At 74.8% G+C, this 54,534-nt stretch carries 57 protein-coding genes (1 of these 57 cut by a window edge); 29 read left to right on the top strand and 28 right to left on the bottom strand.

The annotated features are described in order from the left end of the window. From D5H75_RS04845 to D5H75_RS04825, 5 genes are all read left to right on the top strand, one after another. Window positions 1-354, top strand: the 3' portion of a protein-coding gene (locus D5H75_RS04845) for an acVLRF1 family peptidyl-tRNA hydrolase (RefSeq protein ID WP_119925058.1). It extends 285 nt beyond the left edge of the window; the window shows 354 of its 639 coding nt (coding positions 286-639); its start codon lies off the left edge, out of view; it ends in the stop codon at window positions 352-354. A gap of 308 nt (window positions 355-662) precedes the next feature. Next, window positions 663-2,261 carry an ABC-F family ATP-binding cassette domain-containing protein gene (locus tag D5H75_RS04840; protein ID WP_119925057.1) on the top strand — a complete coding sequence of 533 codons (1,599 nt, stop codon included), beginning with the start codon at window positions 663-665 and terminating at the stop codon, window positions 2,259-2,261. Between the two features lie 114 nt (window positions 2,262-2,375). Further along, a complete protein-coding gene (locus D5H75_RS04835; protein WP_119925056.1) occupies window positions 2,376-2,591 on the top strand; it encodes a helix-turn-helix domain-containing protein in 216 nt (71 codons plus the stop codon). A gap of 129 nt (window positions 2,592-2,720) precedes the next feature. Continuing rightward, window positions 2,721-3,533, top strand: a complete 813-nt coding sequence (locus D5H75_RS04830) for an enoyl-CoA hydratase/isomerase family protein (RefSeq protein WP_242453973.1) — start codon at window positions 2,721-2,723, stop codon at window positions 3,531-3,533. A gap of 214 nt (window positions 3,534-3,747) precedes the next feature. Beyond that, window positions 3,748-5,595 carry an ABC transporter ATP-binding protein gene (locus D5H75_RS04825; RefSeq protein ID WP_242453972.1) on the top strand — a complete coding sequence of 616 codons (1,848 nt, stop codon included), beginning with the start codon at window positions 3,748-3,750 and terminating at the stop codon, window positions 5,593-5,595. 127 nt (window positions 5,596-5,722) lie between these two features. Here D5H75_RS04825 and D5H75_RS04820 read toward each other — a convergent pair whose 3' ends face one another. Beyond that, entirely contained in the window at window positions 5,723-6,322 is a 600-nt protein-coding gene (locus D5H75_RS04820; RefSeq protein WP_119925055.1) for a TetR/AcrR family transcriptional regulator, read from the bottom strand. Window positions 6,323-6,406: 84 nt separating this feature from the next. Here D5H75_RS04820 and D5H75_RS43955 point away from each other — a divergent pair, with 84 nt between their 5' ends. Together D5H75_RS43955 and D5H75_RS04810 are read left to right on the top strand one after the other, a co-directional pair. Further along, on the top strand, window positions 6,407-6,838 hold the full coding sequence (locus tag D5H75_RS43955; protein ID WP_119925054.1) for a nitroreductase/quinone reductase family protein: 432 nt from the start codon (window positions 6,407-6,409) through the stop codon (window positions 6,836-6,838). A gap of 4 nt (window positions 6,839-6,842) precedes the next feature. Beyond that, on the top strand, window positions 6,843-7,544 hold the full coding sequence (locus tag D5H75_RS04810) for an HAD family hydrolase (RefSeq protein ID WP_119925053.1): 702 nt from the start codon (window positions 6,843-6,845) through the stop codon (window positions 7,542-7,544). A gap of 165 nt (window positions 7,545-7,709) precedes the next feature. Here D5H75_RS04810 and D5H75_RS04805 read toward each other — a convergent pair whose 3' ends face one another. Continuing rightward, the gene (locus tag D5H75_RS04805; RefSeq protein WP_119925052.1) at window positions 7,710-9,752 is read right to left on the bottom strand and encodes an AfsR/SARP family transcriptional regulator; all 2,043 of its coding nucleotides are present in this window, start codon (window positions 9,750-9,752) and stop codon (window positions 7,710-7,712) included. 99 nt (window positions 9,753-9,851) lie between these two features. Here D5H75_RS04805 and D5H75_RS04800 point away from each other — a divergent pair, with 99 nt between their 5' ends. Both D5H75_RS04800 and D5H75_RS04795 read left to right on the top strand, forming a co-directional pair. After that, complete coding sequence (locus D5H75_RS04800) at window positions 9,852-10,724, top strand: alpha/beta fold hydrolase (protein ID WP_119925051.1); 873 nt, start codon at window positions 9,852-9,854, stop codon at window positions 10,722-10,724. Between the two features lie 191 nt (window positions 10,725-10,915). After that, window positions 10,916-11,233, top strand: a complete 318-nt coding sequence (locus tag D5H75_RS04795) for a hypothetical protein (RefSeq protein WP_119925050.1) — start codon at window positions 10,916-10,918, stop codon at window positions 11,231-11,233. A 39-nt stretch (window positions 11,234-11,272) separates the two neighbouring features. On the opposite strand, the gene D5H75_RS04790 is transcribed toward D5H75_RS04795, so the two are convergent. Continuing rightward, entirely contained in the window at window positions 11,273-12,028 is a 756-nt protein-coding gene (locus D5H75_RS04790) for an SDR family oxidoreductase (RefSeq protein ID WP_119925049.1), read from the bottom strand. Between the two features lie 113 nt (window positions 12,029-12,141). Between D5H75_RS04790 and D5H75_RS41255 the strand changes: the two genes are divergently transcribed. From D5H75_RS41255 to D5H75_RS04780, 3 genes are all read left to right on the top strand, one after another. Continuing rightward, window positions 12,142-12,297 carry a hypothetical protein gene (locus tag D5H75_RS41255; protein ID WP_202637806.1) on the top strand — a complete coding sequence of 52 codons (156 nt, stop codon included), beginning with the start codon at window positions 12,142-12,144 and terminating at the stop codon, window positions 12,295-12,297. 28 nt (window positions 12,298-12,325) lie between these two features. Beyond that, window positions 12,326-12,829 (top strand): GNAT family N-acetyltransferase, encoded by a 504-nt coding sequence (locus D5H75_RS04785; protein ID WP_202637805.1) that lies wholly within the window; start codon window positions 12,326-12,328, stop codon window positions 12,827-12,829. Window positions 12,830-12,896: 67 nt separating this feature from the next. After that, entirely contained in the window at window positions 12,897-13,436 is a 540-nt protein-coding gene (locus D5H75_RS04780; RefSeq protein ID WP_119925047.1) for a DinB family protein, read from the top strand. Window positions 13,437-13,514: 78 nt separating this feature from the next. On the opposite strand, the gene D5H75_RS04775 is transcribed toward D5H75_RS04780, so the two are convergent. Further along, entirely contained in the window at window positions 13,515-14,255 is a 741-nt protein-coding gene (locus D5H75_RS04775; RefSeq protein ID WP_119925046.1) for a class I SAM-dependent DNA methyltransferase, read from the bottom strand. A 153-nt stretch (window positions 14,256-14,408) separates the two neighbouring features. After that, window positions 14,409-15,281: a sulfotransferase family protein gene (locus D5H75_RS04770; RefSeq protein WP_119925045.1), complete on the bottom strand. Its 873-nt coding sequence runs from the start codon at window positions 15,279-15,281 to the stop codon at window positions 14,409-14,411. 389 nt (window positions 15,282-15,670) lie between these two features. Here D5H75_RS04770 and D5H75_RS04765 point away from each other — a divergent pair, with 389 nt between their 5' ends. Continuing rightward, window positions 15,671-16,612 (top strand): S66 peptidase family protein, encoded by a 942-nt coding sequence (locus tag D5H75_RS04765; RefSeq protein ID WP_119925044.1) that lies wholly within the window; start codon window positions 15,671-15,673, stop codon window positions 16,610-16,612. Between the two features lie 47 nt (window positions 16,613-16,659). Next, window positions 16,660-17,535: a hypothetical protein gene (locus tag D5H75_RS04760; protein WP_119925043.1), complete on the top strand. Its 876-nt coding sequence runs from the start codon at window positions 16,660-16,662 to the stop codon at window positions 17,533-17,535. Window positions 17,536-17,626: 91 nt separating this feature from the next. On the opposite strand, the gene D5H75_RS04755 is transcribed toward D5H75_RS04760, so the two are convergent. Beyond that, window positions 17,627-19,423 carry a glycoside hydrolase family 15 protein gene (locus D5H75_RS04755; RefSeq protein ID WP_202637804.1) on the bottom strand — a complete coding sequence of 599 codons (1,797 nt, stop codon included), beginning with the start codon at window positions 19,421-19,423 and terminating at the stop codon, window positions 17,627-17,629. Between the two features lie 158 nt (window positions 19,424-19,581). After that, complete coding sequence (locus D5H75_RS04750) at window positions 19,582-20,748, bottom strand: epoxide hydrolase family protein (protein WP_119925042.1); 1,167 nt, start codon at window positions 20,746-20,748, stop codon at window positions 19,582-19,584. 63 nt (window positions 20,749-20,811) lie between these two features. Here D5H75_RS04750 and D5H75_RS04745 point away from each other — a divergent pair, with 63 nt between their 5' ends. Next, window positions 20,812-21,783 (top strand): helix-turn-helix transcriptional regulator, encoded by a 972-nt coding sequence (locus tag D5H75_RS04745; protein ID WP_119925041.1) that lies wholly within the window; start codon window positions 20,812-20,814, stop codon window positions 21,781-21,783. A 94-nt stretch (window positions 21,784-21,877) separates the two neighbouring features. Here D5H75_RS04745 and yczE read toward each other — a convergent pair whose 3' ends face one another. After that, window positions 21,878-22,516, bottom strand: coding sequence for a membrane protein YczE (yczE, locus tag D5H75_RS04740; protein WP_202637803.1), 639 nt, complete (start codon window positions 22,514-22,516; stop codon window positions 21,878-21,880). Window positions 22,517-22,577: 61 nt separating this feature from the next. On the opposite strand from yczE, the gene yczR reads away from it, so the two are divergent. After that, window positions 22,578-24,017: a MocR-like transcription factor YczR gene (gene yczR / locus D5H75_RS04735; RefSeq protein ID WP_119925040.1), complete on the top strand. Its 1,440-nt coding sequence runs from the start codon at window positions 22,578-22,580 to the stop codon at window positions 24,015-24,017. Between the two features lie 12 nt (window positions 24,018-24,029). Here the strand turns inward: yczR and D5H75_RS04730 are convergent, their stop codons facing one another. Beyond that, the gene (locus D5H75_RS04730; RefSeq protein WP_119925039.1) at window positions 24,030-24,644 is read right to left on the bottom strand and encodes a trimeric intracellular cation channel family protein; all 615 of its coding nucleotides are present in this window, start codon (window positions 24,642-24,644) and stop codon (window positions 24,030-24,032) included. Window positions 24,645-24,877: 233 nt separating this feature from the next. On the opposite strand from D5H75_RS04730, the gene D5H75_RS04725 reads away from it, so the two are divergent. The 3 genes from D5H75_RS04725 (at window position 24,878) to D5H75_RS04715 (ending at window position 27,890) form a co-directional block, all read left to right on the top strand. Next, window positions 24,878-25,693, top strand: a complete 816-nt coding sequence (locus tag D5H75_RS04725; protein WP_147425064.1) for a hypothetical protein — start codon at window positions 24,878-24,880, stop codon at window positions 25,691-25,693. Window positions 25,694-25,953: 260 nt separating this feature from the next. Then, window positions 25,954-26,715 (top strand): hypothetical protein, encoded by a 762-nt coding sequence (locus tag D5H75_RS04720; protein WP_119925037.1) that lies wholly within the window; start codon window positions 25,954-25,956, stop codon window positions 26,713-26,715. 422 nt (window positions 26,716-27,137) lie between these two features. Then, the gene (locus tag D5H75_RS04715) at window positions 27,138-27,890 is read left to right on the top strand and encodes a nuclease-related domain-containing protein (RefSeq protein WP_119925036.1); all 753 of its coding nucleotides are present in this window, start codon (window positions 27,138-27,140) and stop codon (window positions 27,888-27,890) included. Between the two features lie 79 nt (window positions 27,891-27,969). On the opposite strand, the gene D5H75_RS04710 is transcribed toward D5H75_RS04715, so the two are convergent. Genes D5H75_RS04710 through moaA form a run of 4 tightly spaced genes read right to left on the bottom strand, consistent with a single transcriptional unit; the run spans window position 27,970 to window position 30,926 of the window. Beyond that, a complete protein-coding gene (locus D5H75_RS04710; RefSeq protein ID WP_277949918.1) occupies window positions 27,970-28,932 on the bottom strand; it encodes a DMT family transporter in 963 nt (320 codons plus the stop codon). Window positions 28,933-28,967: 35 nt separating this feature from the next. Continuing rightward, window positions 28,968-29,201, bottom strand: a complete 234-nt coding sequence (locus tag D5H75_RS42690; RefSeq protein WP_119925034.1) for a DUF6457 domain-containing protein — start codon at window positions 29,199-29,201, stop codon at window positions 28,968-28,970. Beyond that, the gene (mobA, locus tag D5H75_RS04700) at window positions 29,198-29,932 is read right to left on the bottom strand and encodes a molybdenum cofactor guanylyltransferase (RefSeq protein ID WP_119925033.1); all 735 of its coding nucleotides are present in this window, start codon (window positions 29,930-29,932) and stop codon (window positions 29,198-29,200) included. Before mobA ends, D5H75_RS42690 begins: the two co-directional genes overlap by 4 nt. 4 nt (window positions 29,933-29,936) lie before the next feature. Beyond that, window positions 29,937-30,926, bottom strand: a complete 990-nt coding sequence (moaA, locus tag D5H75_RS04695) for a GTP 3',8-cyclase MoaA (protein WP_242453971.1) — start codon at window positions 30,924-30,926, stop codon at window positions 29,937-29,939. Window positions 30,927-31,125: 199 nt separating this feature from the next. Between moaA and D5H75_RS04690 the strand changes: the two genes are divergently transcribed. Beyond that, window positions 31,126-31,323 carry a DUF2795 domain-containing protein gene (locus D5H75_RS04690; RefSeq protein WP_119925031.1) on the top strand — a complete coding sequence of 66 codons (198 nt, stop codon included), beginning with the start codon at window positions 31,126-31,128 and terminating at the stop codon, window positions 31,321-31,323. Between the two features lie 152 nt (window positions 31,324-31,475). Here the strand turns inward: D5H75_RS04690 and D5H75_RS04685 are convergent, their stop codons facing one another. The 9 genes from D5H75_RS04685 to D5H75_RS04645 all read right to left on the bottom strand — a co-directional run bounded on the left by D5H75_RS04685 (window position 31,476) and on the right by D5H75_RS04645 (window position 40,269). Further along, entirely contained in the window at window positions 31,476-32,663 is a 1,188-nt protein-coding gene (locus D5H75_RS04685; protein ID WP_119925030.1) for an RtcB family protein, read from the bottom strand. Window positions 32,664-32,766: 103 nt separating this feature from the next. Beyond that, window positions 32,767-34,089, bottom strand: a complete 1,323-nt coding sequence (locus D5H75_RS04680; protein ID WP_119925225.1) for a sensor histidine kinase — start codon at window positions 34,087-34,089, stop codon at window positions 32,767-32,769. A gap of 52 nt (window positions 34,090-34,141) precedes the next feature. Beyond that, complete coding sequence (locus D5H75_RS04675) at window positions 34,142-34,837, bottom strand: response regulator transcription factor (protein ID WP_202637801.1); 696 nt, start codon at window positions 34,835-34,837, stop codon at window positions 34,142-34,144. A gap of 35 nt (window positions 34,838-34,872) precedes the next feature. Continuing rightward, window positions 34,873-35,775, bottom strand: coding sequence for a S1C family serine protease (locus tag D5H75_RS04670; RefSeq protein ID WP_119925029.1), 903 nt, complete (start codon window positions 35,773-35,775; stop codon window positions 34,873-34,875). Between the two features lie 92 nt (window positions 35,776-35,867). Beyond that, window positions 35,868-36,815, bottom strand: coding sequence for a VWA domain-containing protein (locus D5H75_RS04665; RefSeq protein ID WP_119925028.1), 948 nt, complete (start codon window positions 36,813-36,815; stop codon window positions 35,868-35,870). 34 nt (window positions 36,816-36,849) lie between these two features. Beyond that, window positions 36,850-37,806, bottom strand: coding sequence for a DUF58 domain-containing protein (locus D5H75_RS04660; protein WP_119925027.1), 957 nt, complete (start codon window positions 37,804-37,806; stop codon window positions 36,850-36,852). Continuing rightward, window positions 37,803-38,873 (bottom strand): AAA family ATPase, encoded by a 1,071-nt coding sequence (locus D5H75_RS04655; RefSeq protein ID WP_119925026.1) that lies wholly within the window; start codon window positions 38,871-38,873, stop codon window positions 37,803-37,805. Before D5H75_RS04655 ends, D5H75_RS04660 begins: the two co-directional genes overlap by 4 nt. After that, the gene (locus tag D5H75_RS04650; protein ID WP_147425063.1) at window positions 38,870-39,070 is read right to left on the bottom strand and encodes a hypothetical protein; all 201 of its coding nucleotides are present in this window, start codon (window positions 39,068-39,070) and stop codon (window positions 38,870-38,872) included. Before D5H75_RS04650 ends, D5H75_RS04655 begins: the two co-directional genes overlap by 4 nt. Before the next feature lie 908 nt (window positions 39,071-39,978). Beyond that, a complete protein-coding gene (locus D5H75_RS04645; RefSeq protein WP_242453970.1) occupies window positions 39,979-40,269 on the bottom strand; it encodes a DUF3099 domain-containing protein in 291 nt (96 codons plus the stop codon). A gap of 89 nt (window positions 40,270-40,358) precedes the next feature. Here D5H75_RS04645 and D5H75_RS04640 point away from each other — a divergent pair, with 89 nt between their 5' ends. After that, window positions 40,359-40,574, top strand: a complete 216-nt coding sequence (locus D5H75_RS04640) for a dodecin (protein ID WP_119925023.1) — start codon at window positions 40,359-40,361, stop codon at window positions 40,572-40,574. A gap of 221 nt (window positions 40,575-40,795) precedes the next feature. Beyond that, entirely contained in the window at window positions 40,796-41,905 is a 1,110-nt protein-coding gene (locus tag D5H75_RS43950) for a linear amide C-N hydrolase (protein WP_119925022.1), read from the top strand. A gap of 182 nt (window positions 41,906-42,087) precedes the next feature. Here the strand turns inward: D5H75_RS43950 and D5H75_RS04630 are convergent, their stop codons facing one another. Together D5H75_RS04630 and D5H75_RS04625 are read right to left on the bottom strand one after the other, a co-directional pair. Next, window positions 42,088-43,455, bottom strand: a complete 1,368-nt coding sequence (locus tag D5H75_RS04630) for a metallopeptidase TldD-related protein (protein WP_119925021.1) — start codon at window positions 43,453-43,455, stop codon at window positions 42,088-42,090. Next, window positions 43,452-44,954 carry a TldD/PmbA family protein gene (locus D5H75_RS04625; RefSeq protein WP_119925020.1) on the bottom strand — a complete coding sequence of 501 codons (1,503 nt, stop codon included), beginning with the start codon at window positions 44,952-44,954 and terminating at the stop codon, window positions 43,452-43,454. Before D5H75_RS04625 ends, D5H75_RS04630 begins: the two co-directional genes overlap by 4 nt. A gap of 95 nt (window positions 44,955-45,049) precedes the next feature. Here D5H75_RS04625 and fabG point away from each other — a divergent pair, with 95 nt between their 5' ends. Then, entirely contained in the window at window positions 45,050-45,754 is a 705-nt protein-coding gene (fabG, locus tag D5H75_RS04620) for a beta-ketoacyl-ACP reductase (protein WP_119925019.1), read from the top strand. After that, window positions 45,754-46,518 carry an enoyl-ACP reductase FabI gene (fabI, locus tag D5H75_RS04615; protein WP_202637800.1) on the top strand — a complete coding sequence of 255 codons (765 nt, stop codon included), beginning with the start codon at window positions 45,754-45,756 and terminating at the stop codon, window positions 46,516-46,518. Before fabG ends, fabI begins: the two co-directional genes overlap by 1 nt. Window positions 46,519-46,603: 85 nt before the next feature. Here the strand turns inward: fabI and D5H75_RS04610 are convergent, their stop codons facing one another. Together D5H75_RS04610 and D5H75_RS04605 are read right to left on the bottom strand one after the other, a co-directional pair. Beyond that, window positions 46,604-47,449 (bottom strand): hypothetical protein, encoded by an 846-nt coding sequence (locus D5H75_RS04610; protein ID WP_147425062.1) that lies wholly within the window; start codon window positions 47,447-47,449, stop codon window positions 46,604-46,606. 446 nt (window positions 47,450-47,895) lie between these two features. Beyond that, a complete protein-coding gene (locus D5H75_RS04605; protein WP_119925016.1) occupies window positions 47,896-48,843 on the bottom strand; it encodes an aldo/keto reductase in 948 nt (315 codons plus the stop codon). A 62-nt stretch (window positions 48,844-48,905) separates the two neighbouring features. On the opposite strand from D5H75_RS04605, the gene D5H75_RS04600 reads away from it, so the two are divergent. Beyond that, window positions 48,906-49,727 (top strand): undecaprenyl-diphosphate phosphatase, encoded by an 822-nt coding sequence (locus D5H75_RS04600; protein ID WP_119925015.1) that lies wholly within the window; start codon window positions 48,906-48,908, stop codon window positions 49,725-49,727. A gap of 136 nt (window positions 49,728-49,863) precedes the next feature. Next, a complete protein-coding gene (locus D5H75_RS04595; protein ID WP_119925014.1) occupies window positions 49,864-50,214 on the top strand; it encodes a DUF1801 domain-containing protein in 351 nt (116 codons plus the stop codon). Between the two features lie 34 nt (window positions 50,215-50,248). Here the strand turns inward: D5H75_RS04595 and D5H75_RS04590 are convergent, their stop codons facing one another. Together D5H75_RS04590 and corA are read right to left on the bottom strand one after the other, a co-directional pair. Further along, window positions 50,249-51,064, bottom strand: a complete 816-nt coding sequence (locus D5H75_RS04590; RefSeq protein ID WP_242453969.1) for an SAM-dependent methyltransferase — start codon at window positions 51,062-51,064, stop codon at window positions 50,249-50,251. 151 nt (window positions 51,065-51,215) lie between these two features. Further along, a complete protein-coding gene (corA, locus tag D5H75_RS42580; RefSeq protein ID WP_119925013.1) occupies window positions 51,216-52,193 on the bottom strand; it encodes a magnesium/cobalt transporter CorA in 978 nt (325 codons plus the stop codon). Window positions 52,194-52,229: 36 nt separating this feature from the next. On the opposite strand from corA, the gene D5H75_RS42575 reads away from it, so the two are divergent. From D5H75_RS42575 to D5H75_RS04570, 3 genes are all read left to right on the top strand, one after another. Next, entirely contained in the window at window positions 52,230-52,970 is a 741-nt protein-coding gene (locus tag D5H75_RS42575) for a histidine phosphatase family protein (protein ID WP_119925012.1), read from the top strand. A 204-nt stretch (window positions 52,971-53,174) separates the two neighbouring features. Then, window positions 53,175-53,744: a DUF3090 family protein gene (locus tag D5H75_RS04575; protein WP_119925011.1), complete on the top strand. Its 570-nt coding sequence runs from the start codon at window positions 53,175-53,177 to the stop codon at window positions 53,742-53,744. Beyond that, a complete protein-coding gene (locus D5H75_RS04570) occupies window positions 53,741-54,505 on the top strand; it encodes an SCO1664 family protein (RefSeq protein WP_119925010.1) in 765 nt (254 codons plus the stop codon). The genes D5H75_RS04575 and D5H75_RS04570 overlap by 4 nt, the downstream gene beginning before the upstream one ends. Window positions 54,506-54,534 lie beyond the last annotated feature (29 nt).

Raw genomic sequence — 54,534 nt, 5'->3', positions numbered from 1 at the left:
CGCCTCGTCGCCTCCAAGGTGGGGGCGCGGCTCGTCCACGGCCGCAGCGCCGCCGGGGGCTGGTCGCAGCAGCGGTTCGCCCGCCGCAGGGACAAGCAGGCCGCCGAGGCGCTGGGCGACGCCGCCGACGTGGCCGCGCGCGTCCTGCTGCCCCGCGTCCCCGGCCTGGACGGGGTCGTCCTGGGCGGCGACCGTCGCGCCGTGGACGCCCTGCGCGAGGACCGGCGGCTGGCCCCGCTCTTCGCCCTGGAGACCGGGCCCTTCCTGCCCGTCCCCGACCCCCGCCTCGCCGTGCTCCAGCGGACCCCCGACGCCTTCCGCGCCGTCCGCGTCCGACTCGTCGAACCCGCCTGACCGCCCGGCCCGCCCGGTACGGCTCGCGCCCCGCCCCCGGCCGTACGGCCTCCGCCGCCGCCCCGCCGTACGCCCGGCCCGTCCGGCGCGGAGGCCGCGGAGGCCGGGGAGGCCGGGGAGGGCGCCCGCGCCGCCGTACGGGCCCCCAGGTGGCGGGCGGGGTGGTGCCGAAGGGTGACAATCCTGTTGCCGGAGGTCGCGGGGGAGCGCGTAGACTGATCGGCATGTCTGCTCCCGATTGATCGACCCCGGCCGCCCCCGGCCGCTTCCGTCCCTGTCGATCCCTGTTCCCCGGGAGCCTCCTCACCATGATCATTGCTCAGGACATCGAGCTGCGCGCCGGATCGCGGCTGCTCATCGAAGGGGCGTCGTTCCGGGTCAACCCCGGCGACCGCATCGGCCTCGTGGGCCGCAACGGCGCGGGCAAGACGACGCTGTGCAAGGTGCTCGCGGGTGAGGGCATCCCCGCGGCCGGCACCGTGACCCGCACCGGCAGCGTCGGCTACCTGCCGCAGGACCCCCGCACCGGCGACCTCGACGTGCTCGCCCGCGACCGCATCCTGTCCGCCCGCGGCCTGGACGCCGTGCTCAGGGACCTGCGCGCGGCCGAGGAGGGCATGTCGTCGAGCGACACGCGCACGCGGGACCGCGCCGTGCGGGCCTACGGGCGGCTGGAGGACCAGCTCCACGTGCTCGGCGGATACGCCGCCGAGTCCGAGGCCGCCTCCATCGCCTCCAGCCTCGGGCTGCCCGACCGGGTGCTCGGCCAGCCCCTCGGCACCCTGTCGGGCGGGCAGCGCCGGCGGGTCGAACTGGCCCGCATCCTGTTCTCCGCGTCCGAGACCTTGCTGCTCGACGAGCCCACAAACCACCTCGATCAGGACTCCATCGGGTGGCTTCGTGATTTTTTGCGCTCCCATCAGGGCGGCTTGGTCGTCATCAGTCACGATGTGTCCCTTCTTGACGCGACGGTCAACCGCGTCCTCCATCTCGACGCGAACCGTTCTGTGATCGACACTTACAACGTGGGCTGGCAGGCGTACCTGACCCAGCGGGAGACCGACGAGCGGCGTCGCAAGCGGGAGCGCGCGAACGCCGAGCGCCAGGCCTCGGCCCTGCTCTCGCAGGCCGACCGCATGAGGGCCAAGGCCACCAAGGCGAAGGCGGCGCAGGACATGGAGCGCCGGGCCCGCCGCCTGCTCTCCGGCGTCACCGAGGAGCGCCGGGCGGACAAGGTCGCCAAGCTGCGGTTCCCGCAGCCCGCGCCGTGCGGCAAGACCCCGCTCACGGCACGGGGGCTGTCCAAGTCCTACGGGTCACTGGAGATCTTCACCGACGTGGACGTGGCCGTGGACCGCGGCAGCCGCGTCGTGGTGCTGGGGCTCAACGGAGCGGGCAAGACCACCCTGCTGCGCCTGCTCGCCGGCCTCGAGAAGCCCGACACGGGCGAGCTCGTGCCCGGCCACGGACTCAAACTGGGCTACTACGCCCAGGAGCACGAGACCCTGGATCCCGCCCGCACGGTGCTGGAGAACATGCGCACCGCCGGGCCCGACGTCACCGACCAGGAACTCCGCAACGTGCTCGGCTCGTTCCTGTTCACGGGAGACGACGTCGACAAGCCCGCCGGGGTGCTCTCCGGCGGCGAGAAGACCCGCCTCGCCCTCGCCACGCTGGTCCTGTCGAGCGCCAACGTCCTGCTGCTCGACGAGCCCACCAACAACCTGGATCCGGCCAGCCGGGAACAGGTGCTGTCCGCTCTCCGGTCCTACACCGGCGCGATCGTCCTCGTCACTCACGACGAGGGCGCCGTGGACGCTCTGCAGCCGGAACGAGTGATCTTGCTTCCTGACGGAGTCGAGGACCAATGGAGTGATGATTTTTCCGATCTGGTGGCACTTGCCTGATCAGTTTTTTGACGGGTACGGATCTTTTCCCGTGCAGTAGGTAGCCGATCCGGCGGGAATGACTGATCATGGCGTGGGTAACGCTGCGGACATCAGGCACTACGGGAGGTACTCGTGGCCGAGACTCTGAAGAAAGGCACCAGGGTGACCGGTGCCGATCGCGACAAACTGGCGGCCGAGCTCAAGAAGCGGTACACCGCCGGTGAGAGCATTCGCGCTCTCGCCGCCGCCACCGGCCGCTCCTACGGCTTCGTTCACCGGATCCTCAGCGAGTCCGGGGTGACTCTGCGCGGCCGTGGGGGAGCGACCCGCGGCAAGTCCAAGCGCTAGAGGCCCCCGGGAGCGCCGCAGCCGTCCGTCCCCGCGTCGCCGGCGCCCGCCGTACTAGAACCTCATTCGGGATGACCGATAGGATTCGGGCGCGGCGGGTACGCCGGAACGACGGCGAAGGGAGCGGGCGTGTCTGGGGAGCTTTCGCGGGACCTATCGGGTGAGCTCGCCGAAGCGGGGCTGCGGCTCGGCATCGACGGGCCGGTGGCGACGGTGACGCTGGCCAGACCGGAGCGGCGCAACGCGATGACGGGCGCCACCTGGTTCGGGCTCGCGCGGATCGGCGAGGCCCTGCCCGCGGACGTGCGCGTGGTGGTCGTGCGGGGAGAGGGCTCGTCGTTCTCCTCCGGGATCGACCTGCGCATGTTCGAGCCGGGGGGTGTGACCGGGCAGGGGTCGTTCTTCGAGGCCGCCGAACGCGCCGAGCGCGACGACGAGGCCTTCGTGCGCTGGATCGGCGAGGCGCAGGCCGGGTTCATGTGGCTGCGCCGCCCCGAGATCGTCTCGATCGCGGCCGTGCAGGGGTACGCCATCGGGGCGGGCTTCCAGCTCGCGCTGGCCTGCGACCTGCGGGTCCTCGCGGACGACGCGCGGTTCTGCATGAAGGAGCCCGCGCTGGGACTGGTGCCCGACCTGACCGGCACCAAGCCGCTCGTGGACATCGTCGGCCTGCCCAGGGCCCTGGAGATCTGCCTCACCGCGCGCATGGTCGGCGCGGACGAGGCGCGGGAACTGGGGCTGGCCGAGGTCGTCGTGCCCGGCGACAAGCTCGACGCGACGGTCGCCGACCTGACCGCCGCGCTGCTCGCCGTGGACCACGGCGCGGCCACCGCCACCAAGCGGCTGCTCCAGGGCGCCCCCGGGCGCACGCTCCAGGAGCAGGCCCAGGCCGAGGCCCGCGAGCAGAGCGCCCGCATCACCACGATGTTCGGCAAGCGCTGAACGTCCTGTTCGGCGAGCGCTGAACGCCCGTCCGCGCGCCGCCACGCCCTGAAACGCGCGCGTGTTCGGCGAGAGCTGAATTCCGCGCGGAATCAGCGGACTCCCGCCGGTGTCGTAACTGTCACACCCGCACGGGACGATCGGGTCGTTCCGGGCGGTGACGACGGGAGGACGCGTGATGATGCCGGGTGGTGGCGGGGTCGACTGGATGACCATGCGCTCGTTCTCAAGGGACAGCGCGGTGGTCAAGGAGCGGCTGTCGCCCGGGATCGCCCGCCGGATCATGGGCTACGCCAAGCCGTACACCCGGGACCTGCTGTTCTTCCTGGGGCTGGTGGCGTTGTCGGGGGTCACGGTGGTGGCCAACCCGCTGCTGGCCAAGGCGATCATCGACGACGGCATCAAGCACTCCGACACCGGGCTCGTCGTGGGGCTGGCGCTCGGGGTGGCCGGGCTGGCGGTGGTCGAGGCGGTGCTCGGGCTCGCCCAGCGGTGGTACTCCGCGCGCATCGGCGAGGGCCTGATCTACGACCTGCGCAGCCAGGTCTTCGACCACGTCCAGCGCATGCCCGTGGCGTTCTTCATGCGGGCCCAGACCGGCTCGCTGGTCTCCCGGCTCAACACCGACGTGATCGGCGCGCAGCGGGCGCTGACCACCACTTTGTCGTCCGTCGTGTCCAACGGGATCTCCCTGGTGCTCGTGCTGGGCACCATGATCCTGCTGTCCTGGCAGGTCACGCTGATCGCGCTGGTGCTGCTGCCGGTCTTCATCATCCCGGCGCGCATGTTCGGCCGCCGCATCCAGAAGATCACCCGGCGCCAGATGGAGCTGGACGCCGAGATGAGCTCGGTGATGACCGAGCGCTTCAACGTCGCCGGGGCCATGCTGGCCAAGCTCTACGGCAGGCCCGCCCAGGAGGCGGAGCACTTCTCCGGCCGCGCCCGGCAGGTCCGCGACATCGGCGTGCTCGCCGCGATGTACGGCCGGGTGTTCTTCACCGCGCTCACGCTCGTCGCCTCCCTGGCCACGGCCATGGTCTACGGCGTGGGCGGCGTCCTGTCCATCAACGGCACGTTCGAGCTGGGCACCCTGGTCGCGCTGACGTACCTGCTGACCCGGCTGTACGGCCCGCTGACCGCGCTGTCGAACGTCCACGTGGACGTCATGAGCGCGCTGGTCAGCTTCGACCGCGTCTTCGAGATCCTGGACCTCAAGCCGCTCATCTCCGACAAGCCGGACGCCGAGCCGCTTCCCGAGGGCGCGCGGCGGATCGAGTTCGACGACGTGCACTTCCGCTACCCGGCGGCCGAGGAGGTCTCGCTGGCGTCGCTGGAGTCGGTCGCCCGGCCCGAGAACGGCCGGCCCAAGCAGGTCCTCAACGGCGTCACCTTCACCGCCGAGCCCGGGGAACTCGTCGCGCTCGTCGGCCCCTCGGGCGCCGGCAAGACCACGATCACCGCGCTCGTGTCCCGGCTGTACGACGTCACGTCCGGCTCGGTGCGCGTGGGCGGGCACGACGTGCGCGACGTGACGCTGGACTCGCTGCGCGACGCGATCGGTGTGGTCCCGCAGGACGCGCACATGTACCACGAGACGATCCGGGCCAACCTGGAGTACGCCCGCCCCGGGGCCACCGACGAGGAGATCGCGGCGGCGCTGAAGGCGGCCCAGATCTGGGACCTGATCGAGTCGCTGCCCGAGGGCCTGGACACGGTGGTCGGCGACCGGGGCTACCGCCTGTCCGGCGGCGAGAAGCAGCGCCTGGCGCTGGCCCGGCTGCTGCTGAAGGCGCCCGGCATCGTCGTCCTCGACGAGGCGACCGCCCACCTGGACTCCGAGTCCGAGGCCGCGGTGCAGCGCGCCCTCAAGACCGCGCTGGCCGGCCGCACGAGCCTGGTCATCGCCCACCGCCTGGCCACGATCCGCGAGGCCGACAAGATCCTCGTGGTCGACGACGGCAGGATCGCCGAGCAGGGCCGCCACGAGGAGCTCCTGGCCAGGGGCGGCCTCTACGCCGAGCTCTACCGCACCCAGTTCGCCCACCAGTCCCCGGCCGCCTGACCCGCCCGCCCGACCTCACTCGCCTCACCCCACCCGTCTGACCCCACCCGCCTGACCCCGTCCGCACGGCCCCGCCCGGCGTCTGCGGCGGAGCCGTACGGCTGCGCGCCGCGCGCGCCGTACGGGGTCAGGGGGAGGCGGTGGCCTGGCGGGCCAGGGCGGCGGCCAGGGCAGCGGCGGCGGCCTCGGTGAGGGGGGCGTGGCCGATCAGGAGGCGGTACCACAGGACGCCGTAGGCCTGGTCCACCAGCAGGTCGAGGTCGGCGGCGGGGGAGAGCTCGCCGCGGGCGGCGGCGCGTTCCAGGAGGCCGCGCAGGACGCGGCGGCGGTCCTCGGTGAAGCTGCGGAGCAGCCCGGCCGCGCGGGGATCGCGCTGGGCCTCGGCGGCCACCTGGCGCAGGGCGGCGGCGACCGCGGGGTCGCGGGCGCCCCGGAAGGTCGCGGTGAGGAACGCCGCCAGGTCCGATCCCAGGTCGCCCTCGTCCGGGGCGGGAGCGAGCCCGCGCGCTCCCTCGACCAGCGCGTCCAGCAGCAGGTCGCTCTTGGACGGCCACCACCGGTAGATCGTCTGCTTGCCCACGCCGGCCGCCGCCGCGATCGCGTCCACGCTCACCCCGGCGCCGTCGCCGCGCTCCAGCAGCTCGCGGGCCGCCCGCAGGATCGCCCGCGCGGCCTCCTCGTTGCGCCTGCGTCCCGTGTGCGCCCGCCGGCCCTGATCGTCCGCCACGGGCCCACCTTAACCGTTGACGGAACTCTGAGTCTCGGCAACGATTGTCGAGACGATTAGTTCCGACAAAAGGGGCTGGAGTCCATGAGCGAGCGAAAGCGGCGCGCCGTGAGCCGGATCCACCGCCTGATCAACCCGGTGATGCGTCCCCTGTCCGGCCGGATCCCCGGCCAGGCCCTGCTGGAGACCGTCGGCCGCCGCACCGGGCTGCCCCGCCGTACGCCGGTCGGCGGGCGGGTGGAGGGCGGCTCCTTCTGGTTCGTGTCCGACCACGGCCGCGCGTCCCAGTACATCCGCAACATCGAGAAGAACGACCGGGTGCGCGTGCGGATCGGCGGACGCTGGCACACCGGCACCGCCGTGCCGCTGCCGGACGACGACCCGCGGCGGCGGCTGCGCCGGCTCCCGGCGTACAACGGGCTGCTCGTCCGCCTGCTCGGCACCGACCTGCTCACGGTCCGCGTGGACCTGGACCGCCCCGGTGACCGGGCGGCGGGAGGGGGGATGCGAGACTGAGAGCATGATCGGGGACCTCACCTATCCGGAGCCCGCGCCGCCGGCGATCCTGTTCGACCTGGACGGCACGCTGATCGACAGCGTGTACCAGCACGTGATCGCGTGGCGCGCGGCGCTGTCGGCGCTGGAGATCGACCTGTCCGTCTGGCGCATCCACCGGCGCATCGGCATGAGCGGCGGCCTGTTCGTGACCGCGCTCATGCGCGAGACCGGCATCAGCCTGACCCCGGACCAGATCGAGCGCCTCCAGCGCGAGCACGCCGCCGCCTACCTGGAGCAGGTGGACAGCGTCCGCCCGCTCCCGGGCGCCCGGGAGCTCCTCCGCCACCTCACCGAGCGCCGCCTCCCGTGGGCCATCGCCACCAGCGGCCGCTGGGAGACCGCCCGGACGGCGCTGAAGATGCTGGACCTGCCCGAGGACACCCCGATGGTCACGCGGGACCGGGTCCGCTACGCCAAGCCCGACCCGGACCTGTTCCTGGCCGCGGCGGCGGTGCTCGACGCCGACCCCCGCGGCGCGATCGTGGTCGGCGACAGCGTCTGGGACCTCCTGGCGGCCCGCCGCGCCGGCGCCCTCGGCGTGGGCCTGCTGTCCGGCGGCTACGGCCGCGAGGAACTGGAGCGCGCGGGCGCCTTCCGCGTCTACGCCGACCCCCTCGACATGCTCAACCGCCTCCACGAGCTGGGCGTCCGCCAGGCCGAGTAGCCCGCGCCCCGCCGGCGCGTGACCCGGCCGAGGACCGGGCCTCCCCGCGCCGCCGTACGCCGGGGGGCGGCGGTCACCGCAGGCGCGGGCCGGGGGCGGCGGCCTCGCGGTCCGGTACGCCGGGGAGGCCCCGGCGAGAGCCGTACGCGCGGAGGAGCCGGCGGGTCAGCTCCGCGGCCCGGGCGGATCGAGGTAGGCGGCCACGGGGCCCAGGGTGAGCAGGCCGCTGCCGGCGCCGGCCAGCTCGCCGGCGGCGGGAGCGAGGGCGTCGCGGGCCCGCCGTGCCGCCTCCCGGTCGCCGAGGAGGGCCGCGGCGCGGGCCACCAGGGCCCACATCGCCTCCATGAGCAGGTCGGCCGGCGGGTCGGGGATCTCGCGCAGCGCCTCCGCGGCCTCGGCGCGGCGGTCTCCGGCGAGGAGCAGCAGCGGGCGGGCCCACGGTTCGTAGGGGCCGAAGTCCGGCTCGCCGCCCGCCGTCCCGAGATCCCGCGGCTCGACGGGCAGTCCCCGCCGGACGCGCGCGCACAGCAGGGCGAGCGGCGGCAGCCCCCGCTCCAGCCCCGGCATCCCGGCCCCGTCGAGGAGCCCGGCCGCCTCCCGGTACGCGGCCTCGGCCCGTCCCGCCGGCGCCCCGCCCGGCACGTCGCCCTCCTGGCCCGGCACGGCGGTCCCGCCCGGCACGGCGCTCGCCCCGCCGGGCGGCTCGCCGGTCACGTCGAGGCGGAGGGCGTGGTACCAGGTGGTGAAGACCTCCACCAGGGGGCGTTCGTGCCGCTCGGCCAGGCGCTCGGCGGCGGCCGCGTGCTCGTCGGCGGCGGCGAAGTCGGCCAGGGCGCAGCGGGCCTGCAGGCGGACGAGGTGGCCCAGGATCTCGAAGCCGGCCAGGCCGTGCCGGGCCGACAGGGCGACCAGCTCCGCGCCGATCTCGTCGCGCCGCCCGGCCAGGCCGGCCCGGCCGAAGCTCTGCATGAACGCGCCGTTGAGCGCGAAGGCCAGCAGCGCCGGGTCGTCCAGCCGCCGGGCGATCTCCTCGGCCTGGCGGGCCGCCTCGGCGGCGCGCGGGGAACCCGTCCCCCGCGACTCCACCGCGATCGTGCTCAGCAGGCGGGCGCGCGTCGCCTCGGGCGCGCCGGGCGGGAGGGCGGCCAGGACCCGCTCGGCCGCCGCCACCATCCGCGCCGCCTGCTCCGGGTCGTCCGCGCGGGTCCAGACCGCCGGCACGTCGTAGGCCCCGATCACCCGCGCCGTCAGCTCGGGGTCGCCCAGCTCCTCGGCGGCCTCCGTCGCGGCCACGCGGTGCGCGCGGGCCGCCTCAAGGCCCGCGCCGCCGGTCGTGGCCAGATCGCGCATGAGGCCCACCGTGGACTCCAGCCGCGCCCGCGCGCCCGCCGGCACGCTCGCCTCGTACGCGGCGGCCGCCCGCGCCCACACCGCCTCCGCCGGGTCCCGCGCCCGGTCCAGGGCCGGGGCCTGGCGCAGGATGTCGGACTCCAGCCGGCGCAGCTCCGGCCCGGGGTCCACCCCCAGGCGCGACACCAGCAGGTCGCGAGCCCGGCGCAGCACCGCCAGGGCGTCCCCCTGGCGCCCGCCGCGGTACAGCGCCAGCGCCAGCAGCCGCCAGCCCTCCTCCCGCCAGGGGTGCTCGGCCACGTGCGCCTCCAGGTCGGGCACCGCCCCGGCGGCCCGCCCCAGCGCCAGCCGCGCCTCGGCCAGCCGTTCCACGGCCCGCAGCCGCAGCTCCGACAGGCGTGAGCGCTCCGCCCGCGCCCAGGGCTCCTCGGCGAAGTCGGCGTAGGCCGGTCCGCGCCACCAGCCCAGCGCCTCCTCCAGCCGCCGAGCCGCCCGCTCCGGCGGCAGGTCCGCGGCGAGCGCCCGCTCGAACCGCCAGGCGTCCACCGCCCCGGGATCGGCGCGCACGGCGTATCCCGGCCCCTCGGTGACCAGCAGGCGCGGCCTGGCCCGGGCGGGCCGTTCCGGCTCCAGCGCCCGGCGCAGCGCCGCCACGAACGTGCGCACGGCGGCCACCGCGCCCTCCGGCGGATCGCCCTCCCACAGGTCCTCCACCAGGTAGGACACCGGGACGACGCGGCCGCGGGCGACGATCAGCCGGGCCAGCACCGCCCGGTGGCGCGGCCCCTTGAGATCGATCGCGTCCCCGGCGTCGTCCCAGGCCGCCACCGGCCCCAGCACCCCCAGTTCGACCCCCACCCTCCGACCGTATCGCCGCTCATCGGATGCTCATCCGGCCGGGCGAGGCTGGAAGCCGGCCCGGGAGGGCCGCGAACCACCGGAAAGGGAAACGAGAACATGAAGATCGAGGGTTTCGACTACCGGCGCGTCCCCGTCGCCCCCGGCGTGTCGCTCAACGCGGCCGTCGCGGGGTCGGGCAGCCCCGTCGTGCTGCTGCACGGGTTCCCGCAGACCCACCTGATGTGGCGGCACGTCGCCGCCGACCTGGCCGCCGACCACACCGTGATCGTCCCCGACCTGCGGGGGTACGGCGCGAGCGACAAGCCCGCCGAGGACGGCCCGGACACCTACTCCAAGCGCACCATGGCCGCCGACGTCGTGGCGCTGGCCCGCGCGCTGGGGCACGAGCGGTTCGCGCTGGCCGGGCACGACCGGGGCGCGCTGGTCGCCGTCCGCGCGGGGCTGGACCACCCGGAGGTGATCACCCACCTGGCCTCGCTCGACGTGCTGCCGACGCTGGACATGTGGGACGTGATGCGCGGGACGACCGCCGCCGTGGGCTTCCACCTGTTCCTCATGGCGCAGCCGCCCGGCCTGCCGGAGCGGATGATCTCGGCCGGCGCGGACGCCTTCTTCGGCCACTTCCTCGACCTGTGGACCGGCGACCCCGCCGCGATCCCCGAGGACGTGCGCGCGGAGTACCTCCGGGCCTGCCGCGAGGCCGTCCCGTCCATCGTCGCCGACTACCGCGCCTCGGCCGGGATCGACGTCGAGCACGACCGGGCCGACCGCGAGGCCGGCAACCGCCTGCGGATGCCCGTCACCGTGCTCCAGCAGGACTGGGGCGCGGCCCTCGGCTACGACGCGGAGGCGCTGTGGCGCGCGTGGGCCCCCGACCTGCGCCACCAGACCGTCTCCTGGGGCCACTTCATGGCCGAGGAGGCTCCCGCCGACGTCGCCGGGGCCCTCCGCGACCTCCTCGCCCGCTGACCCGCCCCGCGCCCGCCCGATCCCGTACGCCGGGGGCGGGCGCGGGCGCGAGCCGTACGCCCGGGACACGGGCGCGAGCCGTACGCCCGGGACACGGGCGTGAGCCGTACGCCTGGGACACGGGCGTGAGCCGTACGCCCGGGCACGAGCCGGGTCTGGACGGGCGGGGCGTTCCGGTCGATCATGCGAAAATGCCGGCGATCACCGGAAGCCTCGCCCTCACGGTCACCGCGAACGGGGGGCCCGTCGTCCAGGTCGCCGGGGGCCTTCTGCTCCTGGCCGCCGGGCTGATCCTCGCCCTGGACTTCCGGGGCTGGGCCACCTGGCACGCCAAGGCCGCGGTGAGGTACGCGCGCAGGTTCTACGGCCCCCTGCTGAACGCCGAGCGGAGGCAGCGGCTGCGCGAGCGGGAGGCCCGGGCCCGCACGACGGTCTTCGACCGCGTGACGGGCGTGCTCTTCGCGGCCGCCGGCGTCACGATGCTCGCCGATCTGTTCGTCGGCCTGTGACCCCGCCCCGGCTCGGCCGGGCCCCGATCCGAGGGGCGGTCAGATGACGCGCTGGGCGCCGCCGTCCACGGGGAGCATGACCCCGGTGAGATAGGAGGCGGCGGGGGAGAGGAGGAAGGCGGCGACGCGGCCGAACTCCTCGGGGGTGCCGTAGCGGCGGAGCGGGATGGCCTGGGAGAGGCGGTCGCGGACCTCGTCCGGGTCGCCGGAGCGGGAGTCCAGCTCGCGGACGCGGTCGGTGGCGATCCGGCCGGGCAGGAGGGCGTTGACCCGGACGCCCCGGGGGCCGAGCTCGTCGGAGAGGTTCTTGGCGAAGCCGGCCAGCCCCGGGCGAAGGCCGTTGGAGACGGCCAGGCCGGGGATGGGGCTGCGGACCGACGAGGACAGGACGAACGCGAGCGACCCGCCCTCGCCGAGCGCGCCGGCGAACGCGCGCGCCAGCCGTACGGAGCCCAGGAAGATCGTCTCGAAGGCCGCGCGCCACTGGTCCTCGGTGGTGTCCCCGATCGAGGCGGCGGGCGGGCCGCCGACGCTGATGAGCGCGCCGTCCAGGCGGCCGAAGGAGTCGCGCGCGGCGGTCACCAGGCGCTCACCGGCGTCCTCGTCGGCGTTGTCGGCGGCGACGCCCACGGCGGCGGGGCCGAGGTCCCCGGCGGCGCGCTCGACCGCCTCGGGGTCGCGCGAGCTGACGACGACGCGCGCCCCGGCGGAGACGAGCGCGCGGGCGGTGGCCAGGCCGAGGCCCCGGCTTCCCCCGGTGATGACGAACACGCGGTCGGTGAGTCCCAAGTCCATGTGCCAATCCTGCCCGGTTCCCGGCACCGGCCGGAAACCCGGGCGTCACCGCGCGGACGCGCGGGTCCGGTGTCCTGGTCTCGTCCGAACCCCCGGCATCGGAGGAGACGGCGATGCGGCTGGTCAACCGGCGCGGAGTGCGCCGAGCGGTCCTCTACCTCACCGGCGTGGCCCTCGCGGGGGCGGCCATCGGCTGGAACGTGGAGAACCGGCGGCCCCGGCCCGCCCGCTGGGAGGCCCGGGGTGCGCGCCGCGTCCTCCCCGGCTAACCTTGGCCCGTTCCGGGGAGGGATGCCCATGGAGGTCGTGGAGACCGAGCGGCTGATCCTGCGGCCGCTGAGCGGCGCGGACTTCGAGGACTACGCGGCGATGCTGGGGGACCCCGAGGTGGGGCGGTACCTCTTCGCCGAGGGCGCCATGTCGCGCGAGGACTCCTGGCGCAATCTCGCGCTCATGCTCGGGCACGAGCGACTGCGCGGCTTCACCAACTGGGCGGTCGTCGAGAAGTCCACCGGCCGCTTCGCCGGGCGCGCGGGCCCCTGGCAGCCGCTCGACTGGCCGGGCCTGGAGATCGGCTGGGCGCTGGCGCGCGAGCACTGGGGCAAGGGGTACGCCACCGAGGCCGCGCGCGCCGCGCTGCGCTACTGCTTCGACGTGCTCGGGGCCGAGGAGGTCTTCTCGTACGTCAGGGAGGGTAACGACAGGTCCGCGCGCGTGGCGGAGCGGATCGGCCACGAGCTGCGGGGCGGCACGGTCCTGCGCGGGGTGCGCTGCCACGTGTACGCCCAGTCGCGGCGGTGACCCGCGGGCCCGCGCGGGCCCGAAAACGTGTGGCGGCGCACCCGGGGCCGCTGGCAGACTCCGCCGAATGATCAATCCCCGTGTCGCCCTGCTGACCGGTCAGCTCGACATCGCCATGGCGTTGCTGGAGTACCACCTGAAGGACCTCGACGACGAGGCCGCCCTGTGGGAGCCCGCCGCCCACTGCTGGACCGTGCGCCGCGACGAGCGGGGCCGCTGGGTCGCGGACTTCCAGGACACCGAGCCCGACCCCGCCCCGGCGGTCACCATCGCCTGGGTGACCTGGCACATCGGTTTCTGGTGGACGACCACCATGGGCCACTGCTTCGGCGGCGGCGCCCCGGCGCGGGAGGAGATCACCTGGCCGGGCACGGCCGGGGCCGCCGCCGACTGGCTGCGCGACCTCCACCGGCGGTGGCGCGAGCACCTTGAGACCCTGACCGACGCCGACCTGGACTCCACCGAGCGCACGGCGGGCCTGTGGGGCCAGGAGATGACGCTCGGGTCGGTCGCCGGCTGGGTCAACGTCGAGCTCACCAAGAACGTCGCCGAGCTGGGCCTGCTCCGCAACCTGCGCGGCGCCCGCGCCGGGCGGCCGCTCGGCTGACCCGCGGCCCGCCCGCCGTACGGCCCGGCGCGGCGCGGGGCGCGGGCCGGGCGGGGCCGTACGGCGGGAGCGGGGCGGTCAGGCCGGCCTCTCCCAGACGGAGACGTGGCGGGTGCTCTCGGAGGTGAAGGGGCGGCCGGTCCAGTCCTCCCACCGGTCGCGCGGGCGCAGCCCCGCGATCCGGGCCATCAGGTCCAGCTCGGCCGGCCACACGTAGCGGAACGGGATCGAGCGGAACGTGCCCCGCCCGTCCGCGCCGACCGTGACGTAGTTCGAGCTCATCGCCTGCGTGGCGACGTCGTACACGTCGTAGGCCCACCCGTCCGGCCGCACGTCGAACGGCACGGTCGTCTGCCCCGGCGGCAGCAGCCGCAGGCCGGGCACGCCCACCTCGATCACGAAGCACCCGCCGGGCTCCAGGTGGGCGGCGGCGTTGCGGAAGCACTCGACCTGCGCGTCCTGCGTGGTCAGGTTCATGATCGTGTTGAAGACGAGGTAGACGACCGAGAAGGACCCCTCGACGCGGGTCGTGGCGAAGTCCCCGACGGTCACGCCGACCGCCTCGCCGCCCTCCTTCTCCCGGATCCGGGCCACCATCGCCCGGGACATGTCGATCCCGTGCACCGGGACCCCGCGCCGGGCCAGTGGCGCCGCGATCCGCCCGGTCCCCACCCCGAACTCCAGCGCCCGCCCGTCCCCGGCCAGCCCCGCCAGCACGTCGAGGACGGGCCCCAGGGCCTCCGGCGTGGACATGTCCGCCGTCTCGGCGTCGTAGGCGGCCGCGACCTGTTCCCCGAAGTACCCGTCAGGATCGTTCATACGCCCGGAGGGTACGCCCTCGGTCCGGCCGCCTCCACCGGATATCGCGGGCATCGCCGGGCCGGGGCCGCCCCGCCGTACCGGGCCCGGCGCGCCGCCCCCGCTCCGTCACCCCGCTCCGCCACCCCCGGGGGGATCCGCGCGGGGGCCGTCTCACGGGAGGTAGCCGAGGCGGGTCAGTTCGGTGCGGGCGACCTTCTGGACCAGGGCGGCGTCGGTGGCCGTCAGGCGGTCCCTCCAGGCGCCGGGGCGGGGGGCGGCGGCGACGTCCAGCGGGGTCACCCGGGTCTCCAGGAAGGCGGACAGGGCCGCGGTCGTCCCGGCCGGGTCGGCCAGGAGGTCCTCGTAGCGGACGGTCATGAGCTGGTCCTGGGGGAGGCGCGCGCGGAGGGCGGCGCTCAGGTGGACGGCGGCCCGCCAGCGGAGCGCGCACTTGCCGGCGGGCGGCATGTCGGCCCACTTGCGGCGGTGCGCGGCCCGCTTGAGGCCGAGGAAGGGGAGCGGGAACTCGGCGTCGTCGCCCAGCATGCCGGGCTTGAACCAGGCCAGGCAGGCGGGGTCGGTGAGCATGTCGGCGGCCACGTCGCGGCCGTCGCGGATGAGCTGGACCAGCCGGGCGTCGGGGAACGCCTCCATCAGCACGGGCGCGCTGTAGAGCAGGTCGGGGCTGGCGTCGGCGAACCGCGTGACCGAGGACGGGGTCGCGCACGGGCCGCCGCCCGCGGCCGAGCGGCAGGGCGCGGGGCAGGCGTCGCACGAGCCGGGGGAGAGCTGCCACGTCTCCGCCAGCCCGTCGCGCAGGACGCGGGCGGCGCCCGCCTCACGGGAGGTGGTCAGGGAGGGACGGCGCGCGAACGCGTAGACCAGGCGCAGGACCTCGGGCCGCCCGATGGTCAGGTGGAAGCCGGGGGTGCGCTTGATGGCGCGGGCCAGCAGATCCACGCCGGAGTGCGGGGCGGCGACCACGAAGACCGGCCTGCGGACCTTGATCCCGTTCACCACCAGGATGTGGGTCGGAGGTCTCATGCTGATCCCAGTCTGACAGGCTCCGGCCCCCGGCAGGACCTTCTCGGCCCCGCCATGCCCGATGACCTGCGAACACGCCGGGTGCGCCCCTCCCGCCCCGAAGTCCGCGCCCGCCTCCCGCACCCGCCCGTGAAGCACCGTCCCGGCCCTTTCGCCCGCCATGTGACACCGCCCTCCCGGCCTCCGCAGGCCACCGTCCGCCCTGTGCCCGCCGTACGGCGAGGCATGCCGCCCCGCCCGGGGAGCCGCCGCGTCCAGCCCTTTCGAAGAGGGCCGTCTCCGGCTTCCCGGGCCGCGCCGGGAGGCCGCCGCGCGCCGTCGCGGGACTCGGCCGCGTCGCCGTACGGCGGTGCGCGCCCCCGGCCGCGCGGGATGGAAGGATCGGGCGGGTGGAATGGGACGAGGGGGAACGGGCGGCCCGGACGCCCGCGCCGCTGCGGCCGGGCGACCGCGTGGCCGTGGTCGCGCCGTGCGGGCCGGTGGACGAGGTACGGCTGGCGCGCGGTCTCGCGGTGCTCCGGGACGAGCTGGGGCTGGACGTGGTGACCGGGGAGCACCTGCGCGACCGGGACGGATACCTGGCCGGGGCCGATGAGGCGCGCGCGGGCGACCTTCAGGACGCCTGGTGCGACCCGGAGGTGAAGGCGGTGTTCTGCGCGCGCGGCGGGTACGGCGCGACGCGGCTGCTGGACCTGCTGGACTGGGACGCGATGCGGGCGGCGGCGCCCAAGCCGCTGGTGGGGTCGAGCGATGTGACGGCGCTGCACGCGGCGTTCGGGCGGGAGCTGGGGACGGCCACGCTGTTCGGGCCGATGCCCGCGTGCGCCACGATCAGCGACGGGGAGCCCGAGCCGCGCAGCCTGGACCACCTGCGGGCCGCGCTGTTCGACGGCGGCGCCCCGGTCACCGGCGACGACGCGCTCGTGCCCGGGTCGGCCCGCGGGCGGCTGGACGGGGGCAACCTCGCGCTGCTCGCGGCCCTGTGCGGCACCCGCTACGCCCCGGCGTTCGAGGGCGCGGTCGTGCTCCTGGAGGACGTCCACGAGCCGCCGTACCGGATCGACCGGATGCTCACGCAGCTCCTCGCGGCGGGCGCCTTCGCGGGCGCGCGCGGGATCGTGCTCGGCTCCTGGACGGACTGCGGGGACGAGGCGGCCCTGCGGCCGCTGTTCCTGGACCGGCTGGGCGGCCTCGGCGTGCCGATCCTGGCCGGGGTGCCCATCGGGCACGGATCCACCCAGCTCAGCGTGTGGCTCGGCGCGGACGTCGCCATCGATACCGAATCGTTCTCCATGGAATGTCCGATTCGCGACCGGGAATCGGCAGCCTGAACGCCCGGGGACGCCAGCCGCTCGGGCGCGTCCGGAAGGAGCGTGACGTGGGGCTGCCGGCCGAGGATGTCGACCTGGACTCCCTTATCGCGCTCGTCGCGGAGTCCCGGGGCTACGCGTACGCCTTCGACGGGGCCCACGTGCGGCTCGTCGGGCCGCGCGAGGTGACGGTGGCGCTGCCGCCGCTGCGCGCCCAGGCCCGCCGCACCGATCGCGGCCGGTGGCCGGCGCTCGTCTCCGAGCACCTGGCCGCCGCGCTCGACCGGCACGACCCGGTGGACGCGAGCGACCTGTCCGCCGTACGGCACCTGCTGCGCGTGCGCGTGTACGCCGACGACGACCTCGGCGCGACCGGGCTCGCCCCCGACCGCGTGGTCGGCCGCCACCTGACCCCGGAGCTGGTCGAGGTGCTGGTGGTCCAGGAGTCGGGGTTCGTGCGCGCGGTGCGCCCCGAGGAGGCCCGCGCGTGGCCGCTGCCCGCCGGGCACGTGCTCGAACTCGCCCGCGCCAACGCCCGCGAGCAGGAGTCGCTGTCGGCCGTGCCCGTGGACCTGGGCGGCGGGGCCAAGGCCCAGCTCCTGACCGGCCTGACCTGGTCGGCCGCGGTCCACCTGCACTGGCTGGAGCGCTACCTCGACCTGCCCCGCCACGGCGCGCTGGTCGCGATCCCCAACTCCGAGACGCTGGCGGTCCACCCGGTGGAGGGGGTGGGCTGCGTGCGCGCCCTGGAGCGCCTGCGCCGCCTCGCCCAGGCCCTCTACGACGAGGGCCCGGCCTCCCTGACCCCGCACGTCTACTGGTGGCGCTCGGACGCCCCGCTCGCGCGCGTCGGCGCCGAGTTCGACGGCGACCGGCTCGTCGTCTCCCCGCCGCCGGAGTTCTCCCGCCTCCTGCTCGCGCTCTCCCGCGACCCCGGCCCCTGACGGCCCCTTCGGCCTGTACGGCTCGCGCCCGCCCCTGCGGCCCGGCCGGGGCCTTTCGGGCGCGCCGCCGTACGGGGCGGGGCGACGCGGGTCAGCAGCGGACGATGCTGCCGCGGCGGATGGTGCCGGACAGGGCGCACGCGGCGTGGATCATGGGGACGTGGCTGAACGCCTGCGGGAAGTTGCCGACCAGGCGCTTGTAGCGGGGGTCGTACTCCTCGGAGTAGAGGCCGACGTCGTTGCGCAGGTCGAGCAGGCGCTCGAACAGCTCCACGGCCTCGTCCCGGCGGCCGATCATGGTCAGCGCCTCCACGAGCCAGAAGCTGCACGCCAGGAACGCGCCCTCGTGCCCGGGCAGGCCGTCCACGGTGCCGCCCTCGGTCGGGTAGCGCAGCACGAACCCGTCGCGCATCAGCTCGCGCTGGACGGCCTCGATCGTGCCGATGACGCGCGGGTCGTCCGGCGGCAGGAACCCCGTCTGCGGGATGATCAGCAGCGCGGCGTCCAGCTCGCGGGAGCCGTACGCGCCGGTGAAGGTGTTGCGCTCGGGGTCGAAGCCCTTCTCGCACACCTCGGCGTGGATGCGGTCGCGCAGTTCCCGCCACTTGGCGACGGGCCCGCGCCGGCCCAGCTCGTCCACCAGGCGCACCGCCCGGTCGAACGCGGTCCAGGCCATCACCTTGGAGTGCACGAACTGGCGGCGCGGGCCGCGCACCTCCCACAGGCCCTCGTCGGGCTCCTGCCAGTTCGACTCCAGGAAGTCCAGCAGCTTGCGCTCGATCGCCCACGCGTGCGGGTCCGGCTCCAGGCCCGCCTCGGCGGCCAAGTGCAGGGCGCTCATGACCTCGCCGTAGACGTCGAGCTGGAGCTGGTTGACGGCGGCGTTGCCGATGCGGACCGGCTGGGAGCCCTCGTACCCGGCGAGCCAGTCGGCCTCCCACTCGAACAGCCGCCGCTCGCCCGCGAGGCCGTACATGATCTGCAGGTCCTGCGGGCGGCCGGCGATCGTGCGCAGCAGCCACTCCCGCCAGGCCCGCGCCTCGTCGGCGTAGCCGCAGGTCAGCAGGGCCTCCAGGGTCATCGTGGCGTCGCGCAGCCAGCAGTAGCGGTAGTCCCAGTTGCGGACCCCGCCGATGTCCTCGGGCAGGGAGGTGGTGGGCGCGGCCACGATGGCGCCCGTCGGGTCGTAGGTGAGCGCCTTCAGCGTGATCGCCGAGCGGGCGACCTCGTCACGCCAGCGGCCGGAGTAGCGGAACCGGCTCATCCACTGCGCCCACTCCAGCTCGGTGTCGGTGAGCTGGGTGAACGCGTCCGGCAGCGGCGGAAGAGACTCGTGCGAGGGGTGCCAGGCGAGCACGAACGGCAGCCGGTGCCCCTGGGACACGGTGAACCGCGCCCGGTGCGCCAGGCCCCTCCCGACCACCTCGACCGGAGAGCTCAGCCACACCGAGTCCGGCCCGCCGACGGCGTGCAGGTGCCCGTCCACCCGGCGCGCCCACGGCACGATGCGCCCGTAGTCGAACCGGACGCGCAGCTCCATGTTCATCGCCACCGAGCCCGCCACGCCCTCGACGATCCGCACGACGTCCGGCGCGGTGTGCCGGGGCGGCATGAAGTCGATCAGCCGGACGGTCCCGGTGGGGGTGTCCCACTCGGTCTCCAGGATCAGCGTGTCGCCCCGGTACCGCCGCCGCGTCGCCATCGGCCGGTCCCGCCCGGGGGAGGCCGGCCCGATCAGCCAGTGCCCGTTCGCCTCGTCTCCCAGCAGGGCCGCGAAGCAGGCCGGCGAGTCGAAGCGGGGCAGGCACAACCAGTCGATCGACCCGTCGCGCCCCACCAGGGCCCCGGACTGCATGTCACCGATCAGCGCGTAGTCCTCGATCCGCATGATGATCCACCGTAACCCGCGCTCCACGGTGCGACCGGGCAGGCGCGCTCATTCCCCCCACATTGCGTCTTGTCTCCCAGTCCCCCATCAGCCGGTCTCCAACCAGGCGTTTCACCCCGGCCGCCGTGGGAGGGGCGGGAGAGCGCGCGGGCCGGGTCTCAGCCGAGGGGGCGGAAGAAGTCCCGTATGTCGTCGAGGAGGAGCCCGGGGGTCTCCAGCGCGGCGAAATGGCCGCCGCGGTCGAACTCCGACCAGTGGACGACGTGGTGGGCGCGCTCGGCGAGCGGGCGGACGGAGACGTCGGTCGGGAAGACCGCCACGCCGGTGGGGACCGTGCCGCGCTCGCGCGGGGCCCACATGCCGGGGTCGTTGAAGCGCTCGTAGTAGGTGTGCGCCGAGGAGCCCGCGGTGCCGGTGAACCAGTAGAGGCTGACGTCGGTCAGGATCACGTCGAGGTCCACGGCGTCCTCGGGGAGTTCGGCGGCCGGGTCGGTCCACGCCTGGAACTTCTCCACGATCCAGGCGAGCTGCCCGGCGGGGGAGTCGTGCAGGGCCGCCGCGATGGTCTGCGGGCGCGTGCCCTGGAGCCGCATGTAGGCGCCCTCCTTCTCCTGCCACTCGTCCATGCGGGCCAGCCGGTCGCGCTCGGCCGCGCTGAGCGAGCCCATGACGGCCGGGTCGCCGTCGGGGAAGGTGAGCAGCCCGTTGGCGTGCACGCCGAGGACGTTCCCGGGGGCGGCGCGGCCCATGAGCGGCCCGACGAAGGCGCCGACGTCGCCGCCCTGCACGCCGTACCGCTCGTAGCCCAGGCGGTCCATCAGGGTCACGAGGGCGGCGGCGGTGCGGGCGTCGGTCCAGCCGGGGCCGGGGAGGGGACCGGACAGGCCGTAGCCGGGGAGCGACGGGATCACCAGGTGGAACGCGTCCCCGGCCGCCCCGCCGTACGCCACGGGGTCGGTGAGCGGGCCGATGAGGCCGAGGAACTCGACGATCGAGCCGGGCCAGCCGTGCAGGAGCATGAGCGGGGTCGCGCCGGGCTCGGGGGAGCGGACGTGCAGGAAGTGCACGGTGGCCCCGTCGATCTCGGTGGTGAACTGCGGATGCGCGTTGATGGCCGCCTCCTGGGCGCGCCAGTCGTACTCCTCGGCCCAGTGCTGGGCGAGCTCGCGCAGGTACGCCGTGGGCACGCCCCGCTCCCAGCCGGTCCCGGGCAGGTCGGGGGCCCAGCGGGTGCGGCGGAGCCGGTCGCGCAGGTCGTCGAGGGCGGACTGGGGGATCTCGACGCGGTACGGCCGGATCAGGGGGTTCTCCTCGTGGTTCGTCATGTCCCCGACGCTACGGAGAATCGGTGTCAGGTCCGGTCACCATTGTCGGCGAGAATCGTCGGCATGCTGGAGACGTCGGCGCGGCTGCTCCGCCTGCTCTCGCTCCTCCAGTCCCGCGCGGACTGGACCGGGGCCGAGCTGGCCGGGCGGCTCGGGGTGGGACTGCGCACGGTGCGGCGCGACATCGGGCGGCTGCGCGAGCTGGGGTATCCGGTGGACGCCGCCCCAGGGGTCGCCGGGGGCTACCGGCTCGGCGTGGGCGGGGCGCTGCCGCCGCTGCTGCTCGACGACGAGGAGGCGGTGGCGGTGGCCCTCTCGCTGGGCACGGCCGCCACCGGCAGCGTCGCCGGGCTGGGGGAGAGCGCGTCGCGGGCGCTGGCCAAGCTGCTGCAGGTGCTGCCGTCGCGGCTGCGGCACCGGGTGGCGGCGTTCCAGGAGGCCGTGGAGCCGCTGGCGGGCGCCGCGGGGCCGGGGGTGGACGCGGGCGTGCTCGCCGGGATCGCCTCCGCGTGCCGGGAGCGGCGGCGGCTGCGGCTGCGCCACCGGGGGCGCGAGGGGACGGTGACGCGCGAGGTGGAGCCGCATCGCCTGGTCTGCACGCCGCGCCGCTGGTACCTGCTGGCCTGGGACGTGGAGCGGGAGGACTGGCGGACCTTCCGGGTGGACCGGATCGAGGCGCCGCTCGGGCCGCCGGGCGCCCGCTTCGCCCGGCGGACGCCGCCCGGGGAGGACGCGGCGGCCTACGTCTCGCGGTCCATCACCTCCGCGCCCTACCGGCACCGGGCGCGGATCCTGTTCCACGCCCCGCTCGAGCGGGTGGCCCCGCTCACCTCGCCGGCGGCGGGGCGGCTGGAGCCCGTGGACGAGCGCACCTGCCTGTTCCTGGCCGGGGCCGACTCCCTGGAGAGCCTGGCCGCGTATGTGGCGGCCAAGGGCGTCGACTTCGAGGTGCTGGAGCCGCCGGAGCTGGTCCCGGTTCTGCGCGAGGTCGCGGCGCGCCTCGGCAGGGCGGCCGGCGCCTCCGCCCCGGGCTGACGGCCCGCGCGAGCGGCCGGGGCGCCGCACGGGCAGTCAAGGGGCGCCGCGCGGGCCGTCAGGGCGCGGCGCGGGCGTCCCGGGGGGCCAGGGTTCAGGGGTGGGCGGGGGCCGGGGCCGGGGTCTCCCGGGGGCGGCGGGCGAACAACGGCATGAACACCTGCGTGAGGGGGCCGATGGCGAAGGCGAAGGCCAGGGTGCCGACGCCGACGGTGCCGCCGAGGAGCCAGCCGGCCGCCAGGGCGGAGAGCTCGACCAGGGTGCGGGCCACGCGGATGGACAGGCCGCGGCGGGCCAGGCCGGTCATGAGGCCGTCGCGGGGGCCGGGGCCGAAGCCGGCGCCGATGTAGGCGCCGGTGGCGGCGGCCTCCACGGCGACGCCCGCCGCCAGCAGGAACCACTGGGCCGGCCAGGACTGCGGGGTCGGCACCAGGGCGATGGTGGCGTCGGCGACCAGGCCCAGGATGATGACGTTGCTGACGGTGCCCAGCCCGGGACGCTGGCGCAGGGGGATCCACAGGAGCATGACCAGGGCGCCGACGATGATGACCCAGGCGCCGATGCTGAGGCCGACGCGCTTGGCCAGCCCCTCGTGGAGGACGTCCCAGGGGGACAGCCCGAGGCCCGCCTCGACGGCCAGGCCGATCCCGACGCCGTAGAGGGCCAATCCGGCGTAGAGCTGGAACAGGCGGCGGGGCAGGGAGCCTCGCGTCCTGGGGTTCTTCTGGTGCATGACCCCAGATTCTGGTCAGCCGAATCTTGCAAATAAAGGGCCAATCAGGAAAAGTGGCCTCATGTCAGAACGTCGTCTTGGCGGCACACAGCTCGCCCGGCTCCTCGACGTGCCCGCCGGGGCGCGGCCGTACTACCGCGCGCTCGCCGACGGGGTGCGCGACGCGATCCTGGACGGCCGCATCGCGCTGCGCACCCGGCTGCCCGCCGAACGGCACCTGGCCGAGGTGCTGGGCGTCAGCCGTACGACGGTGTCGGCCGCCTACGACCGGCTGCGGGAGCAGGGGTACGTCGAGAGCCGGCAGGGGTCGGGGAGCGTGACCGCGATCCCCCGGCCGGGCCGCGAGGGCTCGGCGGACCCGTGGCTGGCCGCCGAGGACGACGGGCTCCTGCCGCTGCACTGCGCCGCGCTCGCCGCGCCGTCGATCATGCCGGAGGCCGCCGCCGAGGCCGGGGCTGAGTACCCCCGCCACCTGCTGCGGATGGGGTACGTGACGTACGGCCTGCCGCACCTGCGCGCGGCGATCGCGGCCCGGTACACCGCCCGGGGGCTGCCGACCACGCCGGAGCAGATCCTGGTGACCTCCGGCGCGCAGCACGCGATGTACCTGCTGTTCTCCCTGTTCCTGGCGCCCGGGGACCCGCTGGTCGTGGAGTCGCCGACCTACCCCCACGCGCACGACGCGGCGGCCGCGCTCGGCGCGCACGTGGTGCCCGTCGGGCTGTCGGACGAGCACGGCTGGGACCTGGACGTCGTGTCCGCGGCGCTCACCCAGTCCGGCGCCCGCATGGCCTACCTGGTCTGCGACTTCCAGAACCCCACGGGCCACCTCATGGACGCCGCCTCCCGCCGCGCCCTCGTCGAGACCGCCCGCCGCACGGACACCGTCCTGGTCGCCGACGAGAGCTGGGCCGAGCTGGCGGTGGACGACGTGCCGCTGCCGCCGCCGCTGGCCGCCTACGACCGCGACAACCGGGTGCTGCTCGTCGGCAGCGCGTCCAAGCTGTTCTGGGGCGGCCTGCGCGTGGGCTGGATCCGCGCCGGCGCGGCCCTGATCCACCGGCTGGCCCGCCTGCGCGCGGCCGTGGACATCGCGGGCCCGGTCTTCGACCAGCTCGTCGTGGCCCGCCTGCTGTCCCGGGTCGAGGAGGTCCGCGCCGAGCGCCGCGCCCAGCTCCGGGCCGGCCGCGCGGCCCTGACCGCCGCCCTCGCGGACCTGATCCCGCGGTGGACCTTCGTCACGCCGTCCGGCGGCGGCGTCCTGTGGGTCCGGCTCGACGAGCCCGTCGCCGTCCAGCTCGCCCACGCGGCCGTCGCGCACGGCGTCCGGCTGGCCCCCGGCCCCTGGTTCGGCGTCCCCGGCACCCTCGACCGGCACCTCCGGCTGCCCTACACCCAGCCGCCCGCCGTCCTCGTGGACGCGGTGCGCAGGATCGCCCGGGCCCGCGCCCAGGGCCCGTACGGCTACCTGCCCGCCGACCCCCTCGTCCCCGCCGTCTGAGCCGGGGGCCGGTCAGCGCTCGGAGACGCCGCGGGCCAGGGGCGCGCGCCAGCCGTACCGCATGGCCAGGATGCGGAAGGTGAAGGCCAGGACGGCGGCGGTGAGGGTGGGGATGAAGCCGTGGCTGTCCAGGACGTACGCGATGGCCATCGCCGTGCTGCCGAGGAGAGCGGGCAGCGCGTAGAGCTGCCGGTCGTACAGCAGCGCGGGGATCTCGGCGGACAGGATGTCGCGGAGGACGCCGCCGCCGACCGCGGTGATGACGCCGAGGAGGGTGGCGTGGACGGGGCTCAGGCCCGCGTCCAGCGCCTTCTGGGTGCCGACCGCGCAGAACAGGCCGAGCCCGGCGGCGTCGAAGACCATGATCGGGCCGAGGACGCGCTCGACGCGCGGGTGCCAGAAGAAGGCGATGACCGTGGCGGCCAGGGGGACCAGGACGTAGCCCATGTTGGTGAACGCGACCGGGGGAGTGGCGCCGATCACCACGTCGCGCAGGATCCCGCCGCCCAGCGCGGTGATCTCGGCGAGCACCGCCATTCCGACGACGTCGAGGCGGCGGCGCACTCCCGCGAGGGCGCCGGAGATGGCGAAGACGAAGATCCCCGCCAGGTCGAGCAGTCCGGTCATGACACACGAGGCTAGGTGATCTCCGCGAGCGCCCCGGACCCGCCCTCTCGTGAGTTTCCCCACTTCACGGTCCCGCCCCGGTCCGCCCGCCGCTCGCCCCGCCGTACGGCCCGGCGCGGCCGTACGGCGGGGCGAGGAATGGCGGGACCGCCGTATGCGGAGAGGAGGGGAAACGGAAACGAAGCGGCCACGATGCGGGCACTCACGGTAGCGTGTCGTTACGATACGTGAACATGTCGATGAGACGCATGCTGACCGTCCTGGTGGCCGCGGCGGGGACCATGCCCGCGGCCTCGGCCGCGATCGCGAACCCGTTCCCCCCGCCGCACGGCGCCCCGGAGGCCGTGCCGGGGATGGGGCCGGCGCTCCCCGTGCCGGCCGCGCCGCCCGCGGCCGTCCCGGAGATCCGGTCCATCACGGCGCGCCCCGGGGTGGCGGTCGTGACGCAGAGGAAACCGGTCAAGGTCGTGATCGACGTCCTGGCCAGGAACGCGCGCAAGGTCACCGCCGAGGTCGAGCCCGAAGACGAGCGCCGCGGCGGGCGGGTCGGCCGGTGGGCCCTGGCGAGCGTGGCGCGGCGCGGCGACGGGTGGGAGCTGTGGCGGCTGTACCCGGGCAAGGACTCCCTGCTCGGCAAGTGGCACCGGCCAGGGCGCTGGGTGATCACGGTCACCGCCACCGGGCGCGGCGGCCGCAAGGCGGTCGGGCGCGCGGACTTCCACCTCAAGCGCAACACCCGCCTGACGGGGTTCAACGTGGCCGCCGAGCCGCTGCGGCGGGGCGACCGGGCGCGGGTGTACGGCAGGCTGACCAGGCTCGACCCGCTCACCGGCGGATACACCGGCTACGCCGGCAAGCCGGTGGTCCTGGGCTTCCGGCCCGAGGGGTCCCGGGTGTTCCAGCCGGTGAAGACGGTCAGGACCGGGCGGGACGGCTGGTTCCGGACCGGGGTGCGCGTCGAGGGGGCGGGGGTCTGGCGGGCGATGTTCGAGGGCACGTCCCGGCACCACGCCCAGGGGAGCCGTCTTGACCGGATAACTCCGCGCTGACCTGCGATGACGCGCATGACGGGATAAGGACGGACAAAAAATCTCGAACTTCCTCAACTTTTCCCCGCCTTGGTGAGTCATTTACGTGTGGGGCCCCTTCCGGGGCCCGCGGGACACGTCTGGATGGGACCGGCCATATCCGGAGAGGTTGGATTTGTCTGGCCTTGACGGCAACTTTTCCTATCCGGGACGTGTCCTAGTGGATGAGGCGTGGCCGGCCATGCGGCCACGCCGGTTACAACGGGGAGAGGAAGTTCCTCATGCTCAAGCGCATTGCCGCGGGCCTGGTGGCCACGGCGGCGGGTATCTCGGTGCTCGGCGCCGCGTCCGCCGCCTCGGCCTCGCCCGAGCCCGAGGTGGGCATCGCCTCGGTCTCGATCAACCCGGACCCGCTGGTGATCAAGCACGGTGAGTCCGGGTGGCTCCGGGTCGCCGTGGTCACGAAGAACGCGTCGAAGGTCCGGGTCTCGATCCGGCCGGTCGGCGTGCGGACCTTCGCGGACGACTCCAAGGAGTACACCCGCGACGACTGGGACCGCTGGAACTTCAGCTGGAAGCTCGGCTCGTCGGCCCCCTCCGGCAAGTGGGTGGCCGAGGTGACGGCGTACAGCAAGTCCGGCAAGGAGGCCGTGTCCGCGGAGAGCACCTTCGCGGTCCAGCACGCCCGGCCGTACAAGAAGGACACCGACATCGTCCGGTTCGACGCCGGCCCCGAGCCGGTGCGCAAGGGGCAGCGCCTCACGCTCAGCGGCAAGCTGGTCGTCGAGGACCGTCACCACGACCGCGGCTACGACGACCAGGTGGTGAAGATCTACTTCCGTGAGTCCCGCCACGGCGGCTGGAAGTACGTCACCTCCACCGAGACGAACCACCGCGGCTACTTCAAGACCTCGGCGCGCGCCTGGCGGGACGGCTACTGGAAGGCCGTCTACGAGGGCAACCGCTGGGCGCGCGGCTCCGTGAGCGACGCCGACTACGTGGACGTGGGCATGATCCACAACCGCGTGCCGATCCCCCGCTAGGCCGTACGGCTGACGCACGGCTCGCGCCGGGTCGCGAGCCGGGGTGACCCCGAGAACGCCCGGTCCCTTCCCAGGGGCCGGGCGTCCCTCTTTGCCCGGCCCCTTTCCCGCCTTCCCCGCCCGCCTCCCCTGGCCCCGCCCTCGTCGCCCGGGCCGCCGTCATTCCCTCGCGTCACTTTTTTCCCAAGGGAATCAAAAACCCCGCACATAACCGTCTCGGGCGACCCGCAAGGCCATATCCGAGACGTCCGAATACGTCCGGCCAAAGGGCTAGGAGGCGGAAGATGTGCAGGTGAGGCCCGTGGGAAGCGGTCATGTTGCCTTTCCGTGTCATTTCCCTAGCCGTCGGGGGTTGACCATCGGGAAATCCCTCCTGTCAGACGTATCGTGAAAGATGTCTAGAGAGGTGGGGAGAATTCTGGATGTTCGGCAGCTCGATCTACGTCAAGACCAACCCCGCGCTCACCGGCGGATCGCCCCAGCACCAGGCCGAGGCCTTCTGGCTGGCCGAACGCCGCAAGCGGCTGCACTGGAGGGCCGGACTGGCGGCCGTCGCCCTCATCGCGGGAAGCTGGCTCGTGTCCCCGGTCTTCGGCCTGGCGCTGGCGCTGGCCGTGGCCGCCGGTCACACCCTCTACCACTGGCGCCGCCGCGCGGCGTCCCGTACCTGGCGGCGGGGCTCCCACGGCGAGCGTGAGACCGCCCGCATCCTGCGCTGGGCGCTGCCGCGCGCCCGCTACCGGGTGCTGCGCTCACGCCGTCTCCCCGGCGAGGAGGAGACCTACAACCTGGTGGTGGGCCCGGGCGGGCTGTGGGTCGTGGACAGCAAGGCCTGGCACCCCGAGGCGCGCGTGGCCGAATACGCCGGCCGCCTCTTCGTCGAGGAGCGCCCGGCCACCGCCCTGGTCGACAAGCTCAGCGACACCGCCAGCACGATCTCCCACATGATCAGCCGCGAGCTCGGCCGCCCGGTCGACGCGGTCCTGCTGATCGCCGTGCACGGCGGCAGCCTCCCCCGGGGCGGCCGCATCACCGCCGAGGGCGTCACGCTCCTGCGCCCCCTGCGCGTCCCCTCGTGGATCAAGTCGCATCCAGTGGCCGAGCACAGCCCGGCCGAGGTCGAGGAGATCGCGCGCGTGGCGGCGCGCCTCCTGCCCCCGGCCCCCTACCGCTGATCCGCCGGGCCATCTCCGCCGCGCCGGTACGGCGGGAGCCGCCGGGGGCCCCGCCGTACCCGCGCCCACGGGCGCCGGCTCAGGAGGCCCGGCCGGGTTCCGCCTCGGGCGAGGGAGGCCCGGAGCCCGGCCGGGGCCCGGGCGCGGCCTCCTGGGCCGCCGGGGCTCCGGCGCGCTCCGCCGGGACTTCGGGGCGCGCCGGGGCGGCCGCGTGCGATCCCGGCGCCAGGGTGAGGAGGGTGACCGCGGCCAGCACGAGGACGCCGCCGCCGAGCTGGGCCGGGGACAGCGTCTCGCCGAAGACGACGTACGCCAGGGCCACGGTGACCACGGGCTCGAACGTGGACACGGTGGCCGCCGTGGTCGGCCCCTGGAGGCGCAGCCCGGCGAACATGGCGGCCAGCGCCACGATCGTGGACACCAGCGCGATCGCGATCACCGCCAGCCAGCCCCCGGTCGTGCGGGGGAAGGACGCGCCGGCCGCCGCGCCGAGACCGGCGTTCCCGGCGAACGCGACCACGCACACCACGGCGGTGGCGACCATCGCGGGCACGCGCGCGGTGACGCCCGCGCCCAGCACGAGGTACCCGGTGTAGAACACCGCGGCGGCCAGGGCCAGCGCGATCCCGGCCGCGTCGCGCGACATCGCCGGCGCGGCGACCAGCACCACGCCCGCCGTCGCCGCCGCCATCGCCCCGAGCTGGCGGCGCGTGGGGCGCTGCCGCAGGAAGAGCGCAGCGGCGGCGGCCACCAGGATCGGGTAGGTGTACAGCAGCACCGCCGCGAGGCCCGCGGGGATGCGCGCGACCGCGGTGAGGAAGCTCAGCGCCTGGCAGACGTAGACGACGCCGAGACCGGCCAGGAAGAGCAGGTCGCGGCGGGCGGGCCGGGCCGGGCGGGTGACCGCCACGGCGGCCGCGAGCACCAGCGCGGCGCCCCCGAACCTGACGATGAGCAGCCCGGCCGGGTCGGCCCCCGCGGCGTACGCGAGCTTGGCGAAGACGGCCATCGCCCCGAAGCACGCCGCGGACAGCAGCAGCAGGGCGATCCCCAGGCCCCTCCGCGAGGTCCCGGCGCTCAGTGCCCGGGCCAGGAGACGGCGAGGGAGGACAGGCGCGCGGCGGCGTCCGGCGCGGCGGTGCCGCGCCCCTGCGCCAGCCCGAGCAGGTACGCCGTCAGCGGCGCGGCGGGCCTGGCGACGTTGTGGGCGACGTCCCGGGTGAGGTCGAGGATCGCGTCGCGGTCCACGTCCGCGGGGTCGAGCCCCAGCTCCGCGCAGGCCGCCTTGGTCCACTCCTCCAGCGTGTTCACGCGCGCTCCCTTGCCGAGTTCAGATCGTCGATCGTGTCGCAGTCGAAACAGGCCTCGTCGGGCAGCCTCACCCGCACGGGGCCGAGCGGCCGGAACAGCCCGCGCAGCGACGTCCCGTGGTATCCCGCGAGCGCCTCCCGCAGCGGCCCGGTCCGCCACCAGCTCAGCAGCCACTGCTCCCGCCCCGAGCCGTCCACGGCCACCACCCCGCGCGGCCCGCCCCGCCCCGCGGCGTACGGCCCGGCGCCGCGATCGCCCGCATCGCGCGGCTCCCCGCCCAGAGCGTACGGCTCCCCGCCCGGGGCGTACGGCTCCCCGCCCGGGGCGTACGGCTCCCCGCCCGGGGCGTGCGCCTCCGCGCCCGGGGCGTGCGGCTCCGCGGGCGGCTCTCCGGCGGCGGCGGCGCGCAGCAGCGCGACGTGGTCCGCCGCCAGGAAGGGCAGGTCGGCCGCGAGCAGCAGCACGTGATCGGCCTCGCACAGGTCGAGCCCGGCGCGCAGCGCGGGCACCGGCCCGCCGCCCGGGGGCCGCTCGCGCGTGAACAGCACCCCCGGCAGGCCCTCGCGCTCCGGGCCGACCACGATCGCCCGCCCGGCGTCCCCGGCCGCGTCCACGACGCGCCGCAGCAGCGTGCGGCCGCCGACGGCGAGCCCGGGCTTGTCCACTCCGCCGAGCCTGCGCGCGCTCCCGCCCGCGAGGACCACCGCGTCGTACGCCGTGCCGTACGTCACGGGGTCAGCCGCCGATGGCCGACATGGGGCGCGCGGGCTGGAGGAAGCTGGGGTCGTCGATGCCGTGGCCGGGCTTCTTGCGGTGGACGGCGCGGCGCCAGCGCTCGGCCAGCTCGTCGTCGCTCGCGCCGGCCCGCATCGCGCCGCGCAGGTCCGACTCCTCGGTGGCGAAGAGGCAGTTGCGGATCTGGCCGTCGGCGGTCAGCCGCACCCGGTCGCAGGCCCCGCAGAACGGGCGGGTCACCGACCCGATCACGCCGACCCGGACCGGGCCGCCGTCCACCAGGAACAGCTCGGCCGGGGCGCTGCCGCGCGCCTTCGGGTCGTCCGGGGTCAGCTCGTGGGCCGCCCCCAGCAGCGCCAGGATCTCGTCGGCGGTGACCATGTCGTCGCGCTTCCAGCCGTGCTGGGCGTCCAGCGGCATCTGCTCGATGAAGCGCAGCTCGTAGCCCCGCGCGGCGCAGAACTCCAGCAGCCCCGCCGCCTCGTGCTCGTTGACGCCCCGCATCAGCACCGCGTTGACCTTGACCGGGCGCAGCCCCGCCGCGTCGGCCGCCTCCAGGCCCTTCAGCACGTCGGACAGGCGGTCGCGGTGCGCCAGCCGTACGAACGTCTCGGGGTCGAGCGTGTCGAGCGAGACGTTCACCCGGTCGAGGCCGGCGGCGGCCAGGGGCGCGGCCAGGCGGTCCAGGCCGATGCCGTTGGTGGTCAGCGAGATCTGCGGCCGGGGCGTGAGCGCGGCGGTGCGCTCGACGATGCCGGGCAGGCCGCGCCGCAGCAGCGGCTCCCCGCCGGTGAAGCGGACCTCGGTCACGCCGAGCCGCTCCACGGCCAGCGTGACCAGCCGGACGATCTCCTCGTCGGTCAGCAGCTCGGGCTTGGGCAGCCAGTCCAGGCCCTCGGGCGGCATGCAGTACGTGCAGCGCAGGTTGCAGCGGTCGGTCAGGGACACCCGCAAGTCGGTCGCCACGCGACCGTAGGTATCGACCAGCACGGGCGTCACCTCCAGCTTCGAAGGACGTTCGGGGCGGCCTCGCCGACACTGCCGTCAACTCCGCCGCCGACTACAGATCACCCTACGGCCTGCGCGGCGGGCGGTGGCACCGGCTCCACCCTGTGAGACGGTTCGCGCGGCCGTACGCGGGTAGCGGCACCCGGACGGAAGCACGGATCACGACCGAGGAGGAACCCTCATGGGCGACGTCCCGAACCCGATCCAGGTGCAGAAGTCCCTCTCCGGGGTCGACTATCCCGTGGGGAAGGACCGGCTGGTCGAGCACGCCAAGCGCGAAGGCGCCGATCAGCGGGTCATGGACGCCCTGCGCCGCCTGCCCGACCGCGTCTACAACGGGCCCAACGCGGTGAGCGAGGAGATCGGGAAGCTCGATTGAGTTGGAAACCACCCCGAAGTGGGTATGTCCCTGAACGTCAGTGAAGGGATAGGCGAGGGCCGTCCGGAGAGATCCGGGCGGCCCTCGCCTTTCCTGTCGCGTTTCAGCATCCCTGAGCGGTTCCCGGGGGGCGCCCGTGAGCGGCCCCCGCGTCAGCCCTTGACGCAGATGAGCTGGCGGAGGTGGGCGACCACCTCGACCAGGTCGGTCTGGGCGGCCATGACGGACTCCAGGTCCTTGTAGGCCCCGGGGATCTCGTCGATCACCCCGGCGTCCTTGCGGCACTCGACGCCGGCCGTCTGCGCGGCCAGGTCCTCCAGGCTGAAGGTCCGCTTGGCCTTGGCCCGGCTCATCCGCCGCCCCGCGCCGTGCGAGGCCGAGTTGAACGCCTCGGGGTTGCCCTTGCCGCGCACGATGTACGTGCCGGTGGCCATGGACCCCGGGATGATCCCCAGCTCACCGCGTCCCGCCCGGATCGCCCCCTTGCGGGTCACGAGCACGTCCACCCCGTCGTAGGTCTCCTCGGCCACGTAGTTGTGGTGGCAGGAGATGGGCTCGTCGAAGGTGATGCCCCGGAGCTGGCGGCGGAGCACGTCGCAGACGAGGGCCAGCATGAGCGCGCGGTTGCGGCGGGCGTAGTCCTGCGCCCAGAACAGGTCGCGCCGGTAGGCGTCCATCTGGGGCGTGCCGGACACGAACACCGCCAGGTCCCGGTCGGGCAGGTCCTGGTTGTGCGGCAGCCGCATGGCCTGCTCGATGTGGTGCTCCGCCAGCTCCTTGCCGATGTTGCGCGACCCGGAGTGCAGGACCACCCAGACCCGGCCCTCGTCGTCGGCGCACACCTCCAGGAAGTGGTTGCCGCCGCCGAGCGTGCCCATCTGGACCTCGGCCCGGTCCCTGCGGTGCCGTACGGCCGGGGCCAGGTCGTCGAAGCCCGCCCAGAACCGGGCCCAGTCGCTCGTGGCGAACCCGTGCAGCCGGCCGATGTTCACCGGCCGCTTGTGCGCGTGGTACCCGACGGGGACGGCCTCCTCCAGCTTGGACCGCAGGTGCCGCAGGCTGTCCGGCAGCCGGTCGGTGGTCCAGCTCGTCCGCACCGCGGTCATGCCGCAGCCGATGTCCACGCCGACCGCCGAGGGCGAGACCGCCTGGCGCATCGCGATGACCGAGCCGACGGTCGCGCCCTTCCCGTAGTGCACGTCCGGCATCACCGCGACGCCGTGCACCCACGGCAGGTTCGCCACGTTGCGCAGTTGCCCCATCGCCTGTTCCTCGACGGTCGCGGGGTCCGCCCACATCCTCACGGGCACCCGCCCGGCCGTCACCGTGCTGTACGACATCGCGTATTCGCCCCCTCTCGTTCGGCGTGGTCCCCAATGAGGCCAGATCGGCCGTCCTGCCCGCAATCGAATTACGTTCTCACGACGATCATCCCCCGTCCCGTCACGGCCGGGTCTCGCGCGGCACGGCCCCGCCCCGCCGCGCCCGTTCCACCGTGCCCGGGGCGTACGGCGGGCCGGGGGAGGGCGGGTCGAGGCCGGGCGGGGAGTCGAGGTCGGGCGGGGCGCCGGCGCCGGGGGCGGACGGGAGCCACAGGGTGAAGGTGCTGCCCCGGGCCGGCACCGAGTGCAGGCCGACCCGGCCGCCGTGGGACTCGGCGATGTGGCGGACGATGGCCAGTCCCAGGCCCGTCCGGCGGTCGGGGGACCTGGCGCGCCGGTCCTCGGGGCCGCGCCAGAACCGGTCGAAGACGCGCGGCTGGTCGTCGGGGGAGATGCCCGGGCCCGCGTCCCTGACCGCGATCCAGCGCCAGTCCCCGGCGCTCCCGGCGGCGACGAGGATCCGCGAGCCGGCGGGCGCGAGCCGTACGGCGTTGGACAGCAGGTTGCCGACGGCCCGGCGGAGCGCGTCGTGGTCGCCGACGGCGGTCAGGCCGTCGCCGAGGCGCCGGTCGATGGCCACGTCCCTGGCGGCGGCCAGCGGCTCGAACTCCTCGGCCGCCTCGCGCGCCACCACCGAAAGGTCCACGTCGTCGTCCTCCAGCGCCGGGGCCGACCGGCGGGCGGTGGCCAGCAGGTCCTCCACGAGCCGGGTCATCCGCGTGGTGGCGCGGTCGATGATCTGCGCGGCCCGCCGCCGGTCGGCGTCGGTGGCGTCGGGGTCGGCGAGCACCGCGTCGAGGTTCGCCCGGATGATCGCCAGCGGGCTGCGCAGCTCGTGCGAGGCGTCGTCGATGAGCCGCCGCTGCGCCTGGAACGCGCCGTCGAGGCGGTCGAGCATGGAGTCGATCGTGTCGGCCAGGGAGCGCAGCTCGTCGGCCGGGCCGTCCAGGCGGATCCGCCGCGACAGGTCGGTGGCCTGGATCTCGGCCGCCGCCCGGGTGATCGCGCTCACCGGCCGCAGCGCCCGCCCCGACAGCACCCAGCCGATGCCCAGGCTCGCCACGAACAGCCCGCCCAGCATCGCCAGGGAGTAGTGCTTGACCGTGCGCAGGGTCTCGTAGGCGATCGCGTCGGCCACGTGCGCCGCCTTGACCACCTCCACGAGCTGCCCGGTCTCCAGCCGCCTGCCGTCGGGGTACTCCACCACCTTCTCGGCGGGGAAGGTCTTCTCGATCGGGCGGGCGTCGGTGCCGTACGCCACGGCGGCGTAGACCCCGCCCAGCACGAGGGCGGTCAGCACGAACAGCAGCGTGGAGTACATCACGGTCAGCCGGAACCGGACGGTCTGGGCGAAGGCCGGCAGCCGCCGGGTCAGCCCCCTCATCCTGCCGTGCGCCGCGCCGTTCACCGCTTCGTCCCGCCGTCCGCCGCGCCGTTCATCGCGCCGCCTCCCGGAGCCGGTAGCCCCGCCGTACCAGGGTCTCGATCAGCGGCTCCTCGTCGTCGCCGCTCAGCTTGCGCCGCAGCGTGCCCACGGTCACGCGCACGGTGTTGGTGAAGGGGTCGGCGTGCTCGTCCCAGACGTGTTCGAGCAGTTCCTCGGTGGAGACCACCTCGCCCGGACGCGACATCAGGTAGCGCAGCACCCCGAACTCCTTCGGCGTGAGCCGCAGCCGCCGGTCCGCCCGGAACGCCTCGTGCCGCGAGGTGTCGAGCCGCAGCTCGCCGTACGTCCAGACGGCGGAGCCGCCGCCGCTGTCGCGCCGCAGCAGGGCCCGCACCCGGGCCAGCAGCTCGGGGAACGCGAACGGCTTGACCAGGTAGTCGTCGGCGCCCTCGTCGAGCCCGCGCACCCGGTCGGCCAGCCGGTCCCGCGCCGTCAGCATCAGGATGCGCAGGTCCGGCCCGGCCTCGCCGTTCAGCGCGCCCTCGCGGATGGCCCGGCAGAAGTCCATGCCGTCGCCGTCGGGCAGGTTCAGGTCCAGCACCATCAGGTCGTACGACGCGGCGTACAGCTTCTCCGTCGCCTGCGCCACGTCGTACGCGGCGTCCACCGCGTATCCGGCGCGCGCCAGCCCGAAGCGCAGCGCCTCGACGAGGTCCTCCTCGTCCTCGACCACGAGAACGCGCACCGCCCACCTCCCGGGGGGACGTAGATCGATCGGATTCAGCCTATGAGCCGGCGGGCGACCTCGACGGCGCGGTCGGCCGGGATCGCGAACCCGATGCCGATCGAGCCCGAGCCGCCCCGGCTCACCATCGCCGTGTTGACCCCGATCACCTCGCCGCGCGCGTTGACGAGCGGCCCGCCGGAGTTGCCCGGGTTGATCGAGGCGTCGGTCTGCACCACGGCCGCGCGCCCGCCGCCCAGCGGGACGCGCCGGTCCAGGGCGCTGACGATCCCGGCGGTCACCGTGCCGGCCAGCCCCAGCGGCGAGCCGATCGCCAGCACCGGGTCGCCCACCCGCACGTCGGCCGAGCGGCCCATGGTCAGCGGGGGCGGGCTGTCGGCGGGCTCGACCGCCAGCACCGCGATGTCCTGCGCCGGGTCCGCGCCCACGACGGTGGCGGGCAGCCGCCGCCGGTCCGGCAGCACCACGGTCACCTCGCCGCCGCCGTCCACCACGTGCGCGTTGGTCAGCACGTGCCCGGCCCCGTCGATCACGAACCCGGAACCGGCGCCGCGCGAGGACCCCGACCGCACCTCCACCGACACCACGCTCCGCCGTACCCGCGCGGCCATGTCGCTCAGGTCACCCGGGGCGCTGACCGGGCCCGCCGCCGACTGGGCGGGCCCGGCCGGGCTCTCGCCGCCGAGGCGCGCGCCGGCCACCCCGGCCGCCCCGCCGACCAGCGCGGCCGTCACCACGGCGGCGGCGAGGACCCGTCCCCTCCCGCGCGGCGGGCCCGCCGAAGGCCCCGGCCCCGATTCCGGCTCCGGGGGAGGGCCGTACGGCGGGGCGGGCGGCGGAGCGGGCGCGGGGGGCGGGGAGACGAAGTCGGGCCCGCGCGGCTCTCCGAGCCCCAGCGGGGCGTCCGCGACGGCGCCGGGCGGCGGGGTCGCTGTCATGGGCGGCTCCTTCCGGAAGACGGATGCGAGGGATCGGGCACGGGATCGGATGCGGGATCAGCGGGGGCCGGCGGGATGGCGGATCAGCGGGATCAGGGGAGGCGGGAGAACCAGACCAGGGACGCCGCCGCGGCCGCGCAGGCGCAGGCGAGTCCGGCCGCGGTGAACCACGGCCAGATCTCCTGGCGCTCGGTGCGGTATCCGACGCTGGAGCCGATGTCCTCGTAGACCCGGTTCAGCTCCTCGCCGGTGGCGGCCTCGTAGAAGCGGCCGCCGGTGGCCTGGGCCAGGGACTCCAGGGCGGGGCCGTCCGCCGGGACGGGGATCGCCCGGCCCTGGCTGAGGATCTCCCCGCCGGGGGTGCCGTAGGCGATCGCCGAGACCGGCACGCCGGTGGCGGCGGCCCGCCGGGCGGCCTCCTCGATCGGCCGCCCCGAGGTGTTGCTCCCGTCGGAGAGCAGGACGATCCGCGCGGGCGGGGCGGCGTCGCCGTACTGCGCGCCGAAGGCGGAGACCGCCTGGAGCGAGGCGAGCACGCCCTCGCCGATCGCGGTGCCGGGGCCGAGCGTCAGCCGGTCGAGCCCGGCCTGGACGGCGCGGCGGTCGGTGGTGGGCGCGACCACGACCGAGGCGGACCCGGAGAACGCGACCAGGCCCACGTTGAACCGCTCGGGCAGCTCGGCGACGAACGCCCCGGCGGCCCGCCGGGCGGCGGTGAACCGGTCGGGCGCGACGTCGGTGGCCTCCATCGAGTTGGACACGTCCACCGCGACCATGACCGTGGCCTGCTCGCGCGGCACCCGCAGGTCGGCCGCCGGACGCGCGAACCCGGTCACGAACAGCATCATCATCAGCAGGAACGCCGCCGCGGGGGCGTGCCGCCGCCAGCCCGGCCGTAGCGGGGCCACCTTGTCGAGCAGCGCCAGGTTGGTGAACCGCACGGCGTACCGGCCCCGCCGCGCCTGCGCCAGCACGTACACCGCGAGCAGGAGGGCCGGCAGGAGCAGCAGCGCCAGGCGCGCGGGCGCGAGGAACGTCATCGCGGACCACCTCCGGGAGGGGGAGCGGGGGATGTCATGCCGCGCCGCCTCCCGGCCGGGGGGCGGGGCGGGCGGCGGCCAGGCGCCGCTGGGCGCGCACGTGGCGCACGACCTCGCGCATCCAGTCGCCGTCGGTGCGCAGCCGCAGGTGGGCCGCGCCCGCGTCCCGCACCGCCCGGGCGATCGCCTCGCGCTGGGCCAGGGCCGCGGCGGCGTAGCGCTCGCGCAGCCGCCTGCTCGCCGTCGGCACCTCCCGCCTGCGGCCCGTCTCGGGGTCCACGACCGCGAGCAGGCCCACGTCGGGCAGGGTCAGCTCGCGCGGGTCGAGCACCTCCGCGGCGAGCACCTGGTGCCGCCGGGCCAGCAGCCGCAGCGGCCGCGCCCACGACTCCACCGGCTCCAGGAAGTCGGAGACGACGACCGCCAGGCCGCGCCGCGACGCCGTACGGCTGAGCAGCACGGCGCCCGGCCCCAGCCCGGGAGGGCGCGGGGCCGGCTCGGACCGGGGCGTCTCCACCAGGGCGCGCAGCAGCGCCAGCAGGTGGGCGCGACCGGGGCGGGCGGGTATCCGGCGGGCGCCGGAGGCGTGCATGATCTGCGCGCCGACGCGATTTCCCGAGCGCTGCGCCAGGAAGCCGACGGCGGCCACCGCGGCCAGCGCCAGGTCCCGCTTCTCCATCAGGCCGGTGCCGAAGTCCATGCTCGCGGTGGCGTCCACGAGCAGCCACGTCTCCAGCTCCCGGTCCGCGACCCGGTCGCGCACGTGCGGCGCGTTCGCGCGGGCGGTGAGGTTCCAGTCCATGGCGCGCACGTCGTCGCCGGGGACGTACGCGCGGCCCTCGGCGGGCTCGCTGCCCGGGCCGGGGAGCAGCCCGAGGTGGTCGCCCTGGAGCAGGCCGTCGAGCCGCCGGGTCACGGTCAGCTCCAGCCGGCGCAGCGCCCGCTCGGTGGCGGGGCCGACGGGCCGCGCGGTGGTCTCGTTCCCGCTCACGCGACGGCCTCCCCGTGCTCGCCGGGCTCCCCGTGCTCCGGGGGCTCGCCCGTCCCGGCCGGGTCGCGGGGCGCGATGTGCGGCATCGGGGTCGCGGCCAGCACCCGGCGGACCAGCGCCTGGCCGGTCACCCCGTCGGCGAGGGCGTCGAACGTCAGCACGAGCCGGTGCGCGATCACCTCGGCCGCCAGGTCCCGCACGTCCACCGGCAGCACGTACTCGCGGTCCCGCAGCAGGGCCAGCGCGCGCGCCGCCGCGACCAGGCCGAGCGTGGCGCGGGGGCTCGCGCCGTAGGCGATGTGCCGGGCGATCTCGGGCAGGCCGTACGCCGCCGGGTCGCGCGTCACGGCGACGAGCCGGACGGCGTACCGGGCGACGGCGTCGTGCACGAACACCAGCTCCGCCGTACGGCGCAGCGCGGTGAGCAGCTCGGTGTCCAGGACCCGGGACGCGCGCGGAGGGTCCACGCTCATCCGGTAGAGGATCGCCAGCTCCTCCGGCTCCTCCGGGTAGCCGACGTCCACCTTCATCAGGAACCGGTCGCGCTGGGCCTCGGGCAGGGGGTAGACCCCCTCGGACTCGACCGGGTTCTGCGTGGCCAGCACCAGGAACGGCCGGGGGACGGGGAAGTCCCGCCCCCCGATGCTCACCTTGCCCTCGGCCATCACCTCCAGCAGCGCGGACTGCACCTTGGCGGGCGCCCGGTTGATCTCGTCGGCCAGCACCACGTTGGCCATGACCGGCCCGAGCTCGATGTCGAACTCCTCGGCCGAGGGCCGGTAGACGCGGGTGCCCACGATGTCGGCGGGCACCAGGTCCGGGGTGAACTGGATCCGCGAGAACGTCCCGCCCACCACCGTGGCCAGGCTCTCGGCGGCGAGGGTCTTGGCGACCCCCGGCGCCCCCTCCAGCAGGCAGTGCCCGCCGGCGAGCGCCGCGATCAGCAGCCGCTCCACCATCCGGTCCTGGCCCACGATGATCCGCTTCACCTCGAACAGCGCCCGCTCGACGAGCGCCGCCTCCGGCACGGCCCAGGGCCCGCCCGGTCCCCGCCGGTCCGCGCTCATCGCGCGTCCGCGGCCGCCGCGTTCGCGGTCCCGGCCGGGTGGTCGGGGCAGGGCGCGGGGGCGGAGGCCTGCTCCACGATCCGCAGCCGGACCTGCCCGGCGTCGGGGTCGGCGGACGCCGCGCCTCCCCCCATCCCGACCCCGGCGGCGATCCCCGCCCCCGCCAGCACGATCCTCATCCGTCGGCTGAACGCCATCCTCGGACTCCTCCGTATCGGGTGTTGTGGGACGAGCACACCAAGACACCGCGAAAAGCGAGTTAAGGACGCGGCGGGCAGCGTCCCGAGCCGTGCCGTACGGCCTCGCGCGTCGCGGAGCCGGGCCGGGGATGAACGGCGATCGGAGCGGCCGGCGGGGCGGGCGGAGCGGAAAGGGAAAGCGCGGCGAAGGCCCGGGGAATGGGCGGCGGCCCGGCCCGGCTAATGGCGGCCGATTACGCCGGCCGAGGCCGCCCCCTCGAATCGGGCCCCGCGCGGGCGGGCCCGTGGTGTACGGCTTCGCCCCAGCTCTTCCCCGTCGCGGCGGGCGCGGCGGTGTCCGGGGGAGGGCGGGAAACCGCGTGGCGCGGGTCCCCGGCGGGAGGTCCCGGCCGGGCCGGGTGGCGGAGGGCGGCGGCGGGAAGGCGCGGGGCGCGGAGCGGCCCGGCGGCGAGGGCGGGGAGAGGGGAAAGATCGCGCCGGAGGAATTCCTCGCGTCGCAATCGTTTACCGGAAGCCGGGCCAGAAGAATTTCCGGTAAATACGACTTCTGACCGCTCGAACTCCGCTATTGACAGCGATTCTCACTGCCGTCGGCGTCCGGGGGCCACGGGATCCGGGAGATCTTCCGGTGCGGCTGTGGCGTGGAGGCCAGAGTGTCCTTACCCCGGGCCGGGAGGGACGCCGGAGGGGCCGCGTCCCCGCTGGTCAACCATCGATTCGAGGGCCGACCGGAGGGTGTCTGGGAAAAGGGCGACGCCGGGTGGTTACGGGGGCAAACCACCCGGCGTCGCATCATCGGCGTTCCGACGGGGGCCCGGAACGCCGGCATCAAGCGCTCCGACGGGGGACCAGAGCGCTTGATGCAAATCGTACACCTACTCCCCATGGGGTGCGTCAAGACTTTGTCACGACCCGATCTCGCGTCGGTGGCGCGGAATCTCGTTTTGGGGGGATTCGGGAGCCTCGAAGGCCGACATGTCCGGGACGTTCGAGGGCTCGCGTCCGCCGTTGGCAAAGATCACGGCGAAGTACGGCAAGACGATGGCGCCGACGGCGAACACCCAGCGCACGGGGTGGTCCACCACGACGGCCAGCACCAGGCAGAGCGTGCGGATCCCCATCTGGATGAGATATCGCCGCTCCCGGTGGCCGATGTCGGCCGTCAGCGACGGCGCCGCGTCGGTGACCGTGTGCACTTCGGGCCTTCTCCGCCACAACCTCACCTCTCCACGGTAATCCCTCCTGGTGGGAGCATGGGATCCGGGGGACTGATGAGGAGGGTGAGATGACCGACCGCACCTACCGTGTGACCGAGATCGTGGGCACGTCGCCGGAGAGCGTGGACCAGGCCGTCCGCAACGGGCTGCGCCGCGCCGCGGAGACCCTGCGCCACCTGGACTGGTTCGAGGTGACCGAGATCCGCGGCCAGATCGTGGACGGCGAGGTCGCCCACTTCCAGGTCGGCCTGAAGGTCGGCTTCCGCCTGGAGGACTCGGCCTGACCCGTCCCGGCGCGGGCTCCGCGGCGGGTCCCCGCCGCGCCGGGAAGCACGCCGGGAAGCGCGCCGGGCGGACCCGCCGGGCGGACCGCCATGAGGGCCCCGACGGGAGGGCCCCGCCGGGAGGGCCCCGCCGGGAGGGCGGCCGGGAGGGTGCCGGAAGAGGCCGGAAAGGGCCCGCTGGGGCGTTGCCCCGGCGGGCCCCGGTGAAGCACGCTTGAGGCGTGATCGACTCACCGCGCCGGCGGCGGGCCCCCGTCCTGCTCGCGGCGTTCCTCGTGGCGCTGTCCGCCGGGTGCGCGGGCGGCGCCCCGCCGCGCTCCGAACCGGGGGCCGGGCCGGGCGCCGGGCACGCCGCCCCGCGGGCCGCCGCGACCGCCCGGGCCTCGGGCGCGGAGGTGCTCAGGCAGACCCCCGAGGAGGTCGCCAGGACCGCCGCCAGCCTGCGCGTCCTCGACGAGCGGCACCCGCTGTACTCCATCACCTACCACGGCGGGTACGACCTGGAGGCCCCGCTGGAGGACGCGGACCTGGCCGACCGGTCGCGGGCGAGGTCGTGGGCGTGCTCGCTGTTCGTCGCGGCGGGCGACCGGGAGCGCCCGATGTTCGGCCGCAACTTCGACTGGCGCGACCGCCCGGCCATCCTGGTCCGCGCCGACCCGCCCGACGGGTACGCCTCGATGTCCCTGATGGACGTCGGCTACCTGCTCCCCGACGGGATGGGCCGGGCCGACCTGTCCGACCCGGTCGTGCGCCGCAGGCTGGCCCACGGCGTGCTCGCGCCGTTCGACGGCGTGAACGAGAAGGGCCTGGCCATCGGCATGGCGGCCGTTCCCGGCGACTCGCGGCCCTCGCCCCGCCCGGGCAAGGTCACCGTCGGCGGCGAGCGCGTCATCCGCATCGTGCTGGACCGCGCCGCCACCGTGGACGAGGCGATCGCCCTCATGCGCCGCTACGACCTGGACTTCGGCGGGGGCCCGCGGATCCACTACCTGATCGCCGACGCGACCGGCCGCTCCGCCGTGGTGGAGTACATCGACGGCGAGACGCGGGTCATCGAGCCGGAGAACCGCTGGCAGACCCTGACCAACACGCTCCAGTACGGCCGGCCCGCGAGCGCCCAGGACGATCGCTTCCACCGCGCCGAGGCCCGCCTGTCGGCCACGTCCGGCGTCCTGGACTGGCGCGGGTCGATGGACCTGCTGGAGAACCTGGCGCAGGGCCACACCCGCTGGTCGGTGGTCTACGACCTGCGCGGCGGCCCGGCCCGCCTCGTCCTCGGCAAGCGGTACGGCGAGGTCCGCGAGATCCCCCTCCGCGAGCCCGCCGCCTGACGCCCCGGGACGGGCCCCCGGTGGCCGAGGGCCGCGTGCGGCCTTTCCGGGCCCCTGACGGCCTTCCGGACACTCGCCGGGGTCCTCCGGACACTCGCCGGGGTCCTCCGGGAGACAGGCCCGGAACGCCGTACGGCGGAGCCCGGCGCGGGGCTCCGCCGTACGGCGTGGGGCGCGGGCCGTCAGGAGGCCTGGCTCACCGTGGACATGTTGAAGTCCGGGACGCGGACCGGGGGCATGATCGTGCGGGTGAAGTAGTCGTTCCACTCGCGGGGGAGGGTCTGCTCGCTGACGCCGACCTCCGACAGGCGGCGCAGCAGGTCCACCGGGCTCTCGTTGAAGCGGAAGTTGTTCACCTCGCCGACGACCTCGCCGTTCTCGACCAGGTAGACGCCGTCGCGGGTGAGGCCGGTGAGCAGGAGGCTCTGCGGGTCCACCTCGCGGATGTACCACAGGCAGGTGAGCAGCAGGCCGCGCTCGGTGGAGGCGATCATCTCCTCCAGCGAGCGGCCGCCGTCCGGGCCCCGCATGATCAGGTTGTCCACCGAGGGGGTCACCGGCAGGCCGGTCAGCTCGGCGCTGTGGCGGGTCTGCAGCAGCGCCTTCAGCTCGCCGTCGCGGATCCAGTCCACCGGCCCGAGGGGCAGGCCGTTGTCGAAGACCGAGGAGTCGCGGCTGGAGGCGTGGGCGACCACGAACGGCGCGCACTCGATGCCCGCGGCCGACGGGTCGCTGTAGAGCCGCAGCGGGGTGGGGGACAGGGACTCGCCCACCCGCGTGCCGCCGCCCGGCTTGGAGAACACCGTGCGGCCGTCGAAGGCGTCGCGCGCCCCCGCCGTCCAGTACAGGTAGATCATCAGGTCGGCGACGGCGCTCGGCGGCAGCAGCGTCTCGTAGCGGCCGGCCGGCAGGTCGATCCGGCGCTTGGCCCAGTCGAGCCGCTTGGCCAGGCCGTCGGCGAGCTCCTGGACGTTGACGTCGGAGAAGTCGCGCGTGGCCACGCCGCCCCAGGCCGAGCGGGCCAGGTCGGCGGACTTGGCGTTCAGCTCCAGGCGGCCCGTGGGCTGGTCGTGGCGCAGCCGCAGGCCCGTGGAGGAGCCGACGAACGTCGAGGTGACCGTGTGCTCGGCGAAGCCGTACAGGCGCCGCCCGCCCGACTCGGCGGCGGCGAACGCCTCGCCCAGGGCCGGCGCGAAGTCGGCGAAGACCTGGATCGAGGTGCGGGAGGGCTCGTCGGACCAGGTCGCGGAGGTGGCGTCGCCGAGCAGCGGGCGCGCGTCCTCGGCGGGGGCGGCCTCGCGGGCGGTCTTGTCGGCGGCGGCCACCACGTCGGCGAGCTGGTCGGGCCGCACGCCCGCGCGCGAGACCACGCCGGCGGAGCCGTTCACCACCGAGATCACGGTGAGCTGGGCCGACCGGGCCACGCCGTTGGTCGTGAGCGTGTTGCCCGCGAACCGCAGGTTGGCCGTGGATCCCTCGTCGGCGATCACGATGCACTGGTCGGCGCCGGACAGCTCCAGCGCGCGCTCGACCGTCTCCTGAGGCGTCATCGGCCGCCCTCCTGCACGGTGTTGAGAATGCGGACTCCGCGGAACAGCGCCGTGGGGCAGCCGTGGCTGACCGGGGCGACCTGCCCCGGCTGGCCCTTGCCGCAGTTGAAGGCGCCGCCCAGGACGTAGGTCTGCGGCCCGCCGACCGCCTCCATCGAGCGCCAGAAGTCGGTGGTGGTGGCCTGGTAGGCGACGTCGCGGAGCTGCCCGTCCAGCTTCCCGTTGGTGATCTTGTAGAAGCGCTGGCCGGTGAACTGGAAGTTGTACCGCTGCATGTCGATGGACCAGCTCTTGTCGCCCATGACGTAGATGCCGCGCTCGACCCCGGCGATCAGCTCGTCGGTGGACGGGCCGTTCTCCATCGGCTGGAGCGAGACGTTGGCCATGCGCTGGAGCGGCATGTGGCCGGGGGAGTCGGCGAACGCGCAGCCGTTCGAGTGCCCCAGGTCCATCATCTCGGCCATGCGCCGGTCGAGCTGGTAGCCGACCAGGATGCCGTCCTTGACGATGTCGAACTTCTTGGTCTGGACGCCCTCGTCGTCCCAGCCGATCGTGGCGAGCCCGTGCTCGGCCGTGCGGTCGCCGGTGACGTTCATGACGGCCGAGCCGTACTGGAGCTTGCCCAGGTTGTCGAACGTGGCGAACGAGGTGCCCGCGTAGGCGGCCTCGTAGCCCAGCGCCCGGTCCAGCTCGGTCGCGTGGCCGATGGACTCGTGGATGGTGAGCCACAGGTTCGACGGGTGCACGACCAGGTCGTACGCCCCGGCCTCCACCGAGGGGGCGGCCAGCTTCTCGGCCAGCAGCTCGGGGATCCGCGCCAGCTCGTCCTGCCAGTCCCAGCCGGTGCCCTGGAGGTACTCCCAGCCGCGGCCGGCCGGCGGGGCGAGCGTGCGCATCTCGTCGAAGCGCCCGTCGCCGTCCACCTTCATGGCGTTGAGCGCCGGGTGCAGGCGCACGCGCTGCTGGGTGGTGACCGTGCCCGCCAGGTCGGCGTAGAACTTCTGCTCCTTGACCTGCATCAGGGAGGCGCTGACGTGGTCCACCCGGTCGTCGGCCAGCAGGTCCGCGCTCCAGGCGGCCAGCAGGTCGGCCTTCTCGCGGGAGGGCACGTCGAAGGGGTCCACGTCGTAGGCCGAGACCCAGGTGACCTCGCCGTACACGGGCTCGGGGGCCAGCTCGATGGGCTCGCGGTTGACCGCGCGGGCGACCCGCGCGACCTCGATCGCCTGCTCGGCGACCGCGGCGGCCGACTCGGGGGTCAGGTCGATCCCGGCGGCGAAGCCCCAGGTGCCGTCCTTGACCACGCGTACGGCGAAGCCGAGGTCGTCGGCGTCGATGGAGCCCTCGAGGCGGGCGTCGTAGAGCCGCAGGGTCTCGGCTCTGACTCGTTCCAGGCGGAAGTCGGCGTGCTCGGCCCCGAGGTCGCGGGCGCGCTGCAGGGCGGCGTCCGCGAGCCGGCGCAGCGGCAGGCCGGTGAAGTCCGGGTCTATCTGGCGCATGTCAACGATCCTAGTGCCGCGATCTTGTGACCTGCGGACAACGGGCTTACCGGTGGGTAGCCGATAGCTTGGGCGGCGTAGAAAGGGGTCAACGTATGAGTCGCTCCGTGCTCGTGACCGGAGGCAACCGGGGGATCGGCCTCGCCATCGCCAGAGAGCTGGCCGCGGCGGGAGACAGGGTCGCGGTGACGCACCGGTCGGGGGAGCCGCCCGAGGGGCTGTTCGGGGTGCGTTGCGACGTGACCAGCACCGAGGACGTCGAGGCCGCGTTCAAGGCGGTCGAGGAGGAGCAGGGCCCGGTCGAGGTCCTGATCTCCAACGCGGGCGTCACCAAGGACACGCTGCTGCCGATGATGAAGGAGGAGGCGTTCACCTCCGTCGTCGACGCCAACCTCACCGGCGCCTACCGGGTGGCCAAGCGGGCCACCAAGGGCATGCTGCGCCTGCGCCGCGGCCGCATCGTGCTGATCTCGTCGGTCGTGGCGATGCTGGGCTCACCGGGGCAGACCAACTACGCCGCCTCCAAGGCCGGGCTGATCGGCTTCGCCCGGTCGCTCGCCCGTGAGCTGGGCTCGCGCGGGATCACCGTGAACGTGGTGGCGCCCGGCTTCGTCCAGACCGACATGACGGCGGTGCTGGCCGAGGAGTACCAGGAGCAGATCCGCAAGAACATCCCGCTCGGCCGGATGGCGAGCCCGGAGGAGGTCGCCCGGGTCGTGCGGTTCCTCGCAAGCGACGACGCCGCCTACGTCACCGGGGCGGTCGTCCCGGTGGACGGCGGCCTGGGAATGGGGCACTGATGGGTCTTCTCGACGGCAAGCGGCTGCTGATCACCGGCGTCCTCACCGACGCGTCGATCGCGTTCTCGGTCGCCCGGCTCGCCCAGGAGGAGGGCGCCCAGATCGTGCTGACCGGGTTCGGCCGGATGAGCCTGGTCGAGCGCATCGCCAAGCGCCTGCCCGAGCCGCCGCCGGTGCTGGAGCTCGACGTGACGAACCAGGAGCACCTGGACAGCCTGGCCGGCCGCGTCGGCGAGCACCTGGACGGCCTCGACGGCGTCGTGCACGCGATCGGGTTCGCCCCGCAGACCGCGCTCGGCGGCAACTTCCTCAACACCTCCTGGGAGGACGTCGCGACGGCGGTCCAGATCTCGACGTACTCGCTGAAGTCGCTGGCCGTGGCCTGCCTGCCGCTGATGAAGGAGGGCGGCTCGATCGTCGGCCTGGACTTCGACGCCACCAAGGCCTGGCCGGTCTACGACTGGATGGGCGTGGCCAAGGCCGGGTTCGAGTCGGTGTCGCGCTACCTGGCCCGCCACCTCGGCCCGCAGGGCGTCCGCGTCAACCTGGTCGCGGCCGGGCCCATCCGCACGATGGCGGCCAAGAGCATCCCGGGCTTCGTGGAGTTCGAGGAGACCTGGGGCGACCGCGCGCCGCTCGGCTGGGACGTCAACGACCCGGTCCCGGCCGCCCGCGCCTGCGTCGCGCTGCTGTCGGACTGGTTCCCCGCGACGACGGGCGAGATCGTCCACGTGGACGGCGGCGTCCACGCGATGGGGGCCTGATCCGCGGGCTCCGCCGCGCGCGCTCCCGCTGATCCGGCTCCGCCGTGCGCCCCCGGCCGCGCCGGGGACCGAGCCCCGCCTCCTGTCAGGCGGGGCGCTGGCGGTTGACGGGCTCGAAGGGCATGGACCCGGGCCGGGACGACTCGGCCTGGCGGGTCGAGACGATGCGCGTCGCCAGGACCGCCGACAGGAGCAGCGCCGCGGTCAGGGCCGTGCCGATCGCGTCGTACGGCTCGCGCGCGGGCGGGGCGGGCGTCTGGGGCGCGGCGATCGTCGGAGCCACCGGGCCGGGGCCCCAGAGCAGCGGCACCCGCGTGTCGCCGGTGTCGGCGGGCACGCGGCCCGGGGGCGGCGTCGCCCGGCCGGGGCGTTCCCGCGCCGCGTCGGGGTCCTTGATCGTCCAGGTGGAGGTGCGGTTCGGCCGGGGGCCGGCCGCGCCCTGGCCGTCCTCGCCCTTCGGCGGCGCGGCGGGGGCCGGGGACGCGCCGGACCCCTCGTCGTCCCGCTGCCCGGGCGCGGCGCCCTCGCGGTCGTCCTCGTCCTCGCGGTCCTCCTGGCGGCCCTGGCCGTCCTGGCCGTCCTGGCCGGAGCCGGGGAACTTCTCCTCGGCGTCCTTGGCGCCGCCCAGTGTGTCGCCGAGGGCGTCGTCCGCCGGCTTGGTGGCGTCCTTGGTCCCGCCGCCGGTGAGCCCGTCGAGCACGTCGGTCAGCCCGTCGGCCACCTCGCACAACCCGCCGGTGAGCCCGCCGAGCAGCCCGTCGCCGCCGGGGCACTCTCCGCCCCGCACGGGGGCCGCGGGGGGCGGGGGAGGTTCCGGGGGCCCGTCCGCCGCGGCCGGGGCGGCGAGCAGGACCGACAGGCCCGCGAACGCCCCTGCGACGGACACGATCAGCCCGCCCGTGGTCGTCCGCGCCCGCATGTGCCTGACCATCGTCTCCACCCCTCGGCGCCTCCCCGCAGGCGATTCGCGCAGCCCGCGTCGCTCCGACCCCGCCGCCACGAGATCGGACCAACAGCCTCAGTTTTGTGCTTCTGACCCGTTTTCCGCGGCAGGCGTCCGCTCTTCGGTATCGAGGTGTAATACGCGAGGTCTTCTCTCGTTATCCGAGCGCCCCGGTCCTCCCCGTCCCGCCGCAGCGCACAACAGTAGCCATCGGCCCGCCGCGCCCCGCCGACCTGGCGCCCGGAACCCCCGAACTTTGCGCACACCTTGCCCCGTCCCGCGTCCGCCTGTCCCCACCGTACGGCTCGCGCCCGCGTCCCGTCCGCCGAAGCCGCCCGGCGCGCGCCGTACGGCATGAGCCGGGCGGTGAAGGGACGGGCGGGGGCCGGAAGGGAGCCCGGGAGTCCCGGGAGAAGGGCGGGGCAGGGGCGCCGTCAGTCGGAGGAGACGTCGTCGAGCGCCTCGCGGATCTCGCGGGGGAGGGTGAGGTCCTCGGCCTGGAGGACGCCGCGGAGCTGGGCGGCGGTGCGGGCGCCGACGATGGCGGCGGCGACCCCGGGCCGGTCGCGGACCCAGGAGAGGGCGACGGCGAGCGGGGACACGCCCAGGCCGTCGGCGGCCGTCGTCACCGACTCGACGATGCGGCGGCAGCGCTCGTCGTCGAGGTAGGGCCGGACGAACTCGGCGAAGTGGGGCGTGGCGGCGCGGGAGTCCGCGGGGATGCCGGTGCGGTACTTGCCGGTGAGGACGCCGCGGCCGAGCGGGGACCAGGCGAGCAGCCCGGCCCCGGCGTGGGCGGCGGCGGGGATGAGGTCCTGCTCGGGCTCGCGGGCCAGCAGGGAGTACTCCGCCTGGGCGGCGACCAGGGGCGTGCGGCCCGGCACGGCCCGCTGCCAGGCGGCGGCGTGGGCGAGCTGCCAGCCGGTGTAGTCGGCGACCCCGGCGTACAGGACGCGCCCGGAGGACACGGCGGCATCCACGGCGGCGAGGGTCTCCTCGATGGGGACGAAGTCGTCCCAGCCGTGGAGCTGCCACAGGTCCACGTGGTCGGTGCGCAGCCGCTCCAGGGACGCGTCCAGGGCGGCCAGCAGGTGGCGGCGGGAGGCGTCGCGGGGGCGGGGCCCGGTGGGAGTGAGGACGGTCTTGGTGGCGAGCACCATCTCGCTCCGGGGGACCGACTCGGCCAGCAGGCGTCCGACCAGGCGCTCGCTGTCGCCGGCGCAGTAGACGTCGGCCGTGTCGATCAGCGTGCCGCCCGCCTCGGCGAACGCGGCGAGCTGCCCGGCCGCCTCCTCGGCGTCGGTGTCGCGGCCCCAGGTCATCGTGCCCAGGCCGAGGCGGGAGACGGACAGGCCGCTCCGCCCGATTAGTCGCTGATCCATGCTCATTGTCGCGCCAACGATACCGGTCACGCCCGGCCGCACGCTGTATAGGCTGGGCCGACGTGGGGGCGTTGGAAGCGATCGTGCTCGGAATCGTCCAGGGACTCACCGAATTCCTGCCGATTTCCAGCAGCGGGCATCTGCTGTTCGTGCCGAGGCTCGCGGGCTGGCCGGACCCGGGGGCGGCGTTCACGGCCGTCATCCAGCTCGGCACGATGCTGGCCGTCGTGCTCTACTTCTGGCGCGACCTGGCGCGCATCGCGTTCACCTGGGCGCGCAGCCTGTGGCGGCCGGAGCTGCGGGCCTCGCTGGACGCGCGGATGGGCTGGTACATCACGCTGGGCACGATCCCGATCGGGGTGGCCGGGCTGGTCTTCGACGACGAGATCGAGGGCGCGGCGCGCAACCTGTGGCTCAACGCCTCGATGCTGATCGCGCTGGGCCTGGTGCTGCTGCTGGCCGAGCGCGTGGGCGCGCAGAGCCGCCGGGTGGACCAGATCACGCTGCGGGACGGGCTGGTGGTGGGCCTGTTCCAGGCGCTGGCGCTGATTCCCGGCGTGTCCAGGTCCGGCGCGACGATCACCGGCGGCCTGTTCCTGGGCCTGACCAGGGAGGCCGCCGCCCGGTACTCCTTCCTGCTGTCGGTGCCGGCGGTCGTGCTGTCGGGCCTGTACGAGCTGCGCCACGTGGGCGCGGGGGGCGGCCCGCCGGTCGCGCCCACGGTGATCGCCACGGTGGTGTCGTTCGCCGTCGGCTACGCCTCGATCGCCTGGCTGCTGCGGTTCCTGGTGCGCCACTCCACCCTGGTGTTCGTGGTCTACCGCGTGGCCCTGGGCGTCTTCCTGCTCACTCTCCTGTCCCTCGGCGTGATCGCCCCCTCCTGAGCCCCGCCGCGCTCGGGATCGGGGAGATCGCCGCGAATCGCCGTGGATCGCCCGGAACCGGTGGCGGTGGCGGCCGTCCGGCGGGGAAGATCACGAAGACGCGATCATTTCGGGGCATTCCGCCGAGGAGGTGGCCGTGGGGAACCCGGCCGTGGACGAGTACGTCGAGAGCAGGCTCCAGCCCTGGCAGCGAGAGATCGTCGCCGAGCTGCGCGAGGTGATGCGGGAGAGCGCCCCGGAGGCGGCGGAGGTGATCAGCTCCGGCTCGCCGGCGTGGCGCGGCGCGAAGATCCTCGCCATCATCAGCCCCAGCAAGACCCACGTCACGTTCGCCTTCGAACGGGGCGCGGAGTTCACCGACGAGCACGGCCTGCTGGAGGGCTCGGGCAGGCGCACCCGCCACGTCAAGATCAAGCCCGGGGCGGACGTGAACCGCGACGCTCTCCGCTCCTACATCGCCCAGGCGGTCGCCCTCGACTCCGCGTAGCCGGGGCGGGCCGCCGTGCCACTCCGGTGACCGGTCAGGGGACGCGGGCCACGCCGCAGACCGCGCCGGCGCCGGGGTGGACGGGCTGGGGGGCGTCGCCGGGGTCGGGACGCCAGTCGGCGAGCGGGACGACCCCGGGCGGGAGCAGCTCCAGGCCGCCGAACAGGGCCTCGATCCGGTCGGGGGTGCGCAGGTCCAGGCTGCCGGCGGTGACGGGCCGGTAGACCTCGGCGCCCTCGCGCACGTCGTCCTCCGACATCGTGCCCGAGGTGGCGTGGGAGATCACCAGGTGGCTGCCGGGGACCAGGGGCGCGCGGAAGCCCTCGACGATCCGGCGCGCCTGCGCGTCGTCGGGGACGAAGTGCAGCACGGCCAGCAACAGCACGGCGACCGGTTCGGAGAAGTCCAGCAGGGCGCGGACGCCGGGGTCGGCGAGGATCTTCTCCGGCTCGTGCATGTCGCCCTGGACCACGCCGGTCCGGTCGTCGTCCTGGAGCAGCGCCCGCGCGTGGACCAGCACGATGGGGTCGTTGTCGACGTACACCACGCGCGAGTCCGGGGCGGCGCGCCGGGCGACCTGGTGGACGTTCTCCTGGGTGGGGAGGCCGGCGCCGATGTCGAGGAACTGGCGGATCCCCGCCGCGGCGAGGTACCGCACGGCGCGGCCGAGGAAAGCGCGGTTGGCCCGGGCCAGCTCGGGCACGTTGGGCGCGATCTCCAGGATCTTGGCCGCCCCCGCGCGGTCGGAGGCGAAGTTGTCCTTGCCGCCGAGGTAATAGTCGTACATCCGCGCGACACTCGGGGTGTCGGGGTCGATCACCCACTCCGGCGCGCGCTCCTGCTCCGCCACCTGACCTCCAGAGTCCCGTCCTAGGCGGAGCTTACGGCCTGCCGCCGGGACAAGTGATCATTTTCGCGGCATTCCCGTCATCCCGCTGAGGCCGGTGAGACGAGACCGGCCGGACGAGACCGGCCGGATGAGACCGTCCGGACGAGACCGGTCAGAGCCAGCCGCTGCGGCGGAACAGCCGGTAGAGGACGTAGCAGATGGTCCCCATGACGACGAGGGCCAGCGGATACCCGAAGGTCCACCTCAGCTCGGGCATGTGGTCGAAGTTCATCCCGTAGATCCCGGCGATCATGGTGGGCACGGCGACGATCGCGGCCGCCGCCGAGATCTTGCGCATGTCCTCGTTCATGCGCACGCTCACCTGCGCCAGGTTCGCGTTCAGCACGGAGGTGAGCAGTTCGTTGTCGGAGTCGAGCGTGCCGGTCACCCGGATCACGTGGTCGGCCACGTCCCGGAAGTACGGCAGCGTCTCCTCGGCCAGCTCGGGCACCGCCCCGCTCACGATCTCCCGCATCACCGGGATCAGCGGCTGCACCGCGCGGCGGAACTCCAGCACCTCCCGCTTCAGCGCGTAGATCGCCGCCGCGTCGCTGGTGCGCTCGCTGGAGAACACGCGGTTCTCCAGGTCGATGATGTCCGCCTCGACCTCCAGCGAGATCGTGTCGTAGGTGTCCACCACCTCGTCGAAGACGGCGTACATCACCCCGCTCGGGCCGAACCTGACCAGCTCGGAGTCCGCCTTGTCCATGCGCCGCCGCACCCCGTTGAGGGGGTTCCCCACGCCGTGCCGCACCGTCACCACGAACCGGTCGCCGAGGAACACCATGATCTCGCCGACCTCGATGTCGGAGGTCTTCTCGATGTACCGCAGCGTCTTCAGCACCACGAACAGCGTGTGCTCGTAGCGTTCGAGCTTGGGCCGCTGGTGCGCGTGCACCGCGTCCTCCACGGCCAGGGGGTGCAGCTTGAACTCGTCGGCGATGAGCGCCAGTTCGTCCTGGGTCGGCTCCAGCAGGCCGATCCACAGGAAGCCGTCGGGGTGCTCCCTCGCGCGGTCGAGCGCGTCGCTCAGGTCGCCCTCGACCGTCTGGCGGGTACCCCCGTGGTAGATGGCGCAGTCTACGATCACACGAGCATTGTCACCCGAACGCGGCGAGGATCACCCGTGACGACCGTTCTTCTCGTACGGCACGGCCTGACGGCGCTCACCGGCGCCACCCTGGCCGGCTGGACCCCCGGCGTGCACCTGGACGAGCGCGGCCGCGAGCAGGCCCGCGCCCTGGGCGCCCGCCTGGCCCCGCTGCGCCTGGACGCGGTCGTGTCGAGCCCGCTGGAGCGCTGCGTGGAGACCGCGCGGGCCGTCGCGGGCGGCGCCGAGGTGGCGATCGACGAGCGGTTCGGCGAGTGCCGGTACGGCGACTGGACCGGGCGCCCGCTGAAGGAGCTGGCCGAGGAGCCGCTGTGGCGAGTCGTGCAGGCGCACCCGAGCGCCGCCCGCTTCCCGGGCGGGGAGTCCCTGGCCGAGACCCAGCACCGGGCGGTCGCCGCGATCCGCGACTGGAACGCCCGCCTCGGCCCGGACGCCGTCTACCTGGTGTGCAGCCACGGCGACGTCATCAAGGCGATCACCGCCGACGCGCTGGGGCTGCACCTGGACCAGTTCCAGCGCGTCGTCGCGGACCCCGCCTCCCTCACCGTGATCCGCTACACCGAGCTGCGCCCCTTCGTGCTGCGCCTCAACGACACCGGCGGCGGCGTCGAGGACCTGGTCGCCACCGTGCAGAAGGGCGAGGGCGCCGAGGGCGGCGACGCCACCGTCGGCGGCGGCGCGGGCGCCGCCGCCGCGCCCCCGCCCGATCCCGCACCGGATCCGGCCCCCGCGCCCGATCCCGCCCCCTCCGCCTGACCGGCGAGGCCGCAAGCCGTCCCGCCCCGCGGGGCCCGTGCCGCAAGGCGCCGCCGGGCGCGGGCGGCCGCCGTACGGCACGCGGGGCGGCGGGCGCGGGGCAGGGGGCGCGCGGCGCGGGGCAGGGGGCGGGCGTGCGACGCGGGCGGCGCGTTGGGCGGGGAGGGCGGCATGGGGAGACGGCGGGGGATATAGGGTCGGAGCATGCCGGTCTATGACTACGATCCGCCGGAGAGGTTCGTGGCCGGCGCCGTCGGGCAGCCGGGCGCGCGCACCTTCTTCCTCCAGGCCCGGGCCCAGGGGCGGCTGACCACGGTGGGGCTGGAGAAGTTCCAGGTGGCCGTGCTCGCCGACCGGCTCGACGAGCTGCTGGACGAGGTGCTGCGCCGCAGCGGCGGCCGCGCCGCCGTGCCCGCGGTCGCTCCGGCCGACCTCGCCGACGACGCCCCGCTCGAACAGCCGATCATGGAGGACTTCCGGGTCGGCACGATGGCCCTGGCCTGGGATCCCGAGAACGAACAGGTGATCATCGAGGCCAAGGAGGTCACCGAGGACGAGGAGGAGCCCGAGGGCCTGTCCCTGGCCGAGGACGAGGAGGCCATGGTGCTGCGGGTGCGCATCAGCCCCGCCGCCGCCCGCGCCTTCACCCAGCGCGCGCTCCAGCTCGTCGCCGCCGGTCGGCCCCCGTGCCCGCTGTGCGGGCTGCCGCTCGACTCCACCGGTCACGTCTGTCCCCGGCAGAACGGCCGACGCGGGCCGACCACCGAGATATGACCTCCAGCGAGCACCGCCCCGCGATCAGCGGGGAGGGTGAGCCGACCCTCGACGACGCGACGGCGCTCAAGCTGCTGCGCCACGGCCACATCGAGGTGGCCGGGCGGCTGATCGAGGCCACGAACATGACGCTGTACTGCACGGCGACGCTCGGCGAGGTCACCGCGGCCTGCGTCTACAAGCCCGTGCGCGGGGAGCGCCCGCTGTGGGACTTCCCCGACGGCACGCTCGCCGCGCGCGAGGTGGCCGCGTTCGAGGTCTCCAACGCGACCGGCTGGCGCATCGTGCCGCCCACGGTCTACCGCGAGGGCCCCTTCGGCCCCGGCATGTGCCAGCTCTGGGCCGAGCCCGACCGCACGGTGGACCTGAGCGTGCTGATGCGCAGCCGCCACCCCGGCCTGCGGCGCATGGCGGTGTTCGACGCGGTGGTCAACAACGCCGACCGCAAGGGCGGGCACCTGCTGCCGATGCTGGACGGGCACATCCACGGCGTGGACCACGGCGTGTGCTTCTCGCCGGAGGACAAGCTGCGCACGGTGCTGTGGCAGTGGCGGGGCAAGCCGCTGCTGCGCGAGGCCGTCCGCGTGCTGACCCGGCTCGAACGCGACATCGAGTCCGGGCCGCTGGGCCGCCGCCTGCGCGAGCTGCTCGCGCTCTCCGAGGTGGAGGCCACCTGGCAGCGCGTGCGCCGGCTGCTGGCGACCGGCGTCCACCCCTATCCGTCGGAGGGCTGGCCGGCGATCCCCTGGCCGCCGATCTGATGCCCGTCCCCTCCCCGCGCGCCCCCCGC

This window comes from Bailinhaonella thermotolerans (assembly GCF_003594875.1).
GTDB lineage: Bacteria > Actinomycetota > Actinomycetes > Streptosporangiales > Streptosporangiaceae > Bailinhaonella > Bailinhaonella thermotolerans.
Note: the sequence above shows the minus strand (reverse complement) of the source record. Positions and strands in the feature narration are given on the sequence as shown.

Excerpts from the sequence above, each read along its gene's own strand:
- D5H75_RS04840 (WP_119925057.1), top strand. The coding sequence starts at position 663 with ATGATCATTGCTCAGGACATCGAGCTGCGCGCCGGATCGCGGCTGCTC.
- D5H75_RS04825 (WP_242453972.1), top strand. The coding sequence starts at position 3,748 with ATGCGCTCGTTCTCAAGGGACAGCGCGGTGGTCAAGGAGCGGCTGTCG.
- D5H75_RS43955 (WP_119925054.1), top strand. The coding sequence starts at position 6,407 with ATGAGCGAGCGAAAGCGGCGCGCCGTGAGCCGGATCCACCGCCTGATC.
- D5H75_RS04810 (WP_119925053.1), top strand. The coding sequence starts at position 6,843 with ATGATCGGGGACCTCACCTATCCGGAGCCCGCGCCGCCGGCGATCCTG.
- D5H75_RS04800 (WP_119925051.1), top strand. The coding sequence starts at position 9,852 with ATGAAGATCGAGGGTTTCGACTACCGGCGCGTCCCCGTCGCCCCCGGC.
- D5H75_RS04795 (WP_119925050.1), top strand. The coding sequence starts at position 10,916 with ATGCCGGCGATCACCGGAAGCCTCGCCCTCACGGTCACCGCGAACGGG.
- D5H75_RS04790 (WP_119925049.1), bottom strand. The coding sequence starts at position 12,028 with ATGGACTTGGGACTCACCGACCGCGTGTTCGTCATCACCGGGGGAAGC.
- D5H75_RS41255 (WP_202637806.1), top strand. The coding sequence starts at position 12,142 with ATGCGGCTGGTCAACCGGCGCGGAGTGCGCCGAGCGGTCCTCTACCTC.
- D5H75_RS04785 (WP_202637805.1), top strand. The coding sequence starts at position 12,326 with ATGGAGGTCGTGGAGACCGAGCGGCTGATCCTGCGGCCGCTGAGCGGC.
- D5H75_RS04780 (WP_119925047.1), top strand. The coding sequence starts at position 12,897 with ATGATCAATCCCCGTGTCGCCCTGCTGACCGGTCAGCTCGACATCGCC.
- D5H75_RS04775 (WP_119925046.1), bottom strand. The coding sequence starts at position 14,255 with ATGAACGATCCTGACGGGTACTTCGGGGAACAGGTCGCGGCCGCCTAC.
- D5H75_RS04770 (WP_119925045.1), bottom strand. The coding sequence starts at position 15,281 with ATGAGACCTCCGACCCACATCCTGGTGGTGAACGGGATCAAGGTCCGC.
- D5H75_RS04755 (WP_202637804.1), bottom strand. The coding sequence starts at position 19,423 with ATGCGGATCGAGGACTACGCGCTGATCGGTGACATGCAGTCCGGGGCC.
- D5H75_RS04750 (WP_119925042.1), bottom strand. The coding sequence starts at position 20,748 with ATGACGAACCACGAGGAGAACCCCCTGATCCGGCCGTACCGCGTCGAG.
- D5H75_RS04745 (WP_119925041.1), top strand. The coding sequence starts at position 20,812 with ATGCTGGAGACGTCGGCGCGGCTGCTCCGCCTGCTCTCGCTCCTCCAG.
- yczE (WP_202637803.1), bottom strand. The coding sequence starts at position 22,516 with ATGCACCAGAAGAACCCCAGGACGCGAGGCTCCCTGCCCCGCCGCCTG.
- yczR (WP_119925040.1), top strand. The coding sequence starts at position 22,578 with ATGTCAGAACGTCGTCTTGGCGGCACACAGCTCGCCCGGCTCCTCGAC.
- D5H75_RS04730 (WP_119925039.1), bottom strand. The coding sequence starts at position 24,644 with ATGACCGGACTGCTCGACCTGGCGGGGATCTTCGTCTTCGCCATCTCC.
- D5H75_RS04725 (WP_147425064.1), top strand. The coding sequence starts at position 24,878 with ATGTCGATGAGACGCATGCTGACCGTCCTGGTGGCCGCGGCGGGGACC.
- D5H75_RS04720 (WP_119925037.1), top strand. The coding sequence starts at position 25,954 with ATGCTCAAGCGCATTGCCGCGGGCCTGGTGGCCACGGCGGCGGGTATC.
- D5H75_RS04715 (WP_119925036.1), top strand. The coding sequence starts at position 27,138 with ATGTTCGGCAGCTCGATCTACGTCAAGACCAACCCCGCGCTCACCGGC.
- D5H75_RS04690 (WP_119925031.1), top strand. The coding sequence starts at position 31,126 with ATGGGCGACGTCCCGAACCCGATCCAGGTGCAGAAGTCCCTCTCCGGG.
- D5H75_RS04685 (WP_119925030.1), bottom strand. The coding sequence starts at position 32,663 with ATGTCGTACAGCACGGTGACGGCCGGGCGGGTGCCCGTGAGGATGTGG.
- D5H75_RS04680 (WP_119925225.1), bottom strand. The coding sequence starts at position 34,089 with ATGAGGGGGCTGACCCGGCGGCTGCCGGCCTTCGCCCAGACCGTCCGG.
- D5H75_RS04670 (WP_119925029.1), bottom strand. The coding sequence starts at position 35,775 with ATGACAGCGACCCCGCCGCCCGGCGCCGTCGCGGACGCCCCGCTGGGG.
- D5H75_RS04665 (WP_119925028.1), bottom strand. The coding sequence starts at position 36,815 with ATGACGTTCCTCGCGCCCGCGCGCCTGGCGCTGCTGCTCCTGCCGGCC.
- D5H75_RS04655 (WP_119925026.1), bottom strand. The coding sequence starts at position 38,873 with ATGAGCGCGGACCGGCGGGGACCGGGCGGGCCCTGGGCCGTGCCGGAG.
- D5H75_RS04650 (WP_147425063.1), bottom strand. The coding sequence starts at position 39,070 with ATGGCGTTCAGCCGACGGATGAGGATCGTGCTGGCGGGGGCGGGGATC.
- D5H75_RS04640 (WP_119925023.1), top strand. The coding sequence starts at position 40,359 with ATGACCGACCGCACCTACCGTGTGACCGAGATCGTGGGCACGTCGCCG.
- D5H75_RS04630 (WP_119925021.1), bottom strand. The coding sequence starts at position 43,455 with ATGACGCCTCAGGAGACGGTCGAGCGCGCGCTGGAGCTGTCCGGCGCC.
- D5H75_RS04625 (WP_119925020.1), bottom strand. The coding sequence starts at position 44,954 with ATGCGCCAGATAGACCCGGACTTCACCGGCCTGCCGCTGCGCCGGCTC.
- fabG (WP_119925019.1), top strand. The coding sequence starts at position 45,050 with ATGAGTCGCTCCGTGCTCGTGACCGGAGGCAACCGGGGGATCGGCCTC.
- fabI (WP_202637800.1), top strand. The coding sequence starts at position 45,754 with ATGGGTCTTCTCGACGGCAAGCGGCTGCTGATCACCGGCGTCCTCACC.
- D5H75_RS04610 (WP_147425062.1), bottom strand. The coding sequence starts at position 47,449 with ATGGTCAGGCACATGCGGGCGCGGACGACCACGGGCGGGCTGATCGTG.
- D5H75_RS04605 (WP_119925016.1), bottom strand. The coding sequence starts at position 48,843 with ATGGATCAGCGACTAATCGGGCGGAGCGGCCTGTCCGTCTCCCGCCTC.
- D5H75_RS04575 (WP_119925011.1), top strand. The coding sequence starts at position 53,175 with ATGCCGGTCTATGACTACGATCCGCCGGAGAGGTTCGTGGCCGGCGCC.
- D5H75_RS04570 (WP_119925010.1), top strand. The coding sequence starts at position 53,741 with ATGACCTCCAGCGAGCACCGCCCCGCGATCAGCGGGGAGGGTGAGCCG.